Source organism: Myxococcus llanfairpwllgwyngyllgogerychwyrndrobwllllantysiliogogogochensis, assembly GCF_006636215.1.
GTDB lineage: Bacteria > Myxococcota > Myxococcia > Myxococcales > Myxococcaceae > Myxococcus > Myxococcus llanfairpwllgwyngyllgogerychwyrndrobwllllantysiliogogogochensis.
This window is the reverse complement of sequence record NZ_VIFM01000073.1, coordinates 1-44,225: the sequence shown is the minus strand read 5'-3', so window position 1 is coordinate 44,225 and position 44,225 is coordinate 1. Positions and strand designations below refer to the sequence as shown.

The 44,225-nt window shown below is 68.8% G+C and carries 33 protein-coding genes; 15 read left to right on the top strand and 18 right to left on the bottom strand.

All coding sequences use genetic code 11. The features are described 5' to 3' along the window. Both FJV41_RS19690 and FJV41_RS19685 read right to left on the bottom strand, forming a co-directional pair. Positions 1-274 (bottom strand): RCC1 domain-containing protein (locus tag FJV41_RS19690; RefSeq protein ID WP_141644051.1); only part of this gene is annotated, 274 nt, incomplete at its 3' end. A 108-nt stretch (positions 275-382) separates the two neighbouring features. After that, positions 383-1,846 carry a DUF4397 domain-containing protein gene (locus FJV41_RS19685; RefSeq protein WP_141644050.1) on the bottom strand — a complete coding sequence of 488 codons (1,464 nt, stop codon included), beginning with the start codon at positions 1,844-1,846 and terminating at the stop codon, positions 383-385. Between the two features lie 211 nt (positions 1,847-2,057). Between FJV41_RS19685 and FJV41_RS19680 the strand changes: the two genes are divergently transcribed. Together FJV41_RS19680 and FJV41_RS19675 are read left to right on the top strand one after the other, a co-directional pair. Beyond that, positions 2,058-4,091: a S9 family peptidase gene (locus tag FJV41_RS19680; protein ID WP_141644049.1), complete on the top strand. Its 2,034-nt coding sequence runs from the start codon at positions 2,058-2,060 to the stop codon at positions 4,089-4,091. Between the two features lie 165 nt (positions 4,092-4,256). Further along, a complete protein-coding gene (locus tag FJV41_RS19675) occupies positions 4,257-4,802 on the top strand; it encodes a hypothetical protein (RefSeq protein WP_141644048.1) in 546 nt (181 codons plus the stop codon). A 15-nt stretch (positions 4,803-4,817) separates the two neighbouring features. On the opposite strand, the gene FJV41_RS19670 is transcribed toward FJV41_RS19675, so the two are convergent. Next, positions 4,818-7,526 carry a sensor histidine kinase gene (locus tag FJV41_RS19670; RefSeq protein ID WP_141644047.1) on the bottom strand — a complete coding sequence of 903 codons (2,709 nt, stop codon included), beginning with the start codon at positions 7,524-7,526 and terminating at the stop codon, positions 4,818-4,820. Positions 7,527-7,791: 265 nt separating this feature from the next. Here FJV41_RS19670 and FJV41_RS19665 point away from each other — a divergent pair, with 265 nt between their 5' ends. Then, complete coding sequence (locus FJV41_RS19665; protein ID WP_141644046.1) at positions 7,792-9,717, top strand: potassium transporter Kup; 1,926 nt, start codon at positions 7,792-7,794, stop codon at positions 9,715-9,717. A 563-nt stretch (positions 9,718-10,280) separates the two neighbouring features. Beyond that, positions 10,281-11,318 (top strand): hotdog family protein, encoded by a 1,038-nt coding sequence (locus FJV41_RS19660; protein WP_141644045.1) that lies wholly within the window; start codon positions 10,281-10,283, stop codon positions 11,316-11,318. On the opposite strand, the gene FJV41_RS19655 is transcribed toward FJV41_RS19660, so the two are convergent. Continuing rightward, a complete protein-coding gene (locus FJV41_RS19655) occupies positions 11,319-11,900 on the bottom strand; it encodes a TIGR02265 family protein (RefSeq protein ID WP_141644044.1) in 582 nt (193 codons plus the stop codon). 165 nt (positions 11,901-12,065) lie between these two features. Beyond that, positions 12,066-12,803 (bottom strand): metallophosphoesterase, encoded by a 738-nt coding sequence (locus tag FJV41_RS19650; RefSeq protein WP_141644043.1) that lies wholly within the window; start codon positions 12,801-12,803, stop codon positions 12,066-12,068. Positions 12,804-13,234: 431 nt separating this feature from the next. On the opposite strand from FJV41_RS19650, the gene FJV41_RS19645 reads away from it, so the two are divergent. Beyond that, the gene (locus tag FJV41_RS19645; protein WP_141644042.1) at positions 13,235-14,863 is read left to right on the top strand and encodes a golvesin C-terminal-like domain-containing protein; all 1,629 of its coding nucleotides are present in this window, start codon (positions 13,235-13,237) and stop codon (positions 14,861-14,863) included. A 25-nt stretch (positions 14,864-14,888) separates the two neighbouring features. Next, on the top strand, positions 14,889-15,971 hold the full coding sequence (locus FJV41_RS19640; RefSeq protein ID WP_141644041.1) for a TolB family protein: 1,083 nt from the start codon (positions 14,889-14,891) through the stop codon (positions 15,969-15,971). A 3-nt stretch (positions 15,972-15,974) separates the two neighbouring features. On the opposite strand, the gene FJV41_RS19635 is transcribed toward FJV41_RS19640, so the two are convergent. From FJV41_RS19635 to FJV41_RS19625, 3 genes are all read right to left on the bottom strand, one after another. Beyond that, positions 15,975-18,371, bottom strand: coding sequence for an ATP-binding protein (locus FJV41_RS19635; protein ID WP_246137290.1), 2,397 nt, complete (start codon positions 18,369-18,371; stop codon positions 15,975-15,977). Between the two features lie 164 nt (positions 18,372-18,535). Further along, positions 18,536-19,399: a carboxypeptidase regulatory-like domain-containing protein gene (locus FJV41_RS19630; protein WP_141644039.1), complete on the bottom strand. Its 864-nt coding sequence runs from the start codon at positions 19,397-19,399 to the stop codon at positions 18,536-18,538. 175 nt (positions 19,400-19,574) lie between these two features. Continuing rightward, positions 19,575-20,870, bottom strand: coding sequence for a hypothetical protein (locus FJV41_RS19625; protein ID WP_141644038.1), 1,296 nt, complete (start codon positions 20,868-20,870; stop codon positions 19,575-19,577). A 231-nt stretch (positions 20,871-21,101) separates the two neighbouring features. Between FJV41_RS19625 and FJV41_RS19620 the strand changes: the two genes are divergently transcribed. Continuing rightward, the gene (locus FJV41_RS19620; RefSeq protein ID WP_141644037.1) at positions 21,102-22,085 is read left to right on the top strand and encodes a hypothetical protein; all 984 of its coding nucleotides are present in this window, start codon (positions 21,102-21,104) and stop codon (positions 22,083-22,085) included. A gap of 52 nt (positions 22,086-22,137) precedes the next feature. Here FJV41_RS19620 and FJV41_RS19615 read toward each other — a convergent pair whose 3' ends face one another. Both FJV41_RS19615 and FJV41_RS19610 read right to left on the bottom strand, forming a co-directional pair. Next, on the bottom strand, positions 22,138-22,809 hold the full coding sequence (locus FJV41_RS19615) for a DsbA family oxidoreductase (RefSeq protein WP_141644036.1): 672 nt from the start codon (positions 22,807-22,809) through the stop codon (positions 22,138-22,140). A 162-nt stretch (positions 22,810-22,971) separates the two neighbouring features. After that, complete coding sequence (locus tag FJV41_RS19610; RefSeq protein WP_141644035.1) at positions 22,972-23,973, bottom strand: ATP-grasp domain-containing protein; 1,002 nt, start codon at positions 23,971-23,973, stop codon at positions 22,972-22,974. Between the two features lie 78 nt (positions 23,974-24,051). Between FJV41_RS19610 and FJV41_RS19605 the strand changes: the two genes are divergently transcribed. The 7 genes from FJV41_RS19605 to ileS all read left to right on the top strand — a co-directional run bounded on the left by FJV41_RS19605 (position 24,052) and on the right by ileS (position 33,048). Continuing rightward, positions 24,052-25,485, top strand: a complete 1,434-nt coding sequence (locus FJV41_RS19605) for a sigma 54-interacting transcriptional regulator (RefSeq protein ID WP_174457055.1) — start codon at positions 24,052-24,054, stop codon at positions 25,483-25,485. 203 nt (positions 25,486-25,688) lie between these two features. Next, the gene (locus FJV41_RS19600; RefSeq protein WP_246137289.1) at positions 25,689-26,426 is read left to right on the top strand and encodes a TadE/TadG family type IV pilus assembly protein; all 738 of its coding nucleotides are present in this window, start codon (positions 25,689-25,691) and stop codon (positions 26,424-26,426) included. Next, a complete protein-coding gene (locus FJV41_RS19595; protein WP_141644033.1) occupies positions 26,423-28,078 on the top strand; it encodes a TadE/TadG family type IV pilus assembly protein in 1,656 nt (551 codons plus the stop codon). The genes FJV41_RS19600 and FJV41_RS19595 overlap by 4 nt, the downstream gene beginning before the upstream one ends. After that, positions 28,078-29,106: a pilus assembly protein gene (locus tag FJV41_RS19590; RefSeq protein WP_141644032.1), complete on the top strand. Its 1,029-nt coding sequence runs from the start codon at positions 28,078-28,080 to the stop codon at positions 29,104-29,106. The genes FJV41_RS19595 and FJV41_RS19590 overlap by 1 nt, the downstream gene beginning before the upstream one ends. A gap of 1 nt (position 29,107) precedes the next feature. Continuing rightward, entirely contained in the window at positions 29,108-29,419 is a 312-nt protein-coding gene (locus FJV41_RS19585; RefSeq protein ID WP_141644031.1) for a hypothetical protein, read from the top strand. After that, the gene (locus FJV41_RS19580) at positions 29,420-30,112 is read left to right on the top strand and encodes a hypothetical protein (RefSeq protein ID WP_141644030.1); all 693 of its coding nucleotides are present in this window, start codon (positions 29,420-29,422) and stop codon (positions 30,110-30,112) included. Positions 30,113-30,147: 35 nt separating this feature from the next. Further along, entirely contained in the window at positions 30,148-33,048 is a 2,901-nt protein-coding gene (gene ileS, locus FJV41_RS19575; RefSeq protein WP_141644029.1) for an isoleucine--tRNA ligase, read from the top strand. A gap of 126 nt (positions 33,049-33,174) precedes the next feature. Here the strand turns inward: ileS and FJV41_RS19570 are convergent, their stop codons facing one another. The 7 genes from FJV41_RS19570 to FJV41_RS19540 all read right to left on the bottom strand — a co-directional run bounded on the left by FJV41_RS19570 (position 33,175) and on the right by FJV41_RS19540 (position 42,015). Then, positions 33,175-33,834 carry a pilus assembly FimT family protein gene (locus tag FJV41_RS19570; RefSeq protein ID WP_141644028.1) on the bottom strand — a complete coding sequence of 220 codons (660 nt, stop codon included), beginning with the start codon at positions 33,832-33,834 and terminating at the stop codon, positions 33,175-33,177. A gap of 1 nt (position 33,835) precedes the next feature. Then, entirely contained in the window at positions 33,836-35,017 is a 1,182-nt protein-coding gene (locus tag FJV41_RS19565) for a PilW family protein (RefSeq protein ID WP_141644027.1), read from the bottom strand. Further along, positions 35,014-35,544: a type IV pilus modification PilV family protein gene (locus FJV41_RS19560; protein ID WP_141644026.1), complete on the bottom strand. Its 531-nt coding sequence runs from the start codon at positions 35,542-35,544 to the stop codon at positions 35,014-35,016. Before FJV41_RS19560 ends, FJV41_RS19565 begins: the two co-directional genes overlap by 4 nt. Next, entirely contained in the window at positions 35,541-39,863 is a 4,323-nt protein-coding gene (locus FJV41_RS19555) for a DUF4114 domain-containing protein (protein WP_141644025.1), read from the bottom strand. The genes FJV41_RS19560 and FJV41_RS19555 overlap by 4 nt, the downstream gene beginning before the upstream one ends. Then, positions 39,863-40,333, bottom strand: a complete 471-nt coding sequence (locus FJV41_RS19550) for a c-type cytochrome (protein ID WP_141644024.1) — start codon at positions 40,331-40,333, stop codon at positions 39,863-39,865. Before FJV41_RS19550 ends, FJV41_RS19555 begins: the two co-directional genes overlap by 1 nt. Positions 40,334-40,357: 24 nt before the next feature. Next, entirely contained in the window at positions 40,358-41,068 is a 711-nt protein-coding gene (locus FJV41_RS19545; protein ID WP_181790767.1) for a hypothetical protein, read from the bottom strand. Positions 41,069-41,301: 233 nt separating this feature from the next. Next, positions 41,302-42,015, bottom strand: a complete 714-nt coding sequence (locus FJV41_RS19540) for a Mut7-C RNAse domain-containing protein (RefSeq protein ID WP_141644023.1) — start codon at positions 42,013-42,015, stop codon at positions 41,302-41,304. Between the two features lie 215 nt (positions 42,016-42,230). On the opposite strand from FJV41_RS19540, the gene FJV41_RS19535 reads away from it, so the two are divergent. Next, a complete protein-coding gene (locus FJV41_RS19535) occupies positions 42,231-43,847 on the top strand; it encodes an endonuclease/exonuclease/phosphatase family protein (protein ID WP_141644022.1) in 1,617 nt (538 codons plus the stop codon). A gap of 49 nt (positions 43,848-43,896) precedes the next feature. Here FJV41_RS19535 and FJV41_RS19530 read toward each other — a convergent pair. Further along, on the bottom strand, positions 43,897-44,225 hold a 329-nt coding region (locus tag FJV41_RS19530), incomplete at its 5' end, for a hypothetical protein (protein ID WP_246137288.1).

Below are 44,225 nucleotides of genomic sequence, written 5' to 3'. Positions count from 1 at the left end.
CCCGCACGTCCACCGCCTGGGCCCGCAGCGCGCGCGTCCCATCCCCCACCAGCCCGACTCCGCCCCAGCACCGCACGCCGCCCGTCTCCAGCAGCGCGCACGCGTGCAGGCTGCCCACCGACACCTGCCGGGCCAGACCCCGCTGCTCGGTGTCGGTGTCGGGGCACGCGGCGACGTCCTCGTCGCAGTCCTCGGCCGTGGTGCTCCGGATGGGGTCCAGGCACGCGCTGGTCGACGCGAGGAGCAGCACGAGGATGCCAACGCGACGCTTCATGGGACTCGACTCTCAAGAAAAGAGACAGGCGGGCGCCGCGGAGAAAGTGGCTCCGCGGCGCCCGCCCTTTGAACAGGGTATTTCTTGAACGAATGAGCCAGGGGAACGTTACGGCAGCGGGAAGAGATTGAGTGCGCTCCACGGTGAAGTGCTCGTGTCCACCGTCACCAGCCGGAAGCCCGCATCGATGCCAGGCCTGGGGGAGAGGGCGCCCGCGGCCACCGCGAAGACGCCCCGGCCCGCGAAGAACCCGAAGGGCACCTGGAAGCGCGCCGTCGGCGAGCGACTGGACGCCGCCGAGGCCGCCACGCCCACGTACACCTTGAGGTCGGGCAGCGACAGGCCCTCCGGCGCGGAGGCGAGTCGATAGGGAACGTCGTTGTAGGCCGCGTGCGCCGGGACGAGCCCACCCTCCAGTGGGGACACGTCCACCATCGGCGCGTCGGGCGAGGCATGCACCAGCCGCAGCCGCACGTTGCTCGCATCGGCGGTGAAGCCTTCGGAGAACGCGAGCAGCTCGAAGGGGGCGCCCGTCGGGTCCGCCAGGTCCTGACTGAGGAAGCCCGAGGCCACCGTCAGATAGGACTCCCCGGCGACCAGCGCGGGCGTGGTCCGGGAGGCGACGGGGGCACCCGCGGGACGCGTGCCGCCGTGCACGGAGGCGAAGAAGTCCAGCGTGTAGCTGCCAGGAGGCACCTGGAGGGAAGCCGAGAGCTGGCCGAAGGCGAGGTTGTTCACAAGTTCCGTGTTGCCCAGGAAGAGGTCCACGGCGGGCGCGTCCGGCGAAGCGTGAAGCGCATAGACGACGGGATTCTGGCGGACCAGTCCGACACCCGCGGCCAGCAGGCCGAAGCCCCCCGCGGCGCTCGGCTTCTGGGAAAGCTGTCCGGTGGCGATGACGAACACCTCCCCACGCGAGGGCAGGGCGGGCACGGTGAAGGCCGTCACCCGCTGGTTGGCCGCGCGGATGCCCACCTGGAGCGCCTGGCCGGAGGGCAGCTCCACGCCCGTGGCCCCCGTGTCCTGGAAGCGCTGCAGGCCGGTGATTTCAGAGGAGCCGTCATCCCCCACGTCGATGGAGACGGTGGGCGCGTCCGCGCCCGCGTGGACGATGCGCACCCGCGTCCTGCCGTCGGCGGGAGGGGTGAACCCCTCGGTGAGGGGCAGCACGCGGAAGGCGCTCGTCGCGTCGGTGGAGGCGAGCAGCCCCGCGGCCACCGCGCTCACGGTGTGGCCCGTGCCGAGCACGAGCGGACCGGTGGAGTAGACGGGCGCGGACGAGGCCAGCGCTCCCGCCGCGCGCACCTGGACGTTGTACGTGCCCGCCGGCACGGTGGCGTAGGCGGTGGCGTCACCGTACTTCACGTTGGTGAAGAGCGGCGTGGACTGGCCTTCCGCGTAGATGTCCACGGCGGGGGCGTCCGATGAGGCGTGGATGACGCGCAGCTTCGCCTGGTTGGACGGCGTCTGGTCGGGCGGCGTCTCGTCCTCGCCGCAGGCCACGAGCGTGGACAGCGTGGCGGCGAGCGCCGCGGTGATGCTGCGATGACGACTCCAAGGGCTCTTCGTCATGTTCCACTCCAGGGGTGTGGTCGTCGCCCATGGGGAGCGCGACCGTGTCTTCGGAGGGCCCTTACGGAACGAGCCGTGAAACCTGGTTGGTACCGTGTGTCCGGCACGGTGCGTCGAATGACTGTCCACCCGCGAGCAGTCGCCGGGCAGGTGGTGGAATGACGCAGCGCGGGCGCGACAGCCGGAGCGCTGCTGCTAGCGTGCGCGCACCATGAACCCTGGACTGCTTCCTCTCGTCGTGTCCCTGCTCGCCGCGCAGGCGCCCGCGCCCGCTCCGGCGGCACAGGCCCCCAAGGCCCAGGCCTCCGCCAGCAAGCCCTCGCAGGTGCCAGGAATCGCACCGCTGCCCGGGCAGCCGAACCTGTGGGTGAGCAACGTGCCGACGGTGCCGGAGGCGCTCCGTCAGCGAATGGAGCAGTACCTGGAGGCCCGCTCCGCGGCGCTCCTGGACACCAGTGATGACGGCAAGCAGTTGCTCATCACCACGCGCTTCGCGGACACCAATCAGCTCCACCTGGTGGAGATGCCCATGGGCGCGCGCACGCAGCTCACCTTCGCCAGGGAGCCCATCAACAGGGCGCTCTTCCAGCCCGGGGATTCGAACGTCATCTACTTCCTTCAGGACAAGGGCGGTGGGGAGTTCTTCCAGGTGTTCCGGTTGGACAGGCGTACAGGGCGCTCGGAGCTGCTGACGGATGGGAAGAGCCGGCACTCGGACGTGAAGGTCTCCCAGGATGGGCGGTGGCTGGCGTACGGCGGCACGGGCCGCAACGGCAAGGACACGGACGTGTACGTGGCGCCCACCGCGCAGCCGCGTCAGGCCCGTCGCCTCACGGAGCTGGAGGGCTCCTGGGCGCCGATAGCGTTCTCGAACGACGGCGCGAAGCTGCTGGTGGCGCAGGAGCGCGCCGTCGACGACGCGGACCTGTACGTGGTGGACGTGGCCTCCGGCGCGCGTCAGCGAATCACGCCCCAGGAGGGCAAGGGCGGCATCACCTCCGTCGTCTTCGCGCATGACGGCAAGAGCGTGTACCTGGCGACGGACCGCTACAGCGACTTCGCGGAGCTGTACCGGGTGGACCTGGACAAGGCGCCGCTCACCGCCGCGCCGGAGTCGCTGACGAAGGCCGTGAAGTGGAACGTGACGGACCTGGCCCTGTCGCCGGATGGCCGCAAGCTGGCGGTCGCCTTCAACGAAGACGGCTTCACCAAGGTGTCGCTGCTGGATACGCGCACGAAGGCCTTGGCGCCTCTGGACTCGCTGCCGAAGGGCGTGGCGTTCGGCATCAGCTTCCCGCTGAAGCGCTCGGACCTGCTGGCCCTGACGGTGGGGGACGCGAAGAGCCCCATGGACGTGTGGACGGTGGACTTGAAGTCGCGCAAGCCGACGCGGTGGACGCGCTCGGAGGTGGGCGGGTTGGACACGAACACCTTCGTGGAACCGGTGCTGGTGCGCTACCCGTCCACGGACGGCGTGCAGGTGCCGGCGTTCCTCTACCTGCCCCGTGGCGCGACGGGAAAGGTGCCCGTCATCGTCAGCTTCCACGGAGGTCCGGAGGGGCAGAGCCTGCCCTTGTTCAGCACCTTCGCGCAGTTCGCCACGACGGAGCTGGGCATGGCGGTGCTGGTGCCCAACGTGCGCGGCTCGGAGGGTTACGGCAAGGCGTACCGGGCCATGGATGACGGCGTGAAGCGCGAGCAGAGCCTCGCGGACATCGGCGCGACGCTGGACTTCATCGCCTCGCGCAAGGAGCTGGATGCCTCGCGCGTGGGCGTCTCCGGCGGCTCCTACGGCGGCTACATGACGCTGGCGTCGGTGGCCTTCTATCCGGAGCGCTTCAAGGCGGCGGTGGACGTGGTGGGCATCTCCTCGCTGCCCAGCTTCCTGGAGAACACGCAGGCGTACCGACGTGACTTGCGGCGCGCGGAGTACGGCGACGAGCGAGACCCGGCGGTGCGCAAGGTGCAGGAGCGCATCTCCCCCTTGGGTTCGGTGGCCAGGATTCGCGCGGCGCTCTACGTGCAGCAGGGGGCCAATGACCCGCGCGTGCCGCAGTCGGAGGCGGAGCAGATTGTCCAGGCGGTGCGCCAGCGCTCACCGGACGTCTGGTACATGCTGGCCACCGACGAGGGCCACGGCTTCCAGAAGAAGGCCAACCGCGACTCCGCGCAGATGACGACGATGATGTTCTTCGAGAAGCACCTGGGCGCGCCCCGGAGTCCCGAGGCCACGGGCACGAAGTAGGCGAGGGGCGACACAGGCGTACCCCTGGGGGAGGAGCGAGCAGGCCGCGTGGCTGCTCGCGTTGAATGCAAATCCGGGGGGTTGCGTCACGGCGCATGGCGTCGCGGTATGCGGTGCACAGAGTGACGTTCATGGACTGGTCATCCAGGCCAAGGAGCTTTCCCGATGAAACGCTTTCTGAGCCCGCTGCGGCGGGGTGTGCTGGTGGCGGCGGTGGTGTTGGGGGCGGGGGCCGCGGTATCCGCGCCCAAGCAGGACGCCATCAACCTGCGAATCGCTCGTGAGCAGTACAACCTGGTGATGACGGCCGACGAGGTGACGGGCCAGGACTTCCAGGTCGCGCGGACACCCGGTGGCCTGCGGGGGCGGACGTACCTGGGCGTCGTGGACGTGAAGCTCAAGGACGGCGAGGTGAGGGGCTCGCTGGGCAGCGCCCTGGTGAACCTCAAGGTGAAGCGGGACGGCGACACGCTGGAGGCCGAGGGCGGCTTCGGTGGGCGTCCGGCGAGCGTGAAGCTCACCCCGGACGAGATGAAAATCTACATCCGGGACTGCACGTACCGGCTGAAGGCGCGGGAGCCGGGGCGCTCCTACGCGGGCAAGCGCAGCTGCGACATGGCGACGGTGCCCGAGTCGGAGGTCTGGCTGCCGGACGAGTTCCTCGCGGCGAGCCCCGAGGAGAAGGTCACCCTGTTGCTGCTGGCGTTGTGAGTCCGGGGCGCGGCCTCAGCCGCGCGTGCGTGGCAGCTCCACGCTGAAGGTGGAGCCCACGCCCAGCTCGCTGCGCACGGTGATGTGGCCGCCCATGGCCTCCACAATCTGGCGCGAAATCCACAGGCCCAGGCCGAAGCCGCCGTAGTTGCGTTCGGACACGGCGCGCTCGAAGCGGTGGAACAGCCGCGACAGGTGCTCCTCGCCAATGCCGATGCCGCCGTCGCGCACCTCCAAGCGCACCGTGGCCTCGCCCGTCGTCATCACCACGAGGACCGGGTTGCCGCGCCCGTACTTCATCGCGTTGCTCACCAGATTCGTCAGCACCTGGTCGATTCGCAACTTGTCCCAGAGCCCCGCTGCTTCCGGCGCCAGCTGCAATTCCAGTCGAGTGCCCGTGCGCTCCAGCTCCGGCTCGAAGCGCTCCACCACCTCGCGCACCAGCATGACCAGGTCCAACGGCTCCGGGCTCAGCTCCAGGCGCCCGGCGCTGATGCGGGACACGTCCAGGAGCTCGTGGATGAGCCGCGTCTGCCGCTTCACCTGTCGGTCCACGACGCCCAGCGCGCGCTCCAGTCGCTCCGGCGTCACGCCAGAGGGTGAGCGCTTCAGGCTCGTGAGCAGACTGTGCACCTGGAGCTGCAGCGCGCTGATGGGTGTCTTCAGCTCGTGGCTGGCGATGGAGAGGAACTCCTCGCGCAGCCGGATGGCCTGACGCGCCTCGCGGTACAGGCGCGCGTTGTCGATGGCGAGCGCCGCGCGGCGTGCCAGCTCCTGCGCCAGCGCCAGGTCTTGCGCGTCGTAGTCCCGCCGAGAGGTGACGAAGCTCAGCGCCCCCAGCGTCTGTCCCCGCACCTGGAGCGGCACGCACAGCCACGCGCAGCAGCCGCCCGCGTCGGGGGGACGCACGCACTCCGGCGCGTCCTCGCTCAGCCCCGTGCGCAGCTCCGCCTCGCCGGAGGCCACCACCCGGGCGACGACGAGCAGGCCCGGCGAGGGCTGTCCGTCCATCGCGTGATACTCCGCGCTCGCATGGGCCGCGGCCACGCACTTCACCGCGCCGTCCTCGTCCGCGAGGAACAGGCCGCAGCACTCCGCGTAGGACGGCACCGCCAACTGCGCCACGCGCTCCAGTGTCTCCTCCTGCTCCAGGCTCGTGGCGAGGACTCCCCCCGCCTCGGCGAGGAAGCGCTGCGCGGCCTCGCTGCGCTGCCGCTCGGTGACGTCCACCGCCATGCTCAGCACCTGCTCCGGGCCGCCGGCGGCGGGCTGCACCAGCGCCGTCCACAGCGCCACCTGCAGCGGCGTGCCGTCCTTGCGCTTGCGGTGCATCACCGCGCCGCCCAGCGACTCGCCCCGGCCGGCCTTCTCGAGGTTGCGGCGGAACTCCTCGTGTTTGCCCTCGGGCACCACCGGCAGCACGGTGCCGAGCACCTCCTCCGCCTTCCACCCGAAGATGCGCTCCGCGGCCGGGTTCCACATCCGCACCGTGCCGTCCATGTCCACCAGGAGGATGGAGGCGGGGGAGGCCTGGATGATGGCCGCCAGTCGCTCGTTGGCCTCGGCCAGCTCCGCGCGGGAGCGCTGCTCCTGCTCCAGCAGTCGCGCTCGCGCCACCGCCTGCCCGCCGTGGTGGGCCAGGAGCTCCAGGAAGGCGCGCTCGTCCGGGTCGAAGACGCGCGCCTCGGAGAAGGCGAACAGCAGCACCCCCAGCGCGCGGCCCTCCACGAGCAGCGGCAGGCACACCGACGCGGGCGCGGGCTTGCGCACCACGCGGTGACGCTGCTCGTCCACCTCGGGATAGCGGTCCGACAGCTCCTCGGGTGACTCCAGCCACACCGGGCGCGCCTCCAGCAGCGCCTCCGTCATGGGCGTGCGTCCCTCCAGGGGCAGCACACCGAAGGCCTCCATGAAGGACCGGGGGTCCTCGTAGCCCGTGCACCTCAGGAGCCGCGCGTTCCCGGCCTCCAGCCGCCACAGCGCGCCGCGCGCAGCGCCCACCGCCTCCACGCCCTGCTCGACGATGACCTCCGCCACGCGCTCCGCCGAGAGCACCTGGGACAGCTCCGCCGTCACCCGCTGGAGTCTCGCCAGTCGACCCGCGGCGACCTCCGCCGCCTGCCGGGCCTGCTTCTCCGCCGCGTACAGGCGCGCGATGTCCAGCGCGAGCGCGGCGCGGTCCGCCAGCTCCTGGAGCAGCAACTGCTCTCCGGCCTCGACGGGCTGCGCCGCCGCCGGGTCCTTCCACACGGTGAGGGTGCCCAGGCTCCGTCCGCGCGCGCGCAGCGGCAGCACCATCAGCCGGGTGAAGGGGAAGTCCGCCAGCAGCCCATGCTGCTGCGGGGGCACCAGGCGGCGCAGCTCCTTCGGGTCCGAGTCGGGCACCCACAGCGCCTCGCCCGTGCGCAGCACCTCATGAGAAGGGCCTTCGTCCGCGCGCACCGCGGGAGGACTGAGCGTCTGGAACAGCAGCCGCGCCTCGGGGGTGGAGGCGGCCGAGGCCACGGTGCGCAGCCAGAGTCCATCCTCGGACAAGAGCCGCAGCGTGCAGGCGGCGCCGAGCAGCGGCACCACCAGGGCGCACAGGCGGTCCATGACGGCGGGAGGCTCCAGGCTGGCATCGGCCAGCACCCGCGACGCCTCCGCCAGCAGGGCCAGCCGCTCTTCCACCTCCGGGGCGTGGGCCCCGAAGTGCCGCGCGTCTCCGTATCGGGATGCTGACATGGTCCTTGTGCCCCCGAGGCAGCATGGGAGCACGAGAGAGCAGTCCCCGGGGATTCCCCCGACGCCCCCACGGGCCCTCCGCCATGGCCAACCAACATACGCCCGGGTCTGACTGTTCGTTCTGGACGCACGCTCCGTCGCACACCGAAGGGTGGAGGCAGGCGAAGGCTATTTAGTCGTACATGGACCTACCCGAGCGTTCGAATCCACGGAGGTGGTCTCCGCGTCCATTGCTCCTCCTGGGGGTTCGGCTAAAGGGAGGGCCGTGAAAGCCACCACCACCGGAGTACCGGGCGGCGAAGCGGTTCGGGAAGGCCCCGACACCTTCAAGCGCACGGCACTCCTGGCCCTCGGGGCCCTGGGCATCGTCTACGGCGACATCGGGACGAGCCCCCTCTACGCGCTGCGCGAGTGCTTCACCGGCCCGCACGGCATCCACCCCACGCCCGAGAATGTGCTGGGGGTGCTGTCGCTCATCTTCTGGTCCCTGCTCATCATCGTCTCGGTGAAGTACCTCATCTTCGTGATGCGGGCGGACAACCGGGGCGAGGGCGGCATCCTCGCGTTGATGGCGCTGGTGATGCAGCGGCAGAAGGGACAGCAGGCGCACACGGCCCGGCCGGTGCTCATCACCCTGGGCATCTTCGGCGCGGCGCTCCTCTATGGCGACGGCCTCATCACCCCGGCGATCACGGTGCTCAGCGCGGTGGAGGGCCTCAGCGTGGCCACGCCCGTGTTCGAGCCGTTCATCGTCCCCATCACCCTGGCCATCCTCGTGGTGCTCTTCCTGGTGCAGCGGCACGGCACGGCGGGCATTGGCGCGGTGTTCGGTCCGGTGATGTGCGTGTGGTTCTTCACGCTGGCGGCGCTGGGCGTGAAGGAGCTGGTGCACAACCCCGCGGTGCTGGGCGCGCTGTCTCCCACGCACGGTTTCATGCTCTTCGTGCACAACGGCTGGCATGGCTTCCTCGTGCTGGGCGGCGTGTTCCTCGTGGTGACGGGCTGCGAGGCGCTCTACGCGGACATGGGCCACTTCGGGTGGAAGCCCATCAAGCGGGCCTGGTTCTTCGTGGTGTTGCCGGCGCTGATGCTCAACTACCTGGGGCAGGGGGCGCTCCTGCTGCGTGACGCGAGCGCCGCGCGCAACCCCTTCTTCCTGCTGGCCCCGTCGTGGCTGTTGTACCCGCTGGTGGCGCTGTCCGCGGTGGCGGGTGTCATCGCCTCGCAGGCGCTCATCTCCGGGGCCTTCTCGCTGACGCGCCAGGCGATGCAACTGGGCTACAGCCCGCGCATGGAAGTGGTTCACACCTCGGCGGAGGAGATGGGCCAGATTTATCTGCCGGGTATCAACTGGGCGCTGATGGCGGGGGTCTTCACCCTGGTGCTGACGTTCCGCTCCTCCAGCGCGCTGGCGTCCGCGTACGGCATCGCCGTGTCCACGACGATGGTCATCACCTCCTTCATGGCCTACGTCGTCGCGCGCGAGCGCTGGGGCGTCAGCCGGAAGCTGGCGATTCCGGTGGCGGGCGTCTTCCTCACGGTGGAGCTGGCCTTCTTCAGCGCCAACGCGATGAAGCTGGCGGACGGCGGCTGGTTCCCGCTGCTGCTCGCCGTCATGGTCTTCACGCTGATGACCACGTGGAAGCGCGGGCGCGACATCCTCGCCGCCAAGCTGCGCGCCTCCAGCATCCCCCTGAAGGAGCTGCTGGGCAGCTTCGGCGACCACCCGCCCGTGCGGGTGCCGGGCACCGCCATCTTCATGACGGGCAACGCGGACGGCACGCCTCCGGCGCTCTTGCACAACCTGAAGCACAACAAGGTGCTGCACGAGCAGGTGGTGCTGCTGACGATTCAGTCGGAGGACGTGCCCCACATCCCCGCGGCCGAGCGCGTGGAGGTGGAGCCCCTGGAGCAGGGCTTCGTCCGCGTCGTCGCCACCTACGGCTTCATGGAGAACCCCAGCATCCCGGACGTGCTCAAGCGCTGCCGGGAGAAGGGGCTCCAGTTCCAGCTCATGGGCACCAGCTTCTTCCTGGGACGGGAGACGCTGATTCCCACCAAGCGGCCCGGCATGGCCGTCTGGCGCGAGGCGCTCTTCGCGTGGATGAGCCGCAACGCCCGCAGCGCCACCGCCTACTTCCGGATTCCACCCAACCGCGTGGTGGAGCTGGGCAGTCAGGTGGAGCTGTAGCCGACGCCCGCGGTTTCCCGGCCCTTCGTCTCCCGGAGGGCCGGGCTTCCTTCCAGGTGTCGCTCCGGCCCTGGAGCCTCCCGACTGGTGAGGCCCCGGGCGGAAAATGCCCCGGAAATTCCCCCGGCGGAAAACCCCCGCCCGCTGGAAAAGGCCTCCACCGGCCTGGAATGGGTGCCTGGACTGGAATCCTGCCGGTCCACCATCACTTTCCCTACGGTGTCCGGAAAGACGCACTGCGTCTGAGTGCTCAGTGACGGTGTAACTCTGCGGAAACACGGCGACGATTCGGGCGATAATGGGGTGAGTTGAACCCCATGCGAGCTCTGACGCTTCGCGTTGTGTGTGGGTTCTGGGTGTCTTTCGACACACTCCTGGTGACACGGAATCGGTGATTTTGTCCTGCTGGGACATAAAATTACCGCCGCACAGGCAACAACTGGCCCTCAGGTGCGAGAATGTTTTCACCAGACAGAAATATTTCTGTACTGGCGGAAGCCTGCTCGGTTACAGTGCTTTCAGGTGTCGCGCACAACCCTGTGTCCGAACTGAGGTCAGCCACCATGCTCGACGTCGCCCCCCACGCCGCCGCCTCGATCCTCTCCTCCGGTCTGTCGTCTTCCGCGTCGTCGTCGGTGGTGACGCCCTGGACGGAACAGCCGCTGCGCGACTGGTCGAACCTGGCGCCGCACACGGTGCTGAGCGCGCAGGAGCTCTACCCGCGCATCTGCGTGCGAGACCCGTACTTCGCGTTGAAGGACGTGACGGTGATGGGGCAGGGCGAAGTGGTGGCGCGCATCCCGGTGCAGCAGGACCCGGACGCGGAAGCGGGCCTCATCGGCATCGCGGAGGCGGGGCGCCACATGGCGATTCTCGGCTCCTGCGCCGCGGCGCTGGTGACGCCCAAGGACGGCCAGCACTTCTACCTGGCGTGTGGCGCGCGCGGTGAGTGGCTGCGCCGCGAGCCGATGGCGCGCTCCACGGACCTGCTCTGGGGCCTGGCGCAGGCGAGCTTCACGGGCAAGCGCACCGCCACGGCGCGCACGCTCTTGTCCGCGCCGGACGGCACCCCGGTGTTCCGCCTGGAGGTGGACTACAACGTGCTGTCCGCCGCCGCCTTCACCCGCCTGTTCGGCGAGGCCCGGGTGGAGATGCGCCGCGAGCCCCGTCGCGAGGACAACGTGCAGCGCACCCCCGAGGAGTGGGCGCGGCTGCGGCAGAACCCGTACGGCAAGGCGCTGGCCCTGCGCGACTGGCGCCCGGACGGTGAGAGCCTCACCGCGTCCCTGGGCCCCGTGACGGTGGACATGTGCAAGGGCCACTTCGCCCTGCACCCGGTGATGCCCGTGGCCATCGTCGCCAGCGGCATGACGCGCGTCGCGACCACGCTGCTGCGCAAGCTGGAAGGCGCGCCCTGGGCCCGCGTGCTCGCCAAGAACGTGAACCTCAAGGCGGACAGCCTCGCGTACGCCGGTCAGACGGTGGTGTTCGGCGCGGCGCGCCGCTCGCACGACGGCGCCGACCACGTCTTCACCTGCCAGGCCTCCGTGGGCGAGCGCGTCGTCGCCGAGCTCGACGTCACCTTCGAGCGCGTGGAGTAATCACTCCCACGTGATGTCGTAGTCCACGCGGTCGATGCCCTGCGGATGGGCCTTCGCCGTGCCCTTGAGCCCCAGCACCTTCAGCGCGCCGGTGAGGATGCCCTCGTGATACGCGGGCGGCAGCATGTCCCGGCGGACGCGCAACGTGCCGGACTTGGGCCCCGTCGTCACATACTCGCGGGTGCCGTACGTGACGGCCGCGCTGTAGCCCATCTGCGCCCCGGAGAAGAGCTTCTGTGGGTCTCCCCGGGAGATGATGCCGAAGATGAGCATCCCCGGGCCGGTGGAGTAGCGCGTGACGTTGGACTCGCCGCACGCGTGGTACACGGCGTTCTCGGTCCCCATCTCCTGCTCGAGCGCGTCCGCCGCGACATAGAGGAGGTTGATGAACTCCTGCACCGGATAGGTGCGCAGGTCGGAGTAGTCCTTCGCCAGGTCTCCCACGCGCAGCTTCTCCAGCGTGGCCAGTCCGGCCTTCTGCTGGACGAGGCTGAACACCGCCTTGAAGAACAGTCCGCGTACCGCGTCGCCAGGTTGCGTGGCCGCGAGGCGCGCGGCGAGCTCGGCTTTGTTGGACGGCATGTCTCGGCTCCTGCTCCGGTCCGGGCCCCGATGACGGAAGCGTGCTCAGCTTAGCCTCACTGCCAGAGCGGACGCAGGCGAAGGGCCCTTCGCGCGAGCATCCGCTGTCGCGAGGCGACTCGACACGTCCGGTGCCCGCCGCCTCCCTTCCAGGTCGCCTCCCGCTCACACCTCGTCGAGCAGCATCGGCTTGAAACCCGCCGCGTCGCACGACGCCAGCACGTAGCGCACCCCCGCGCGCTCCCCGGTGAACCCCGCCGGGATTCCCGTCGAGTGCAGGTGGCCGTACACGCAGACCTTCGGCTTGAACGCTTCAATCGGCTCGCTGAACGCCGTGGGCTTCTCGTTCGCGTACAGCGGAGGGAAGTGCACCGCGGCCACTCGCACCAGAGGTATGGGGCTGGCCGCTTCCTTCTTCTTCGCGTCCTCGATGGAGACCGCGAGCCTGCGCGTCTCCCGCTCCACGTAGCCGTCGTTGACGGGCTCGTCGCCCATCTCTCCGCCGGGCATGGGGGGCGCCTCGGGCGCCGTCCACAGCCGCGTGCCGGCAATCACCCACGGCCCCATCACCGCCGCGCTGTTGTGCAGGAACGCCTCCAGCGTGCGGAACGGCTCCAGCAGCTTGCGCAGCTTCGACGCCGAGTCTCCCCACCAGTAGTCGTGGTTGCCGCGCACCAGCAGCTTGCGCCCCGGCCTCGCGTCCAGCCATGCCAGGTCGTCCATCACCTCGTGCGCGCGCGTCGCCCAGGAGATGTCTCCCGCGACGATGACCACGTCGTCCGGCCGCACCATGTCGTCCCACGCGCGCTGGAGCGGAAGCGGGTGGTCCGTCCATCCGAAGCGATGCATGTCCTTCTGTCGCGTGGAGGGCAGATGGGTGTCGCCGATGCCGAAGAGCCGCATGCACCCCTCATAGCGGATGATTCGACCGCCGGGCCCCTGAACTCCACGTGCCCCCGCCCCCCTGTCTTCCAGCCTCAATCCGGCCCGATGCGAAAAGACGAGGAATACGAGAATTATCGTAAAATCAGTTTACGCCGGGGCTGTCTCGAAATGCGCCACTGCGACAATGGCGGCCATTCGGGGGGTGAGTGGAAGTAGGTCCGATGTGGGCGTGCTCGTCATTTCAACGGGTTGAAATGTTCAGTTGGATTTCTCGGAATGGGGCGGAGGGTGGAGAGGTGGAGCATGGATGCTCCACCTTGGGGGGCGCGAAGGGGTGAAAAGCGGGGATTGAGCGGCTGGCATGCATGCTGCTCACCGGACCGCGCTGCGCCGCTCCCGTGGACGGGGGCGGACCGAAGAGCTGCTGACCCCCCTCGAAGGAGCTCCCCATGCACGTGATGTTCAAGACGTTCGCGGCCACCGCCGCGGCCCTGGCCCTGTCTGCCTGCGGACCGCAGCCAGAGGCGCCGCAGGAGGCCCCCCCGGCTTCCACGGAAGTCCCCTCGGGCGCGGCGGATGACGCGGCCCGCGCGGTCGCGGACGCGGCCCGTCGTACGCCGACGGAGCTGGACGCGCTGTTCGCGCAAGCGGCGAAGGAGTTCGACGTTCCGGTGAGCCTGCTCAAGGCCATCTCCTATACGGAGACGCGCTGGGAGCATGTGAAGGGTGAAGAGGAGTTCGAGGGCCGCCCCGCGGCGTTCGGTCTGCTGGCCCTGCGCGGCGCCAAGGTGACGGACGGCGCGGCGCTGGCGGGTGTCTCCGCCGAGGCCGTGCGTGACGACCGGCTGGCCAACCTGCGCGCTGGCGCGGCGCTGCTGTCGAAGTACGCCACCGAGGCGGGCATCGACCGGACGGACCTGGGCGCGTGGGCGCCGGTCGCCGTGCAGCTGACGGACATCACCGACCCGGACGTGCAGGCGCACTACATCCACAATGACGTGTACGCGGCGCTGCGCGAGGGCGCGGGCGCGTTCACTCCCGAGGGCAAGGTGGCGGTGTCGCTGGACGGCGCCCAGGTGGAGGCGAAGTTCGCCCTGCCGAAGATGCAGGCGCTGGCGGCGGGCCCGGACTACGCGGCCTCCATCTGGCGCGCGTCGCCCAACTTCAACGCCCGTCCCGCGGGCACCAACGTGTCGATGATTGTCATCCACACGTGTGAAGGTGGCTACGCCGGGTGCTGGGGTTGGCTGGTCAACTCCGCGTCGGGCGTGAGCGCGCACTACGTCGTCAACGAGAGCGGCAGCGAGATTTCGCAGCTCGTTCGCGAGTCGAGCCGCGGTTGGCACGTGGGCGCCAGCTACGCCTGCAGCCTGAACGGCAACGTGGATTGCGGCCTCAACGGCGTGTCGGTGAACCACTTCTCGGTGGGCATCGAGCACGGCGGTTTCGCCAGCCAGTCGTCCTTCCCGGCGGGCCAGATTGACGCGTCGGCGAAGCTGTCCTGCGACATCACCAAGGGACAGGGCATCACCCGCGACAGCTACCACATCGTCGCGCACGGCCGGCTCCAGCCGTCCTCGCGCACCGACCCGGGTCCGAACTGGCCGTGGAGCAGCTACATCTCGAAGATCAAGAGCTACTGCGGTGACGGCGGCACGCCCACGGGCACCATCATCGTGGACAGCCACAACGCGAACAACGACTCCACCAAGGCGCGCACGGACGTGCCGGCGTCGTGGGCGGCGGGCACCAGCGCGGGCTACTACGGCAGCGGCTACTACTACGCCTCCACGCAGCCCATCTCCGAGCCGGTGGTGTTCAACTTCTACATGGCGTCCGCGGGCACGAAGACCATCGACGGGTGGTGGGTGGCCGGCACCAACCGCTCTGCGGCGGCGCCGTTCATCATCAGCCACACGGGTGGCGACAGCACGGTGACGGTGAACCAGCAGGCCAACGGCGGCGCGTGGGTCGCCCTGGGCACGTACAGCTTCGCCGCGGGCTGGAACCAGGTGAAGCTCAGCCGCTGGGCCACCGAAGGCTACGTCGTCATGGCGGACGCCATCCGGGTGCGATGACGTGAGGAAGCAAGGCCGAGAACGGATGCCGCGTTCCTGGCCGTGGCGAGCGCGGTGGAGTCTTGCCGCGCTCGCCGTGCTCGGTGTCGGATGCTCCGGCCGGTGTGGCGGGGCGTCGGGCGCCGGGCCGCTGTCGAAGGAGGAGGCACGCGCCATTCCGGGCGTCGTGGTCTTCCTGTCGGAGCGGGCGGGACAGAAGGACGTGTGGCAGGTGGGTCCCGACGGGACGGAGACGCAAATCACCCGAGGCCCCGAGGACGACTACCCCGGCCCGGTGTCTCCGGACGGGAAGTCGTTGCTGGTGGTGGCCGTGCGCGAGCAGGGCGGGATTCAATTCCAGCAGCTCCGAGTCCAACCCCTCGCGGGTGGAGACGCGGTGCCGCTGCATGCCCCCCGGGCCCGGGCGCGCAACGCGAGCTGGGCGCCGGATGGCTCGTGGCTCGTGGCGGAGTCGGATGCCCAGGGCTTCAGCGACCTGGTGCGCCTGGAGCCGCGCGAGGGCGCGCCGGAGGTGCGGCTGACGCAAGTGAAGGAGGGCTGCTTCGAACCCTCCATCTCGCCGGACGGCAAGGAAGTGGCCTTCGTGTGCAGTCGCGAGGGCGACCCTGAAATCTACGTGACGAAGGCGGACGGCACGGAGGAGCGGCGTCTCACCGCCTTCCACCGCGAGGACCGCTCTCCGCTGTGGAGTCCGGATGGACAGTGGCTCGTCTTCGTCAGCGACCGGGAGGACAAGGAGCGGCTGTACCTGGTGCGCCCGGATGGCTCGGACCTGCGCGCGGTGTCGGGGAGCGGCTTCTCCGGCGACGAGCGCGAGCCGGCCTTCAGCCCGGACGGACAGCGGCTGGTCTACGTGAGCCGCGCGCCCGAGGGACTCAGTCGCCTCTGGATGGTTCCGGTGGCGGGAGGCGCGCCGGTGGCGCTGACGGACGGAACGCACCGCGACGACATGCCGGCGTGGAGCCCCGACGGGAAGTACCTGGCCTTCACGTCGGAGCGCGAGGGCAACACGGACGTGTACCTCATGCGCGCCGATGGCAGCGGCCAGACGCGGCTCACCACCGCGAAGGCGCCGGACTGGCTTCCTCGCTGGGCGGCGCGCCGCTAGGTCTCAAGTGATTCCCTTCGACCCGGGCCCCTCTGGAAGAAGAGGCGGCTCCGGGCTCGCGGGGTCCTTGGGGGCCGTGGGCACGCTGAAGCAGAAGGTGGCGCCCCGGCCCGGCTCGCTCTCCACCCAGATGTGGCCGCCGTGCGCTTCGATGATGAGCCGGCAGATGTAGAGCCCCAGCCCCAGGCCCTGGGTGTCGGACGCGCTGCCCTGTCGCGTCCGGTAGTACTTGTCGAAGACGTGCTCGGTGTCCTCGCGTGCGAGCCCCGGGCCTTCGTCTCGCACCGACACCACGACCCAGCCCTCGCGAGACGACGCGCGCACCACCACGGGCTTGTCGGGTGGGCCGTACTTGGCCGCGTTGCCCAGCAGGTTGGACAGCACCCGCTCCAGGCGTCGCGCGTCCACCCAGGTCATGGGCAGCGGCGTCGTCACCTCCAGGCGGAAGCGCTCGCGCAGGTCCGGAGGGACGTCCCGCTCCAGCACGTCCTCGAGGAAGCGCGCCACGTCCGTCCGCTCGCGGCGCAGCTCGATGCGGCGGGACTCCAGGCGCGAGCCCTCCAGCAGCTCTTCAATCATGGAGCTCATCCACGCCACGTTGCGGAGGATGGCATCCGTGAGCAGCTCCTCGCGCGCCAGGTGACGCTCCTTCAGTGCGCGCAGCAGCATGCTCGCTCGCAGGGTGATGCCCTGCAGCGGGTTGCGCAGGTCATGGGAGATGAGGCTCACGTACTCCTCGCGCAGCCGCTCCAGCTCGCGGTGGGGCGTGAGGTCATGGCCGGTGACGACCACGCCGCGCTGCTCGCCTTGCGGCCCGAGCACGGGCGCGGCGGTGATGAGCACGGGGGTCGTCCTTCCATCCGGGCGCACGAGCTGGACCTCGACCGGGCCCACCACCTCTCCACTCTTCGCCGCCCGGCTCGAAGGCAGCTCCTCCATCTTCATGGGACGTCCGTCTGGATGGCGCAGTCGGCTCAGGTACGAGCCGCGCTTCGCTCGCGCCGGAAGCGGCCCGAGCAAGGTCTCCGCGAAGGGGTTCGACACCAGGGTGCCCTGCTCCGGGTCGATGAAGAGCACACCCACCGGTGCGTGATTCAGCACGGCCTGGAGCAGACCGCGCTGCACCTCCGCCTCCTCGTGGGCGGCTCGCAGGCGGTCGGTGGCCCGCTCCCGTTCGGTGACGTCGCGGAGCACGGCGAGCAGGCTGCCACCCTCGGGGCCGGGAACCTGGCGCAGGCGTGCTTCCAGGGGCACCCGGGTGCCATCGGCGCGCAGGCCATGCATGGCGCGGGCATTCGACAGGCCCCCCAGGCTGCGTCCGCCGAAGAGCCCCTCTGGCACGAGCAGCTCCACCTCGCGGCCCAGCAGTGACTCGCGCGGATGGCCGAACACGCGCTCCGCCTCCGTGTTGACGAAGCGCAGCAGCCCCTCCGGGTCCACTATCAACAGCGGCTCCGGTGTCGTCTCCAGCAGTCCCCGGTAGCGAGCCTCGGAGGCCTCGAGCGCCGCGGTGGCGCGTCGACGTCCCGCCTCCAGCGTGTCCAGGGCCCGCGCGGACAGCAGCACCAGCACGGCGCCGCCCGCGCTCAACAAGGTGGCGAAGATGGGCAGCTTCGCCTCGCGACCGAGCATCCCCTCCAGGCTGAGCAGCGACAGGGCCGCGCCCAGGAGCGACGGCCCCAGGATTGCCACGGGCACGAGCCGACGCGCGAGGAACCCACCGAGCGTGTCCCGCGTGATTCGCCCCGCGAGGCCCCGCTCCGGCCGCGCGCAGAGCAGGCCCACGCCGAGCAGCAGTACCCCCAGCGCCGTGTACAAGCCCATGCCGCGCCTGGGGGGAAGGGACTCGCCGCCCGACGCGAAGAGCGGACCGAGCAGCAGTCCATTGAAGCCCAGCAGCGCGACCAGCAGCGCCGCCACCACGAGCGCGTCCCGCCACACCTGTCGAGTCCCGGCGCGGTCCGGTAGCAGCAGGGCACTGCCCAGGAACAGCACGCTGAGGGGCGTGAGCGGGGAGGGGAGAATCGTCGCGCTGAGGACACCGAAGGTCCTCGCGAGGAAGGACTCCAGCGCCGGTGGCAGGCCCGCCACCTCTTGCAGCAGGCTGATGCAGGCGATGAGGCACATGCCCACCGCGCAGAGGGAGGACAGTCGTCGGCGCGCGCGGGAGGGGCGGGTGGGCAGGTACAGACCGAGCGCCACGCCTCCGAGCACCAGCGCGACGCCCGTCCGTGGCGCTGTCATGGGCATGCCCGCGGCTTCTGGCCACGGTGAGTGCGCGAAGACGGCCCAGCCGGCGAGCGAGAGCAGCCCCAGCAGAGGCGCGCCCGCCACCGCGACCCATGCGAGCGCGCGGGCCATGGCCTGGCTGCGGGACTGGGCCCTCCAGGTCCGATTCATCGGCGTCCCCCCGGAACGCACGGGTGCTTCCGCCAAGGGTGGGCGGCCGTGTCACGCGCGGCGGCCCGCTGCCTCGTTCCTCACGCACCTGTCCGGGACATGGATGCGCATGCGCGTCCCCTCGCGCGTCGCACGGCGGGGCAGGGTGCCCGCCTGAGCGCCGCTCACGGTGGCGGATGCAGTCCGGGGTACAGGGTGAGCACCAGGCCCCAACCGGGAGCGACCGCCACGTTGCGAGCCACGTAGGTGTCCACGCCCTCCACGCCCAGCCGGAACGTCTCCGCGTCCCCGGCGGTGTGGACGTAGAGGAACAGGCCCTCCGCGGAGGTGCCCGCCTGGTTGACGCCGTTCAGGTCCGAGGTCGGGTAGTAGATGCGCTCCGTCAGCTCGCTCCGGTCCGGCACCACGCGCACGCCGGCGCGAGGCTGGCCGTTCTCGTCGACGACGCGGCCCAGCGCGAAGCCCGCGTCGCGAAGGGTGCGGGCCCGGTCTTCCGTGTGGCCGCGCAGCAGCGGTTCACCCATGGCCGTGCACAGCGCGTCGTGGAACTGCTCCGGCAGGGCCCAGGCGCTCGCTTCGATGACATCCGTGCGAGGCCGCGCGCCGGTGAAGACGCTGTCGTAGACGACGGTGACGGTGCGCACGAAGCCCGGGCCGTTGAGTCCCACGGCCAGCCCCTGGTGCACCTCGCGCACGGGGACCTCCGCCACGGCGAAGGCGCCGTCTTCGGCGATGGCGCCCGTGCCGAACGTCGCATTGAGGTCATTCACCGCCACGCGCAGCGGCTCCTCGATGGCGACGGGCATGCCGCCGAGCGAGGGCACCGGTTGTCCCAGGGACGTGAGCAGTCGCGCGGCCTCGGGCAGCACCTGCGCCTGCCCGCTGACGCGGATGCGGAGGTTGTCCAGGTCCACCGACTCGGCGTCCTCGGTCTGGAAGCCGGGGTCCGGAGCAGGTCCGCCGGAGCCGCAGCCGGACGACACGAGCCCGAGAAGTACACAGGAGGCCAGCAGGATTGGGCGCTTCATCGGTCGGCAACATTTCCATGCCCCCGTCGAGCGGCAATCCGCCCGCGAACGCTCCGTCCCCTGTCCGACGCCGCAAACACAGACACCGGGCCGTCACTCGCCTGGGAAGCACGAGGGACGCAGCCCGGTGTCGGAAATCCATCAGCTTTGGAGGGCGGGGGTGCCGCCCGTGGGCTCAGCGCCAGCCGCCCTTGTTGTCCTTGGAGTTGCTGGAACCACCGCGACCACCCGGCGCCGACGAGCCGCCACCCGAACTCTTCGGGGCGCTGCTGCCGCCACCGCTGCCCCAGCTTCCACCGGAGCTCCGGCCTCCGCCGCTGGTCCCGCCACTGTTGCTGCCGCTGCTGCTGCGTCCGCCACCGCTGCCCCAGCCGCCGCTGCTGCTTCCTCCACCGCTGCTTCCGCCGCTGCTGCTTCCACCGCTGCTTCCACCGCTGCTGCTCCCGCGTCCGCCACCGCTGCCCCAGCTGCCACTGCTGCTCCCGTTGCTGCTGTTTCCGCGGTCGTTGTCGTTGTCGCGATTGCCTCGGCCATTGCCACCACCGGAGCTGCCGCCACCGGAGCCACTGCCGCTCGGAGGAGTCCCGCCGTTGTACCCGCCACCACCGGAGCTGCCACCACCCGAGCTGCCACCGCCGCTGTTGCCGTAGCCGCCACCGGAGCTGCCACCGCCGGAGCCACTGCCGCTCGGAGGCGTCCCGCCGTTGTTGCCGTAGCCGCCGTTGTTGCCGCCGCCGGAGCTGCCCCAGCCACCGCCGTTGTTGTCGTCATCGCGGTCTCGCCCCTGGCCGCGCCCGGGACGCGAGCCGCCGCGGTCATCATCCCTGTCCCGCCCGCTGTTGCCCCGGCCGTAACCACCGCCGTTGTTGCCGCCCGAGTTGTTCCCGCCGCCCCAGCCGCCGCCGTTGTTGTTGTCCCCGTCGTACCGGGAGCCGCCGCGAGGAGGCTGGGTGCCCCAGCCGGTTCCGGAGGGAGGAGGCCGGTTCGAGGGACGGTCGTCGTTGCGAGACACGGAGCCGCGAGAAGCGGGGCGCGACCTGGCCCGGCTGTAGCCGTAGCCCGCGGAGGCGGCGTGGGTCCGGTCATACACGTAGCCGCGGTTGCGCTCCCAGCGGTACGCCCGGCCCGCGTTCGGGTAGTAGTCGTGCGAGTGACGCCCGTGCAGGCCGCACGACGCCCCGAGCGGATCCAGGTGGAAGTCCCAGTACCAGACCATCGTCGGCCCTTGGTAGTAGTAGACGTCGTCCGTGTAGACGTAGTGCGTCTCGGCCGGGCGGTAGCCGTGCGTGTGGACGTGGTCGTACGGGCACCAGCCGCCACCGTCGTGGTCCGGAATGGGGTGGTCGCCCGAGAACCGGTAGTCCACCACCGCCACCACGGGGCGGCGGGCGGCGGGGCCGTGATAGTGGGCGTAGCAGCCCGTCCCCATCATCAGGGCAAGAGGGATGGCGAGTGCGAGCAGTCGGCGCATGTGACGAGTCTCCCGTGCGAAGGGCACTTCCAGCCAGTCCCTCTTCGCGACCACGGGCTGAAGACGGGCGGCCCGGGAGGAAATTCACGCCGGACTCCTTCTTGCCCGCCTGCTCCCTCTTTAACCGGGGGTGTGCCCTGGTGAACACCGTGCCGGCTGGTGTAGGTGCGGTGTGAGCGCGATGCGAGCGCCGGGGCTTTCTGGACCCGTCGCGCGAGGAGAAGGGCACCCATGTCGGAATCGGATTTTGGTCGGGGCAGGGGGGCGATGTGCCCGTTGCACCCGGATCACGTCGCGCAGCGGACCTGTACGCGCTGCGGCAACTTCATGTGCGACACGTGCAGCGAGGGCGGCACGCAGGTGCACTGTCCCACCTGCCGTGAGCGCGAGGGCCTGGGTCAGGCCTTCCCGTTGGACCGCCACAACTGGTCCATTGGCGGGCTGCTGGAGGTGTGCTGGGAGCGGTTCAAGCGCGAGTGGGTGATGCTCAGCGTGGGCGCCATCCTCTTCTTCGCGGCCGCGATGGTGGGCAGCTTCGTCTCGCAGATTCTGTCCTTCATCGGCGGGCTGTCGGGCAGCACCACCGTCACCGTGCTGATGGTCATCGTGGGCACCGTGGTGTCGTGGGTCATCCAGGGCATGGGCACCCTCGGCATCACCCGCATGTGCCTGGACGTGCTCCAGGGCCAGCGCGCCGACCTGGGGCGGATGTTCTCGCAGTTCTCCAAGCTGGTGCCCTACCTGCTCACCCTGCTGCTGTCGTTCGCGGTGATGCTCCCCGTCATCATCCTCTGCTTCGGCGCCGCGCTCGCGGTGTTCCTCGGGATGACGGGGATACCGCTCGACGTGGGGAACTCGGCGGCGGCGGTCGAAGCGGCGATGTCGAACGCGCCCACGCATGTCTACGTGGTGATGTTCGTGGTGGGCATCGGGCTCTACATCTTCCCTGGGCTCTGGCTCGTCATGCCGCTGGTGCTCATGCAGCCGGCGCTCGTGGATGCGGAGAACCCGGGTCCCGTGGAGACGCTGAAGCGCTGCTTCGCCGCCGCTCAGGGGCAGCGCATGGGCATGCTCGGCACCATGTTCATCGGCGCCGTCATCTTCATCGTGGGCATCTTCCTGTGCTGTCTGCCGGGCATCCCCGCCCTGGCCTTCTTCCAACTGCTCCTCGCCGGCCTCTACCTGTCGCTCAGCAAGGGCGCGGAAGAAGTCTGACGTCGCTCGTCGGGGCCCGCGAAGGGATGCGGGCCCCGGTGCGGGACGTGCGTCAGTGCACCAGCCGCTCGGAGGAACCCGAGCGGGGCGTGGCCACCCGGCCCATGCAGGCCAGGATGTGCTCGCGGTACTCGGTCAGCTCGCGCAGACCGCACAGCATCCACCGCCCGCCGATGACGAGCGTGGGCACGCCGCGCACGCCGCGGCCCGTCGCGTCGCGGTGTTCATCCAGGATGAGCCGGCGTGTCTCCTCGGAGCGGAACGCGGCGGAGAACTCGTTCATCGCCAGGCCCACGCGCGACGCCAGCTCGAACACCACGTCCGGGCGCGACACGTTGACGCCCTGCTCCAACGCGGCGCGCTGCATGGCCCGCGCGAGGAAGGCGCGCGCCTGCGGTCCCTGGAGTCGCGCGGCCTCGAGCGCCGCCAGTGCCGGCACGCTGCTGCGCGGTGGGTCTCCACCCAGCCACAGGTCCGTGGACAACAGCGGAGCGGTCTGGTCCGACTCGCGTTGCGCGCGCTGCACTTCTTCCACGAGGCCGCGCTTCTCGCGCTCCGTGGGAAGCACATCGTGCACGCGAAGCGGATAAGGCCTCACGCTCCAGCGGACGGCTTCGCCCAACTCCTGGCGCAAGACGTCCAGGCGCAGGTCGGCGAGATAGCACCAGGAGCACAACACATCCTGGTACACGGTGATCTGCAGCGGCTTGTGCAGCGTTTTCATGGGGGGCCGCCAGATTAGAGGCCACGCCGCGCTGCTGCCAACTCCCCATGACACTCGGCCGCTGAATGCATTCCTGTGTTCCTGAGGAGCATGCGAGGTAGCTGTGGCCCAGGCTGCTCGCTTGCTTCAGGGCATGCGAGCAACCTCCACGGCCCTCCGTGCCTACTCTCCGAAGGCCTGCGGACCACCCGACTTCGACCCGGCGTAAGCCAGCGCGTGGTCGATGATTTCTCCCGCGATGTCCCGTCCCGTGGCGCCCTCCAGTCCCTCGAAGCCAGGGCTGGAGTTGATTTCCATCAACCGGGGGCCCGCGTGGCCCTCCAGCATGTCCACGCCGGCGACCTCCAGGCCGATGATGTTCGCGGCCCGCACAGCGGCTTCCATGTACGCGGGAGGAAGCTCGATTGCCTGCCCTTCACCGCCGCGGTGGATGTTGGAGCGGAACTCGCCCTTCTTCGCCTTGCGACGCATCGCGCCCACCACCCGACTGCCCACCACGAGCGCGCGCACGTCGCGGCCCTCGCTCTCCGCGACGAACTCCTGGAGCACGATTTCCTGACCCAGGTCCCAGAACGTGTCCAGGATGGTCTGCACCTCCGGCAGCGTGTGAGCGATCATCACCCCCACGCCCTGCGTGCCCTTGATGAGCTTGATGATGACGGGCAGCCCGCCCACCTCTTCCACCAGCCGGCGCACGTTGCTGCGGTCATGCGCCATCACCGTGCGCGGGATGTCCAGTCCGGAACGCGACAGGAACTGGAGCGCGCGCAGCTTGTCGCGGCTGCGTGCGATGGACGACGGAGGGTTGAGTACCGGAACACCCATCATCTCGAAGTGATTCACCACCGCCAGCCCATAGGCGGTGATGGACGCGCCGATGCGCGGCACGACGACGTCCACGCCCTTCATCTCCACACCGCGGTACGTCATGCGCGGTGCGCCTTGCGCGAGCAGCAGGCAGCAACGCAGAGTGTCCAGCACCAGCGGCCGGTGGCCCCGCTCCCGAATGGCGGATACCAACCGGCGTGTCGAGTAGAGCGAGCGCTTCCGGGACAGGATGGCCACCGTCTTCTTCACGCGTGAACGACGCGGCGCGGGGCGCTCGGGTGCCGGGGACCCAGGCGTGGCCGGGGCCTTCTTCTGCTGGATTTTTCGGGGAGACATGGGCGGAGCACCCGAGCGTACCATGTACCGCCGGACGGGGCGGGTGACGTGGTTCGCGTTTGCTATCCTCGAACGCAGATGAGCGCGACAGATCCGCATCCCGACGACATCCACACCAGCCCCGGAGATGCCGCCGGGTTAGACCTTGCCCACTCTCCGCTGCTGGGAGAGACGCTCGTGGTGGACCCGCGTACCACGGTGAAGCTCCACAAGTGTCGGCTGGCCGTGGCCTCCGGACCGGACACCGGACGCTCCGTCGTCAGCGACAAGGAGCGGCTGCGCTGCGGCGCGCACCCGGGCAATGACCTGGTGCTCGTGGAGGACCGCACTGCCAGCCGCCACCACTTCGAAATCCAGTTCACCGAGCGCGGCTATCTGCTGGTGGACCTGGGCTCCACCAACGGCACGTTCCTGGACGGCCGCAGAATCGAGCGGGCCTATCTCTCACCGGGCTCGCAGATTCGCGCGGGCTCGTCCGTGCTGACCTTCGCGCCGCTCGATGAGGAGGTCACCATCGAGCCGGACCGCGACGGCGAGCTGTGCGGCATGGTCGGCCAGAGCATGAAGATGCGCCAGATATTCGGGCTCATCAAGAAGATCGCCCCGCTCGATGTCTCCGTCATCATCCAGGGCGAGACGGGCACCGGCAAGGAGCTGGTGGCGCGCGCCATCCATGAGCTGTCGGGTCGCAACAAGTCGCCCATGGAGGTGCTCGACTGCGGCGCCATCCCGCCCAACCTCATCGAGAGCGAGCTGTTCGGCCACGAGAAGGGCGCCTTCACCGGCGCGGTGAGCGGACGCCCCGGCGCCTTCGAGCGCGCGCACGGCGGCACCATCTTCCTGGACGAACTGGGCGAGCTGCGCCTGGACCTGCAGCCCAAGCTGTTGCGCGTGCTGGAGAACCACGAGGTGCGCCGCGTGGGCGGCAACGACGTCATCGAGGTGAGCTGCCGCGTCATCGCCGCCACCAACCGGGATTTGATGAAGGAGATTCAGGCGGGCAACTTCCGCGAGGACCTCTACTTCCGCCTGTCGGTGATTACGATTCAGCTCCCGCCGCTGCGCCAGCGCCGCGACGACATCCCCCTCATCCTCAAGGAAGCCCTCGCGGACCCGGAGGTCGTCCTCAAGCACGGCAAGAAGCGCTTCTCCGCGGAGTCCATGAGCCTGCTGATGTCCTACGCGTGGCCGGGCAACGTGCGCGAGCTGATGAACGTCCTGTCTCACGTGCTCACGTTCAGCGAGGGCGAAGAAATCCAGCCAGCCAGTCTCCCGCCCCGGGTGCGGGGGCAGGCCCGCGAGGGGCCGCTGCCCTTCAACGAGCACCTGTCCTTCAAGGACGCCAAGGAGCAGCTCCTGGAGAACTTCGAGCGGGAGTACGTCACCAGCGTCCTCACCCGCTGCGAGGGGAACCTCTCCCGCGCCGCCCGGGAGAGCGGCCTGCACAGGAAGTCCATCGAGCGGCTGGTGAAGAAGTATCAGCTCGATACCAAGGGCATGAAATCACGCTGATCCACGCCCCTGGGGTCGCCGCGCCCCGGGGGATTCCCGTGACACACGCGACACACGCGCTGCCCGGCCTGTAGCGCTGACTGGGAGACAGCCCCTTTGCGACGGGCAAGTTGACGTATGTCTTCTGGGGGGTAAATCCCTGGAACATGCGTGCTGCCATGAATTCCTACCCTCGAAGGAATGTTGGCCAGTCAGGACAAGCCATGGTGGAGGCGGCAATCACCCTGCCGCTGGTGGTGTTCCTGTTGCTGGGCACGTTGCAGTTGTTCCTGATGTTGCAGGCGCGCGTGCTGGCGCAGTACGCGGCGTTCCAGGCGACCCGGGCGGGAAGCGTGGCGCATGGCGAGTGCGAGCGGATGACCCACGCGGCCATCCTCGCGCTGCTGCCCTCGTTCCACTCGTTCCTGGGCATGTCGAGCGCCACCGACGAGGTGCGGCATGGTGGCGGGGGTGGCGCGCCGGCGAAGCTGGCGGCGGCCTTCGGCGCGCGCCGGGACAACCGCTACCGGAGCGGCCTGGACGGCGTGCACACCGGCGGCATCGTGTGGATCAACCGGGCGCTGGTGGGGGGCGGTATCGACGGCCCGCAGGACCGCGCGTTCGACGACCCGGGGCACCTGCGGCGGCTGGAGGTGCAGCTCATCTACTGGTACCCGATGCGCATCCCGTTCGCGAACTGGGTGATGTCGCGCATGTTCATGGCGCAGATGGGCATCCAGGACTACACGGCCGCCAATCCGCTGATGCCCGCGGAGCGCAACGCCAACTGGAACGCGGGGGAGTTCTCCACGCCGCTCAACCTGGCGGGTGACATCCGCTCCGAGCTGGCCTCGCGGGTGGCTCGCGAGGAGTACGTCTTCCCCATTGAAACCAGCTTCACCATGCGGATGCTGACGCCCGCCAAGCGGCGCCACTTCGCCACCATGGACTGCCCCCGATGAAGCGCTCCCTGTCTCGCGGTCAGACGCTGGTGCTGTTCGTGCTGGGCACCTTGTTGATGGTGCTCATGGTCACCATGACGCTCTCCTTCTCCATGAAGGTGCGTGAGCGCATCGAACTGCAGACGGTGGCGGACGCGGCGGCCTACTCCAACGCGGTGGCCACCGCGCGCACCTTCAACAACATCGCGGTGATGAACCGCGCGCAGATTGGCCACGCGGTGGCGCAGGCGGGCGCCACCAGCCTGGTGAGCTGGGCCAGCCTCTACCGCGCGCAGCTCAACGCGGCCAACACGGGCTTCGGCATTGGCAAGAAGCCCTACCAGCTGGCCATGGCCACCGGCTGTCCCTGCGCCGCGAAGAGCTCGTGGTGTCGGGAGAAGTGCCGCTGCGGGCGCCAGGGCGTGTCCGACCTGGGGATGCTCCAGACGCAATTGCGCATCGAGCAGGCGCGCGTGGAGGCCGTGTTCCAGTCCATGGACTTCATGGTGAACCTCCAGATTCTCGCGCACCAAATCGCGCAGGGAGCGTTCTACGTCGCGCAGCAGGACAACTACCGCGACCTGCGCGACGCCCTGGGGAGCCAGCACTTCACGAACAGGATTCTGCGCAACATCGAGGGTCCGGGGAAGTTCGTGGGGGACTCCGCCTGGAGGGTGCCCGACATCGGCGGCGTCAACGAGGGCGAGCTGAGTGGCGGCATCGCCTGCACGGACGACGGCGCCGTCTGTGATTTGCCGCTCACCGTCGCGCACGCCGTCAACGCGGCCATGGGCAGCCGCGGCTTCCACTTCGTCACCCACCGCCAGTGGCGACTGGGGGACTACACCGCGCACCAGGCCAACCTGGACTTCGTCATCTGGCTTCCGGACGATGTGACGGTGCTGCCCACCACCAACGGGACGACGTACTTCGGCAAGCCGGGGCGGAAGGTGCCGCTGCTGCCTCCCTATGCTCCCGCGCTCACGGGAGATGAGCAGGGCCGCATCGGCTGGATGTACAACCACCTGCTGCATGGCGGAAACCCCGTCGCCTGTCCCGCGAGCGTCGCGGGGACCCAGTCGACCACGGCGTCCCTGGTGTCGTCGGGGGGCTTCATGCCCCGGCCCGAGCACAGGTGGACGGGCGGTGCTGATGCCGGTGGCCCCTTCAATCACATGCTGGCGCCCTGCCTGGGTGGGCCCTCGTCGTGCCCTGGCATCTGGCCGCCGTTCCTGGACTACAACCTCACGCTGCTGCTCAACGGCGAGGGCAACAACTACGGCCAGCCGAAGAACTTCGCCGTCGTCCAGAGAGACTTGATGGCGCGCAAGCTGGACCCGTGGGACCTGTCCTTCCGCTACCGCTTCGAGTCCGGAAGCGCGGGCAACGTGTACGACGCGACCAGCTTCAACCTGGCGGATGGCACGCCCAACAGCACGCAGACGGCGCTGTCCACGGGCATCGCCTACTACCACCGCGGTGAGAGCCTGGGCTTCCACCACTGGAGCGAGCCGCCCAACCTGCTCAATCCGTACTGGCGCGCCACGCTCGTGGGCGCGGACATCGACAACAATGGCGTGCGCGACGCCATCGGGACGTTGGGAATCAGCTCGCCCGTCGCGGCGCAGACCTTCCAGGAGCTGCGCAACGCGGGCTTCAAGGGGCTTCAGTGATGACACCGCGCCGCTCTCGTCGTCAGCGCCGGAACGCTCGGGGCCAGGCCCTGCTCGAAGCGGCCATCGGCACCACGCTGTTCGTCACCATCATCGCCTTCGGCATCCACTTCGCGGAGGTGGGCTTCCTGTCGCTGAAGGTGCAGGAGGCCGCGGTCTCCGCGCTGTGGGATGGCACGCACGGGGAGATGCACACCATCCCCGTCTCGTATGACGACGCGGAGGACTCCATGCGGGATGCCGCCGCGAACGCCGAGGCGCGCTACTCGGACTTCAAGGGCCTGTCCTCCGCTCCGGGCGCCGGCCGCATCACCCAGGTATTCACGCAGGGCACCGGCATGCAGGTGCGCTGCGGCATGGACGTGGGCGTGGGCTGGACGGGCGCGATTCCCACCCGGCTCGTCTACCGGGACAACGGCGGCACGGCGTGCGGCGCCCAGGCCACGCTGAGCACCTGGCGCTTTCCCAGCTCGTTCCTTGACGGCCCCTCGGACGGCGCGCTCTACCAGAAGCAAAACCTGGACAACTCCCTCACCAACCTCCGGGTCTGCGCGGTGGGCCGCGCGGTGGGCGGCACCTGCAACGGCCGCTTCTCCATGCTCGTGGATGACTGGGGGCTCGCGGGCCCGCTGGAGTCGGCCACCTGCAACATCTTGATGCAGGACCAGCTCATCCCCTGCACGAACGCGCCCATGCACGCGGCGGTGTGGTCCACCTACGCGCCGACGACGCTGCCCATCCCCACCGCCGCGAGCAACCTGGCGCAGGCCACGCTGTTCTGGAACCCGCTGCCTCCCACGGCGCTCGCCATGGTGGGCCTGGGCATGATGGAGAAGACCTTCTGGATGAGCGCGGCGGGTGAGGACGTCGTCAACTTCATCCAGGCCCCGCCCCTCATGGACCCCATCTCCCGCATATGGCCCACGACGCCGGGCTCCATCATCGGCGTCACCACGTTCCCGTATGGCGCGGCTCACCTGGAGCGCTTCGGCAATGGCGGCTGCTTCCTGGGAAAGGACTGTGATTGAGATGACGCGCGTGTCCCTCTCGGGTGGGCGCTGGATGCTGGGCCTGGGCGCCGTGCTCATGGCTCAGCTGGCGTTGGCGGATGGCAACCAGTGCAGCATGGAGTGCACCACCAAGGCCGACGCCACCATGCGCTCGTGCATGGACCGGTGTCCCTCGCCCTCGGACGACCCCACGAAGCCCGGGCCCTTCCAGTCCTGCGCCCTCCGCTGTCAGGAGAAGCAGGACAAGAAGTTCAACGAGTGCGCGGAGCGCTGCGTGGACCCGGAGGGCCTGGAGTCGCCCCGCAAGGGCAAGAGCGGACGGGTCCGTTAGATGGCGCGCGTGAGGAGCGGAGCCTGGGGTCTGCTGGTGTGGGGGCTGCTGTCCGCCGGACAGGCAGCCGCCCAGCGCACGCCCTTCAAGTGGGAGGTGCCTGGCGTGGTGGGCGTGGTGGAGGTGACGCAGCCGGTGCTCTCCAGCGGCGTCCCGGTGAAGCTCAGCGCGGTGCGCAGCAAGGCGCGGCCGGAGGACATCCTCCAGGCGCTGGTGGACCGCTTCCTGTCGTGGGGGCTGCACGTCCCGCCGGAGTCGCGGCAGCCGCAGCTGTTGCGCGAGCCGATGATTACCGCCATCGACACGCGCGCCTTCGTCTCCTACACGGCCATCCTCCAGCCCAATCCAGACGGGACGACGACGGTGTTCCTGGGACAGGCGGACCTGTCACAGGGGCCGCGTCCGCAGTCCAACGTCGCGCCCATCTATCCCGGGGGCGTGGGGATGATGCAGACGGACATGGAGGGGGCGCGGACGCTCGTCTACTCGGTGAGCGCGAAGGCGGCGGACGTGGAGGTCTTCTACCGCAACGAGCTGACCCAGGCGGGCTTCGAGGAAGTCGAGCCCCGGGTGTATCGCTCCAGTCAGGATGAGATGCAGCTCAAGCTGACCCCGGCCAAGGATGGCAGGCTGGCCGTCATCATCGTGCGGCGCACCGTTTCTCCCGAGGACGCGAAGCCCGCGGGTGATTGAAGCGCTGAACCGAGCGTGTTACGGGCGCTGTCGACATGAGCGACACGCCCTCCCAGGACAAGGACTTCAAGGACTCGGTCAACCTGCCGCGCACGGAGTTCCCGATGAAGGGGAACCTGGCGCAGCTCGAGCCACGGATGCTCGGCTGGTGGGCGGAGCGGGGCATCTGGGGAAAGATTCTGGAGAAGAACGCGGCGGGTGAGCCCTTCGTGCTGCCGGACGGCCCGCCCTACGCCAACGGCCACCTCCACGCCGGCCACGCGCTCAACAAGGTCCTCAAGGACATCGTGGTGAAGTACCGCAACCAGGTGGGCCGCCGGTGCGACTTCATCCCGGGCTGGGACACGCATGGCCTGCCGATTGAGCAGGCCGTCGAGAAGCGGCTGAAGGACAAGAAGGTGGACAAGCGCACCCTGTCGCGCGACGCCTTCCTGGAGCAGTGCCGCGCGTACGCGCTGGAGTTCATCGACATCCAGAAGGCGGAGTTCCAGCGGCTGGGTGTGTTCGGCTCGTGGGACGCGCCCTACAAGACGCTCGACTTCGCGTACGAGGCGCAGGAAATCCGTGAGCTGGCCGTCTTCGCGCGCCGGGGCATGCTCTACCGCCGCAAGAAGCCCGTGTACTGGTGTCTGTATGACCAGACGGCGCTGGCGGAGGCGGAAGTTGAGTACGAGGAGCACGAGTCCCCGTCCGTGTACGTGGCCTTCGCGGCCGGCCCTGAAATCGCCGAGCGGGTGCCCGCGCTGAAGGGCAAGGACGTCGCCTTCGCCATCTGGACGACGACGCCGTGGACGCTGCCGGCCAACCTGGCCATCTCCGTCAATCCGGAGCTGGAGTACGTGTTCTACCAGCTCGGCTCGCGCGTCATCTGCGTGGCCAAGGACCTGTTGCCCAAGGTGCTGGCGGAGGTGAAGTCGGACGAGCTGGCGGTGAAGCACGTGGAGTTGCCGGGCGGCGAGGTGTCCGCGGCGGCGCTGGTGGACCCGTCGCGCATCCTCGCGTACGCGCAGGGCCAGGATTTGGAGCACCTGACGTACCAGCACCCGTTCTACGAGCGCCGGGGCCGCATCGTCCTGGGCGAGCACGTGACACTGGATGCCGGTACGGGCCTGGTGCACACGGCGCCGGGGCATGGCCAGGAGGACTACGAGGTCGGCCTGCGCTACGGGTTGGACATCTACAACCCGGTGCGCCCGGACGGCCGCTACGACGACACGGTGGGCGAGGCGCTCACGGGCAAGCGCGTGTTCGAGGCGAACCCGCTCGTCATCGCCGTCCTGGTGGAGAAGGGCGCGTTGCTGAACGACGCGAAGGACACGGTGGCGCACAGCTATCCGCACTGCTGGCGCTGCCACAACCCCATCATCCTGAGCGCGACGTACCAGTGGTTCATCCCCATGGACGTGCCGTTCCACGGGGAGAAGACGTTCCGCCAGGAGGTGCTGGCGGAGGTGGACAAGGTGGAGTGGGTGCCCTCGTGGGGGCACAGCCGCATCCGGGGCATGCTGGAGACGCGGCCGGACTGGACCATCAGCCGTCAGCGCACGTGGGGCGTGCCCATCTGCATCGCGTACTGCGAGGGCTGTGACGAGTCGCTCGTGTCGCCGGAGCTGATGGAGAAAGTCGCGGCCCAGGTCGAGAAGGAAGGCGTGGGCGTGTGGTACCGCACGCCGGTGAAGGACTTCCTGCCCGAGGGCTTCAAGTGCTCGCGCTGTGGGCACGGGGAGTTCCGCCGCGAGACGGACATCCTCGACGTGTGGTTCGACTCGGCGTGCATGTTCTCCGCGGTGTTGGAGCGCCGTCAGCGGATTCCGGCGGACCTCTTCCTGGAGGGCAGCGACCAGCACCGGGGCTGGTTCCACTCGTCCATGTTGGTGGCGGTGGGGACTCGCGACATGTCGCCCTACAAGGCGTGCCTCACGCACGGCTTCGTGGTGGACGGCAAGGGCGAGAAGATGTCGAAGAGCCTGGGCAACGTGGTGGCGCCGGAGAAGATCATCCAGCAGTACGGCGCGGAGGTGCTGCGCCTGTGGGTGGCGGCGAGCGACTACCGCAACGACGTGCGCCTGTCGGACCAGATTCTCAAGGGCCTGTCGGAGGGCTACCGGAAGATTCGCAACACGGTGCGCTACGCGCTGAGCAACCTGTATGACTTCGACCCGGCGCTGCATACGGTGCCGTACGCGGAGCTGCTGCCGCTGGACCAGTGGGCGCTGGGCCGGTTGTCGGAAGTCGTCACGCGCGTGAAGCAGGCGTACGAGGACTACGAGTTCCACCTCGTCTACGCGACGGTGGTGGACTTCTGCGCTGGTGACTTGTCGGCGGTGTACTTCGACATCCTGAAGGACCGCCTCTACACGTGGCGCACGGATGGGAAGGCGCGGCGGGGTGCGCAGACGGTGCTGCACGAGGTGGCCTCCGTGCTGCTGCGGCTCCTGTCGCCGGTGATGAGCTTCACCGCCGAGGAGGCGTGGGGCTTCCTGCCCGGCAAGGCGACGGAGAGCGTGTTCCTGGCGGGCTTCCCGGAGGCGCGCGCGAAGCTGGAGCCCGCGCTGGCGGAGCGCTACGCGAAGCTGTTCGCGTTGCGCGAGGCGGTGCAGGGCGTGCTGGAGGCGGCTCGGCGCGAGAAGCGGATTGGCGCGTCGCTGGAGGCGCGGGTGCTGTTGATGGCGTCGGCTCCGGTGCGGGAGTTCCTGAAGGCGCACCTGGATGAGCTGCCCGGCCTCTTCATCACCAGCCAGGTGGAGCTGGTGGACGCGGAGGGCATCGACGCGATGTCGCTGGACGTGACGCGTGTGTTCGGTGAAGGCGTGAAGGTGCTGGCCGAGGTGAAGCCGGCGCTGGGCCACAAGTGCCCGCGCTGCTGGACGTACTCGGAAGCGGTGGGGCAGGGCGGCGACGTGTGCCTCAAGTGCCGCGAGGCGCTGGCCCCGTAGGCCACCTGTCCGGAACGTCCACGGGCTCGCAGCTCTTACGAGGTGCGAGCCCGTCGTGTCTTCCGCGTCAGCAGGGCCCGCGAGGTTTCGAGGGAAACGGGCCTGAGTCCGTGGCGTTGAGGGGGTTCAGAGGGCCGCGCACTCGGCAACGGGGCGGTCGTCGGCCAGCTTGGAGTCGCAGTCGAGGACGTTCGCCAGCCCCGTCAGCGGCTCCACCATGAGCAGGCTGCGCGCGCGACCGGAGGTGAAGGTGAAACGGAGGTTGCCCGGTGCCGCAGCCGTCAGCGCGGCCGCGTTGTCGAGCTGTCCCTGCATGCAGCCTAGCAGTGTCGCGGGGGCCACGGGCTTCACCGCGCGGCCCACGCCAGGCAGGTAGCAGAGGCCGTGAATCGCCTGCGCGCTCATCGTCTCCGGGATGACGATGTCCGGCCCCACTTCGTCGCAGCAGTCGGAGTTGGCGCGGCAGGTGGTGTTCACACACGCGGCCACGGGGCACGTGTTGTTGTCCCAGTCGTTTTCGCACTTCAGTCGCTCCCAGCGTGCCACCGTCCGCTGGCTGCCGTCTGGCAGCGTCACGTTCGGCTCCACCACGAAACGCACGGGCTGGTTGGTGGCCAGCGCCCGTTGCCGGGCGCGGAGCGCGGAGGACCACAGCTCCCGGGTGGCCGCCGCCTCGCGCTGCCCCTCGATGGGCCGTTGAATGCCCACCAGGGCCATGGACAGCATCAGGGCCACCACGGCCAGCGCTGTCATCAACTCCAGCAACGTCATTCCCCGCGTACGCATCTCACATCCCCGCGGGCAGCAAGCCCGCTGACACGAAGTTTCTCGGCGCCACCTGGAAGGTGAAGGTCCGCCGCTTGAAGCCATCCAACGGGAAGTTCTCCTCCGTCTCGTTGGGCTTCACGAGGTTCTGGTCCGAGCGCCGTGTGCGGATGACGAGCGAGATTTCGACCGCGCGCACCCGCTGCCGCAGCAGGCTGCGCAGCTCCGTGTCGGATGCGGGGGCATTGCCCGGCGGGCCGGAGTCCGCCTGGCACAAAGCGCCAGCGGCCAACGTACACGCCTCGATGGTGGGCCGGGCGGCGGCGGCATCCGGGAACCAGCGGTAGGCCGCGTTCGGTGCCGCCAGGTCGATGACGGCCTGACGAATCTTCATCTGCTCCACATCGCGGCTGACCGCCACCCACGTCGCGGTCCCTGGCGCAAGGTACTCGAGCGTGGGGATGTTGCCCGCCCAGTTCACCCGGTAGGCGGCCCCCACCGTGCGCATGACGAGCCACCCATCGCTCTTCCAGATGTCGCTGGTTTGGTCACTGCAGGGGCCCGTGTTGATGGCGTTGTTGTTGTTACCGGGGTTGGCGTTGATGCGGTCGGCCGCCTGCTGCACCTGGGTGACCTGGATGTGACACGCGACGTTGCCCGTCGGGTTCACGAGGATGGCTGGCGTCCGTTGCCCGGCCGGTGGTTGCAGGTTGGTGGGCGGATTGTCCCCCGTGCAGAACGTGGAGGAGTTGCCCTCTCGAATGGGGCCCGACCCACCACCACACGGCGCCATGACGACGAGGGAGCGAGGGTCGCCCCAGTAGAGCTGCAGCACATCCGAGCGCATGTCGGCATAGGGCGTGCCCGCGGGCGGAAGCCGGAAGGTGGGGTCCGCCGTGAAGACCGGCGCGAGCGCGACCTGCATGTCTGGCTCGTCCCACACTTGGATGGCGAAGCGATTGTCGCCCTCGGAGAAGGTGATGGGCGCGTTGCCCATGCCCAGGCCCGCGCGTGTCACGTCTCCGGCGAGCAGCTCCTTCACCGCGCGCCCGGTGACCTGCGCGACCATCGTCTGTTCCTCGAAGACGGCGCGCCGCTGCATCTGCATCCCCGCCACCAGCCCGATGCCCAGCACGACGACTCCCAGCGCGCTGGCAATCATCACCTCCAGGAGCGTGAAGCCCCGGGATTCATCCCTGCTCATGGTGCCACCCTTGTCTGCATGACCACCACCTGTCGCCCCGTGCGCCCCGGCTCGAGCCAGCTCACGGAGACGCGCACGTTGACCAGGTTTCCAATCGAGCCCGCCTGACCCGGGACCAGGTCGCGCGCGATATCCGGAGAGCCCCGGGAGCCCCCTTCGATGGAGCCCGGGACCCTGCTGTAGTCGACGTCCACCGCCACCTCGTACTCGCGCGCCACCACGCCCGCGGCGGGTGCGACCGTCAGCAGGTCCCCCTGGGCTGTCTGCCACATCTTCGTGCGCTGGTTGTCCAGCCCCGCCAGATTGGAGCAGGGCGGCTCCGCCGAGCACCCCATGGAGGCGATGTTCTCCAGCCTGCGCTCGGCGATGAGCTGCGCCTGGGTGGCAGTAAGAGTGCGGCGGTTGGAGGTGCTGATGTGAGTCACCAGCGTCATCACCGCCGCCACGCCCAACAACATCACCGCCATCGTCGCCATCACCTCCAGGAGCGTGACGCCCCGGGAGGCGCGTGACAGCCCGTACCTCATCGCGGCAGCCTCCCGTCCGGAATCGGGTCATACACGAGGATGCGCGAGCGCGTGGCGCCCGGGTTCGCCGCGCCGTTGTTCCACTTGTCGTCGCCAACCATCTTCATCTGACCGGTGGCGGTCAGGACGAACAGATGTTGGTCATGCACCACCGGCGCGCTCACGCCATGGCCTTCCAGGGAGGTGCCGGCCAGGCCCACCTCTCCGTTCGCGTCGGGTACCTGCGACGCTTGATAGAACTTTCCGCTGTCCGTCTCGCTCAGGTTGCACAGGTCCGCGGACGCGCCCACGGCGGTGGTGGCGTACACCTTGTCTCCGCTGAGCGACACGCCGCCCCACACGGCCTGACCGGGGTCCAGCGGCTCCATCCACAGGGGCTCGAGCAGCTCGCACGCCTCGGAGCCGTCCGGGTCCGTGTCCTCGAAGGCCATCAGGTGGTAGCGGTAGCCGGCCTTGTTCGCCGGTCCGTCTCCGTATTCATCCGGGTTGTCGGCGGTGCCGAAATAGAAGCGCACCACTGGCTCCGCGGCGTCTCGCACCACCCTCACCGCGATGTTGGAATAGATCTGCTGGAAGTGGGCCGTGTTGGCGGGGTTGTTCGCCGACGTGTCGTCGGTGGCCGCCACCGACGCGCTGGCCACCTTGCACGTCTCGACCTTTCGACCCGCGCGCCGGGCCGTGGAGATGTCCTCCAGGTTGATGCGGTACACATTGCCCGCCGTGGTTGGCACGTAGATGACGTCGTAGTTGCCATCCCGGTTCAGGTCCACCAGCGCGCTCTCCGCAGCGACGCCAGAGCCGTCATCCAGGGTGATGACACCGGCATACTGGCCGCTGGCGCCGTTGCCGAAGTTGAGCGGCTGGCCGGTCTTCATGTTGAGCAGATAGAGCGCACCGGCGCGGCTCGCCGAGGGGTTGTAGTCGGTGCCGACGATGGCGGTCCACACGCCTTCGGTGCCGGACCCCCAGCTCAGCCGCGCCACGGAGGGCGCGTGGCGCGAACCCGTGCCGTCCGGGAGCTGCACGGCCGCATTGTTGTTCGCCGCGTTGGTGAAGAAGTTGAGAATGGTGGAGTCGGCCAGGTTGAACTCCCACAGCGGTGTCGGGAAGTAGGTGGCGTCCGGGTTGGTGATGTCGAGCGCGAAGACGGCCGGGCTGTTGCGGCCGGACGCGGAGACGAGCACCGTCTTGGCTCCTTCGGTCTTCGACTCGATGGTCCGGGGGGTCCACGCGGGCTGGCCCGGAATCCCGAAGTCCACGTTGGCGATGGTGGGCGAGGCATCCATCTGCGGCCTCGGCGGGTTGGCCAGGCTCACGTGCTGAACGTAGTTGTTGATGTAGCGGTTGAGCAGCAGGCGCGGCAGGTAGGCGAACTTCTCCTCACCCGAGCCGTAATTACGCGGGGTGACGGGGTCGACGCAGGCCGCGCCCGTGGGATTGAAGTAGCCCCGCAGCTGAAAGCCGTCAGCACACTCGTCTTCCGCCGAGTTCCGGAACTCGCCCGACTCGAACGCGTGCAGGAATCCATTCATCGTGCCCACGTAGGCCAGGGTGGGGCGGTTCTTGAGACGCTCCATGAAGTTGCGCCGGTAGTCGTCACGCTCAGACGCCCGCGCGTTCTGGAACCAGGTGTCCAGATACGGCGGCACCGCGATAGCGACGGTGGACAGGTTGATGCCGCCCATCGCCCAGGGGCGCTTCACGTTGGACGGCCCCGGGCCGTGGCGGTCTTCCCAACCGTAGATCCACTCGCGCAGGAAGTTGCGGTCGTTGGTCTCGTCGGTGATGCGCTTCGACAGGGGAAGGGTGATGGAGGGGGTGCCGCACTTGTCGTCGAAGTTCAGGTCGTAGACGTAGCGCCCGTTGGCGTAGACGTCGCAGAGCGAGTCCGGGAAGAGGGGGCTGGTGCTCGCGTCGTCGTCCAGTTGGTCGCTGATGGTGGTGCGGTCGCCGTTGCTGGCCATCGTGATGAGCGTGCGGTTGAGTGGATTGTCGGAGCCGCGGAAGGACATGGCCATCACCCGGCCAGCGTCCCAGCGCTGGACGACCTTCGTCACTGTCGGAACCTCCGGGTCGTAGAGCGAACGGAAGTACAGCCGGCCGCGCACCGAAAAGTCCTTGCGGCCATCGTACGCGCGGACGGCGGCCTCGGGCAGCCCATCACCCGGCCAGTTCTTTCCCCAGGCCTTGCCGGGGGTCTCGTTCACACCCCAGACAATGGCATTGCCCACCGTGGACGGCGAGGAGCGCGAATAGCTGCCCGCGCGCACGGCCTGATAGCCCACGTTGACGTTGTTGATGACGGGCACGCAGTCTTCGTTGGGACTGGTGATGTTCACCTTCCAGCACAGTTGCGAGCCGGTGAAGCCCAGCTCCAACATGTCCAGCTCCTTCGTCCGCTGTGTCGGGGTGTCGAACTGCACCGGAATCCACTGTGGAGTGAGGTTCGGGGTGCACGTCGCATTGGCGCCGCTCGTGCAGATGTTGCAGTCCACCGCGATGGAGTACTGGATGGTGGGAGGTGGGGAGTTGGGGCGCGAGCAGGCATTCGCGCTTTTCTCGGTCCAGCACGACGTGCCGACCGTGCGGCAGCTGGGAGAGGACCGGGGCGGAGCGGGAAGCACGTCGTCCTCGCGCGTGAAGCGCACTCGAGTGATGAGGAAGTCCTCGGCGAACTGGGGCGAGATGTCTCCATCAGTCGTGTTTCCTCCGGACATGTCACCCGAGTTGACGACGCCTCCGTTCACCTTGTTGATGACGAACACCACGTCGTTGAAGTCGCGGTCACCACCTCCGGGGATGTCCTCGAACCCCAGAATCCAGCGGTAACGGTCTGTCGAGGGCGCGCCCACGATGACGTGGGGCATGGGGTTGCGCGTCGTGCCTGACGGTCGCGTCACCACCACGCGCTCCATGGGCATGTCCAGGAAGTTGTAGGTGGCCTCCGTCCGCAATCGGTGGAGGCTGGTGCCAACCTGCGTCTTCGGTCCGTCCAGCCAACCGCACAGTCGCTGGGGCGGCGTGGCTCCTGCCACCGAGCACGCGTCGTCGGGGTCCCCATCGGGATTGTCCCGGTTGCAGCCCGCCTCGTACGGACAGCCGATGTTGCGCGCGGCCACCACGTTGTTGTCCTCGCCGTTCTGGTCCAGGTTCCAGGCGGCCTTGGAGAAGAAGACGGAGATGGGCGAGCGCAGGTGGAGAAGGCACTTGCCGTTCGCATCCTGCTTGAGGCAGGGGAAGACGGTGCCGTTCCCATTAGGACCCGGGGAGTGGCCCGAGGAGTAGTAGACGACCAGGAAGAAGACGAGTTCCCGTCCGCCCTTGATTTCGCCCAGGTCCACGGTGCGGTCGTTGGTGGTCAGCCCGGGGTCGGGGTTGGTGCCGCGGACGACGCCCCGGTTGTCATACCTGGACACGTCGTAGTCCGGGACGCCGTCGTCGCCGTTCGGCTCGATGTCGGTCACGGGAGCGAGGTTGCCGTAGGTGGTCAGTCCGTTGTCGTCGTCGGCGAGCAGGAAGACCATCTGCCCGATGCCCTCGCCGCCGTTGGCCACGTCCTTGGGCTCCAGCAGATTCGGGATGCGCGGGAACAACCCCTTGTCGGAATAGTCATCGGCGGCCGCGTTGCCGTTGCCATGCAGCCTGCCCACCGCCTCCGTGGTCATCAGGTTCCCTGTCTGGCCGGGACGGGCATCAGCGATGCGGTTCGCGCCGGTGAGGTGCGCATACGTGGCCAGGCAGTCCGCCCTCATGGCGATTTCGGGCTCGTAGTAGGTCTTGCCGCTCAGGTCGGTGAAGGTCGTCGTGCAGCGCCGGTCGGGGTTGCCACCGCCGGTGCGAGGGCCAACATACTTGTCCGCCGAGTCGGTGGACTGGACGTTGAAGAGGGCCTCGTGCAGGTCGAGGATGCCGTTCGCGTTGGCGTCCAGCAGGTCGCCAGCGGCGTTTACGTAGCCCTCGTTGATTGCGTCATCCAGGTACAGGTAGCCCAGCGCGTGCGAGGCGCCTGCTGACTCGAACACGTAGCTGATGGTGACGCGCTGGTCGAAGGGGAAGGCGATTTGCTCGGCGTTGAGCTCGACCTGGTTGGTGTTGAGCTGCAGGTATGCGTTCGTGGTCCCTGGGTTGCGGATGAGGATGGGGTCCTTGTTGGGGTTCGTCCCGCCGCTCATGGAGCCGTAGCCCGACCCAGGGCCCTTGAAGCCGGCCTGTCGGTCCTGGTCCAGGTGGGACTCACACAGGTTGGTGGCCTGCTGGGCCAGCGCGGAGGACGTGGCCAGCACGAGAAGGACTGCAAGGGATTGGATGAGGGTATGCATTACTTCTTCCCCTGGGCTGGGCGGGACGAAGACGAAGGAGTCGTCGGGCGCTTCTTCGCGCGGCGGCTGGCGAGATCTTCCTGGAGCTGCTGACGCAGCAACTCGTCACGCGACGGAGGAGGAGGCCGGGCGCTGAGCAGCAGGTAGGCATGAACCTGCTCCACCTCGGAAGGCGTGATGCCCCGGGTGTCGCAGCGGGTGTTCTTCTGGACCTGACTGGGGGCCGTGAGCCAGGCACGGAGTTGTTCCGGCGTGCGGTTATGCACGAGCTCACCCAGCTCGAACCGGCGCTCTTCCTTCTGACGCTGGGGGCTGGGCGCGCCTGTCTTGGCGAACTGCTTTTGCTGCGAAGCGGGCGGATTGAGGGTGTGGCAGCCCGAGCAGACCTTGTTGAAGGCGTTCTTGCCCGCGTCGTCGGCGCCGGCGAGGCCCGGCAGCAGCAGGAGCGCGAGGAGAGGAATGTGTTTCATTGGGAGCTCGTGGGACGGCGGGTTCTAGGGGATGGTCCGCACGACGGTAGTGTCGGGAGAGGATTGGTCCTGCGTGTTGTTGAAGGTGTTGTCCGGGCCGCAGCCGCGGCTGGTGCAGCCGGGGCCGTTGGTGGCCGGGGAGTTCTGGTTGGTGATGAGCGCCTGGACGATGGAGCGCGTGGGACGACCCTGGGGGCTCACCACCTCGCCGACGGCGGCAATCCACACCTGACCATTTTCGTCGTCGGTTTCGTCCCCGTTGTCGTTGTCATCACGCACGAAGACGCGGTAGCGGATGTTGCGCTGCTCGGGGTAGTCCATGTACGGATCGCCTCCCTCGCTGGCCTTCTCCGTCTCGGGCATGGTGGCCGGCGTCAGGCTCAGGTAGTTCCAGTTACCCGCGCCCGCTCCTGGCAGCAGTTCCCGCCAGGCGGGAGTGGCGCCCGCGATTCCAATGTCCGCGACGATGGCGCCGTTGAGGCCCGCGAGCACGTTGCTGTAGGTCTCGTTGGTGCCCAGCCGCAGGCGCATGGCCTCGCGACCCTCCGCCAGCCCCGCCTCCGCCGCGAAGAACGCCTCCTTCTGCCGGCGCGCATCCGCCTGGGTGTCCGCCTCGCGGCCCACCACCCGGTAGCTCAGCATCACCGCCATCGTCACCACCACGACGACGCCAAGCGCGACAAGCAGGGTGAAGCCTCCGCTCGCTCGGCTTCGGGGTAGGTTTCGGTGCGCCATCTCACGGACTCCTGTGCGCGCCGCTTGGGGGAAAGCGACGGAAGTGTCGCCAACTCAGCAACTCACGTGCCCGTGGCGGGAAGCCCGCAACCCACTGAAATCCTTGTGGTAAGGGTTTTTCACCAGGAGTTTTGGGTCATTAGCGACCTCGCAAAAAGTGCGAGGGCACATGTTTTTGCGAGGTGCGGGCTTCACTGCGGGAGTTCCCAGGCGTGTGGTGGCCTGGGCGTGGATCAGCGCTCGGATTCGAGTGCGCGCAGACGGTCCACCAGGGCCTGCATGCGCTCCTGGTGCGAGCCGGCCCAGAAAACCCGGCGGCAGTCGGGACATTGCTGGAAGTGCGAGTGACGTTCCGCGACACCTTCGGGCACACGGCCCGTCACCTCGTGAGGTTCGGCGGGACTCAGGTTTGCGTTGCAGGCGATGCACCGGGAGAACGGTTTCATCCGGGCTCCAAGCCCATAGCGACGCACCACTTCCACCAACTGCTCCACGGGGTCCGCCGCGCGAGGGAAGTAGCCGAGCACGACTTCACCTCGCTTGAGCACGCCGATGTCGCGGGTCAGCACGACGCGGTGCTCGGTGCTCGAAATCCGCGCGAGCTCGTCGTCCGCGAAGTCGTTGCGCCACAGGGTGTCGAAGCCGAGCATCCGAAGGAAGCCGGACAGCCGGCCCAGGCCCACGTCGAGGACGAAGCGGGGCATTCCTTCCACGGGCTGGAGGGCCGGCCACGCCTCCACGAACGAGCCCGGCGCCACCCGATGCGCGAAGCCCACGGGCTCCGCGTTGACGCGCACCCCGTCCACTTCGGGATGAGGCGGTCCGAGTGACTCGATGAGGTCCTTGACCGAGGGCGAGCCCAAGGGCGTCACCTGCAGCGTCTCCTGCGCGCGCTTCTCCGGCGAGAGGAAGTCCTTCAGTCGGCCATGGAGTCGAACAGTCACCACCGGGTGCTCTTGATTCCGCCGCGACGGTCCCGACGTCTCGGCCGAGAGGATTGGGAGAGGTTCGTCACCTGATTTTCACCGCTGTAAATGTACGATTTGGCGGTAAGTCGCAGGACTGACGCCCGGGTCGTCTCCTATACTCCCGCGCCCGTCCGCATGCCGGTGCTGGCGGTCGACACCCCTTGAATCGTCATCATGGAAGCAGGCCCGAGCGCATGAAGAAGACTTTTTCCTACCTCGCGTGTGCGGCGGTTTCGCTCACGATTCTCGCTCTGGCCTGTGGTGACTCGGATCCACCGAAGACGCCGCTGCCCCTGGAGGATGGCGGGGTGCTGTGGGTTCAGTGTGATCCGCAGCGAGGGGCGAGTGCCTGTGGCGAGGGCGAGGAGTGCCGCTACGTCCCGTTCTATGACCGAGCCATCTGCGTGCGCCCGTGTGGACCGCAGGCCGTGTGTGGTCAGGAGGAGGCGGCGTGCTGCCCCACGGGCGAGGAGCGCGACGGCGGCGAGACGACCTTCTGTCTGCCCAGCGAGGTCTGCGAGGCGACCCCGGATGCGGGGGATGACGCGGGCGCGGGGGATGGCGGAGACGGTGGAGAGGAGACCGACGGCGGCTCGTCGGGCGACGACGGTGGTGGGTCCACGCTGGACGGTGGCGACATCGAGGTCGACGCGGGCCCTGGTACCGAGGTCGACGCGGGTCCCGGCACGGTGGTCGACGCGGGCACTGAGATTGACGCTGGCACGGTGGTCGACGCGGGCACTGAGATTGACGCGGGTCCTGGCCCCGGGACCGACGCTGGCACCGAGATCGACGCGGGCACTGCGATTGATGCGGGTCCTGGTCCTGGGACCGACGCTGGCACCGAGATTGATGCGGGCACCGAGATTGATGCGGGCACCGAGATTGATGCGGGCACCGAGATTGATGCGGGCACTGAGATCGACGCGGGCACCGAGATCGACGCCGGTCCGGGTCCTGGCACCGACGCGGGCACGAGCACCGACGCGGGCACGAGCACTGACGCCGGCACGGGGACGGGGACCTACACGAACATCCGCATCATGGCGGCGAACATCTCCAGCGGGAACGGGCAGGACTACGACCCGGGCCACGGCATCCGCTTGATGCAGGGCGTGGACCCCGACGTGGTGCTCATCCAGGAGTTCAACTACCGGACCGACTCCGTGGCGGACATCAGCTCGTTGGTGAACGCGGTGGGCAGCGGCTTCCATTACTACCGGGAGGAAGGCGCGCAGATCCCCAACGGCATCATCAGCCGCTGGCCCATCATCCAGTCGGGTGAGTGGAACGACACGCAGGTCTCCAACCGTGACTTCGCGTGGGCGCGCATCGACATCCCCGGTCCCAAGGACCTCTGGGCGGTGAGCGTGCACCTGCTCACCTCGGGCTCGGGCGCTCGCAACAACGAGGCGAACCTCATCGTCAACTACATCCGGGCGCAAATCCCGGAGAGCGACTACCTGGTCATCGGTGGCGACCTCAACACCGACAGCCGCTCGGAGTCCTGCTTCTCCACGTTCGCGGGCGTGGTCGTCACCAGTTCGCCGTATCCGGCCGACAAGAACGGCAACGTCAACACCAACTTCAGCCGGGGCAAGCCGTATGACCACGTCCTGGTGGACGCGGACCTGAACCAGTACCGCCAGTCCACCGTCATCGGCTCCAGCACCTTCCCGGGTGGACTGGTGCTCGACAGCCGCGTCTACACGCCGCTGTCGGAAATCGCGCCGGTGCAGGCCGGAGACAGCGCCGCCTCCGGCATGCAGCACATGGGCATCATCAAGGACTTCCGCGTCCCCGCCTTCTGAGTCGGTGACGTTCGCGCGCGGCGGCCCAGGCTCGGGTCGCCGCGTGCGCTCAGAAGCTCCACTTGTGTTTGTTGCGCTCGATGAAGCGCGCCACCGGTGGGATGCGCGCGATGAGCGGCGTGAGCACGAACACCGCCGCCAGTCGCAAGGGCTTCACCACCTGCGAGGCCGCGTAGGCCGCCGCCCACGAGCCCGCCTGCTCGCCAGCGCTCGACGGCTGGAAGCCCAGCTTGATGGCGAAATAGAAGCCCACCAGCACCAGGCCGAAGATGGCGTAGTTCGTCACCAGCGCCAGCGGGCCGTACTCCAGCATCAGCGTCTTGAAGCGCCCCATCAGCGTCGGCTTCTCGGGCTTCGCCGTCTGGGTCGGGGCGGGTG

Bases quoted from the DNA above. Each gene is read 5' to 3' on its own strand.
- FJV41_RS19685 (WP_141644050.1), bottom strand. From the start codon at position 1,846: ATGACGAAGAGCCCTTGGAGTCGTCATCGCAGCATCACCGCGGCGCTC.
- FJV41_RS19680 (WP_141644049.1), top strand. From the start codon at position 2,058: ATGAACCCTGGACTGCTTCCTCTCGTCGTGTCCCTGCTCGCCGCGCAG.
- FJV41_RS19675 (WP_141644048.1), top strand. From the start codon at position 4,257: ATGAAACGCTTTCTGAGCCCGCTGCGGCGGGGTGTGCTGGTGGCGGCG.
- FJV41_RS19670 (WP_141644047.1), bottom strand. From the start codon at position 7,526: ATGTCAGCATCCCGATACGGAGACGCGCGGCACTTCGGGGCCCACGCC.
- FJV41_RS19660 (WP_141644045.1), top strand. From the start codon at position 10,281: ATGCTCGACGTCGCCCCCCACGCCGCCGCCTCGATCCTCTCCTCCGGT.
- FJV41_RS19655 (WP_141644044.1), bottom strand. From the start codon at position 11,900: ATGCCGTCCAACAAAGCCGAGCTCGCCGCGCGCCTCGCGGCCACGCAA.
- FJV41_RS19650 (WP_141644043.1), bottom strand. From the start codon at position 12,803: ATGCGGCTCTTCGGCATCGGCGACACCCATCTGCCCTCCACGCGACAG.
- FJV41_RS19645 (WP_141644042.1), top strand. From the start codon at position 13,235: ATGCACGTGATGTTCAAGACGTTCGCGGCCACCGCCGCGGCCCTGGCC.
- FJV41_RS19640 (WP_141644041.1), top strand. From the start codon at position 14,889: ATGCCGCGTTCCTGGCCGTGGCGAGCGCGGTGGAGTCTTGCCGCGCTC.
- FJV41_RS19635 (WP_246137290.1), bottom strand. From the start codon at position 18,371: ATGAATCGGACCTGGAGGGCCCAGTCCCGCAGCCAGGCCATGGCCCGC.
- FJV41_RS19630 (WP_141644039.1), bottom strand. From the start codon at position 19,399: ATGAAGCGCCCAATCCTGCTGGCCTCCTGTGTACTTCTCGGGCTCGTG.
- FJV41_RS19625 (WP_141644038.1), bottom strand. From the start codon at position 20,870: ATGCGCCGACTGCTCGCACTCGCCATCCCTCTTGCCCTGATGATGGGG.
- FJV41_RS19620 (WP_141644037.1), top strand. From the start codon at position 21,102: ATGTCGGAATCGGATTTTGGTCGGGGCAGGGGGGCGATGTGCCCGTTG.
- FJV41_RS19615 (WP_141644036.1), bottom strand. From the start codon at position 22,809: ATGAAAACGCTGCACAAGCCGCTGCAGATCACCGTGTACCAGGATGTG.
- FJV41_RS19610 (WP_141644035.1), bottom strand. From the start codon at position 23,973: ATGTCTCCCCGAAAAATCCAGCAGAAGAAGGCCCCGGCCACGCCTGGG.
- FJV41_RS19605 (WP_174457055.1), top strand. From the start codon at position 24,052: ATGAGCGCGACAGATCCGCATCCCGACGACATCCACACCAGCCCCGGA.
- FJV41_RS19600 (WP_246137289.1), top strand. From the start codon at position 25,689: ATGGTGGAGGCGGCAATCACCCTGCCGCTGGTGGTGTTCCTGTTGCTG.
- FJV41_RS19595 (WP_141644033.1), top strand. From the start codon at position 26,423: ATGAAGCGCTCCCTGTCTCGCGGTCAGACGCTGGTGCTGTTCGTGCTG.
- FJV41_RS19590 (WP_141644032.1), top strand. From the start codon at position 28,078: ATGACACCGCGCCGCTCTCGTCGTCAGCGCCGGAACGCTCGGGGCCAG.
- FJV41_RS19585 (WP_141644031.1), top strand. From the start codon at position 29,108: ATGACGCGCGTGTCCCTCTCGGGTGGGCGCTGGATGCTGGGCCTGGGC.
- FJV41_RS19580 (WP_141644030.1), top strand. From the start codon at position 29,420: ATGGCGCGCGTGAGGAGCGGAGCCTGGGGTCTGCTGGTGTGGGGGCTG.
- ileS (WP_141644029.1), top strand. From the start codon at position 30,148: ATGAGCGACACGCCCTCCCAGGACAAGGACTTCAAGGACTCGGTCAAC.
- FJV41_RS19570 (WP_141644028.1), bottom strand. From the start codon at position 33,834: ATGCGTACGCGGGGAATGACGTTGCTGGAGTTGATGACAGCGCTGGCC.
- FJV41_RS19565 (WP_141644027.1), bottom strand. From the start codon at position 35,017: ATGAGCAGGGATGAATCCCGGGGCTTCACGCTCCTGGAGGTGATGATT.
- FJV41_RS19560 (WP_141644026.1), bottom strand. From the start codon at position 35,544: ATGAGGTACGGGCTGTCACGCGCCTCCCGGGGCGTCACGCTCCTGGAG.
- FJV41_RS19555 (WP_141644025.1), bottom strand. From the start codon at position 39,863: ATGCATACCCTCATCCAATCCCTTGCAGTCCTTCTCGTGCTGGCCACG.
- FJV41_RS19550 (WP_141644024.1), bottom strand. From the start codon at position 40,333: ATGAAACACATTCCTCTCCTCGCGCTCCTGCTGCTGCCGGGCCTCGCC.
- FJV41_RS19545 (WP_181790767.1), bottom strand. From the start codon at position 41,068: ATGGCGCACCGAAACCTACCCCGAAGCCGAGCGAGCGGAGGCTTCACC.
- FJV41_RS19535 (WP_141644022.1), top strand. From the start codon at position 42,231: ATGAAGAAGACTTTTTCCTACCTCGCGTGTGCGGCGGTTTCGCTCACG.